The sequence below is a fragment of the Noviherbaspirillum album genome, assembly GCF_035916955.1.
Taxonomy (GTDB): domain Bacteria; phylum Pseudomonadota; class Gammaproteobacteria; order Burkholderiales; family Burkholderiaceae_D; genus Noviherbaspirillum; species Noviherbaspirillum album.
In genome coordinates, this window is sequence record NZ_JAWIIV010000003.1 from 225,332 (window position 1) to 282,843 (window position 57,512).

General features: G+C 61.2%; 50 protein-coding genes, 1 tRNA gene and 1 pseudogene (1 of these 52 cut by a window edge). 17 read left to right on the forward strand and 35 right to left on the reverse strand.

The annotated features are described in order from the left end of the window. The first annotated feature begins 45 nt into the window (after positions 1 to 45). Both RY831_RS05920 and cysM read left to right on the forward strand, forming a co-directional pair. Positions 46 to 432: a ComEA family DNA-binding protein gene (locus RY831_RS05920; protein WP_326505395.1), complete on the forward strand. Its 387-nt coding sequence runs from the start codon at positions 46 to 48 to the stop codon at positions 430 to 432. 157 nt (positions 433 to 589) lie between these two features. Next, positions 590 to 1,492: a cysteine synthase CysM gene (gene cysM, locus RY831_RS05925; RefSeq protein ID WP_326505396.1), complete on the forward strand. Its 903-nt coding sequence runs from the start codon at positions 590 to 592 to the stop codon at positions 1,490 to 1,492. Positions 1,493 to 1,547: 55 nt separating this feature from the next. Here cysM and RY831_RS05930 read toward each other — a convergent pair whose 3' ends face one another. After that, complete coding sequence (locus RY831_RS05930; RefSeq protein ID WP_326505397.1) at positions 1,548 to 1,880, reverse strand: hypothetical protein; 333 nt, start codon at positions 1,878 to 1,880, stop codon at positions 1,548 to 1,550. Between the two features lie 455 nt (positions 1,881 to 2,335). After that, positions 2,336 to 2,941, reverse strand: coding sequence for a DUF1415 domain-containing protein (locus tag RY831_RS05935; protein ID WP_326505398.1), 606 nt, complete (start codon positions 2,939 to 2,941; stop codon positions 2,336 to 2,338). 110 nt (positions 2,942 to 3,051) lie between these two features. Here RY831_RS05935 and RY831_RS05940 point away from each other — a divergent pair, with 110 nt between their 5' ends. Both RY831_RS05940 and RY831_RS05945 read left to right on the forward strand, forming a co-directional pair. Further along, the gene (locus RY831_RS05940; RefSeq protein ID WP_326505399.1) at positions 3,052 to 3,588 is read left to right on the forward strand and encodes a YaeQ family protein; all 537 of its coding nucleotides are present in this window, start codon (positions 3,052 to 3,054) and stop codon (positions 3,586 to 3,588) included. Between the two features lie 91 nt (positions 3,589 to 3,679). Further along, positions 3,680 to 3,960 (forward strand): annotated as a pseudogene (locus RY831_RS05945) (ArsR/SmtB family transcription factor). 216 nt (positions 3,961 to 4,176) lie between these two features. On the opposite strand, the gene mltB reads toward RY831_RS05945, so the two are convergent. Genes mltB through RY831_RS05965 form a run of 4 tightly spaced genes read right to left on the reverse strand, consistent with a single transcriptional unit; the run spans position 4,177 to position 9,335 of the window. Further along, a complete protein-coding gene (gene mltB, locus RY831_RS05950; RefSeq protein WP_326505400.1) occupies positions 4,177 to 5,340 on the reverse strand; it encodes a lytic murein transglycosylase B in 1,164 nt (387 codons plus the stop codon). Continuing rightward, positions 5,331 to 7,394: a transglutaminase TgpA family protein gene (locus RY831_RS05955; RefSeq protein WP_326505401.1), complete on the reverse strand. Its 2,064-nt coding sequence runs from the start codon at positions 7,392 to 7,394 to the stop codon at positions 5,331 to 5,333. The genes mltB and RY831_RS05955 overlap by 10 nt, the downstream gene beginning before the upstream one ends. Continuing rightward, positions 7,391 to 8,404, reverse strand: a complete 1,014-nt coding sequence (locus RY831_RS05960; RefSeq protein WP_326505402.1) for a DUF58 domain-containing protein — start codon at positions 8,402 to 8,404, stop codon at positions 7,391 to 7,393. Before RY831_RS05960 ends, RY831_RS05955 begins: the two co-directional genes overlap by 4 nt. 10 nt (positions 8,405 to 8,414) lie before the next feature. Continuing rightward, positions 8,415 to 9,335: an AAA family ATPase gene (locus RY831_RS05965; RefSeq protein WP_326505403.1), complete on the reverse strand. Its 921-nt coding sequence runs from the start codon at positions 9,333 to 9,335 to the stop codon at positions 8,415 to 8,417. Positions 9,336 to 9,593: 258 nt separating this feature from the next. Between RY831_RS05965 and RY831_RS05970 the strand changes: the two genes are divergently transcribed. The 3 genes from RY831_RS05970 (at position 9,594) to RY831_RS05980 (ending at position 12,319) form a co-directional block, all read left to right on the forward strand. After that, entirely contained in the window at positions 9,594 to 10,535 is a 942-nt protein-coding gene (locus tag RY831_RS05970; protein ID WP_326505404.1) for a histone deacetylase family protein, read from the forward strand. Positions 10,536 to 10,611: 76 nt separating this feature from the next. Further along, positions 10,612 to 11,529 (forward strand): ribosome biogenesis GTPase YlqF, encoded by a 918-nt coding sequence (ylqF, locus tag RY831_RS05975; RefSeq protein ID WP_326505405.1) that lies wholly within the window; start codon positions 10,612 to 10,614, stop codon positions 11,527 to 11,529. Then, the gene (locus RY831_RS05980; protein ID WP_326505406.1) at positions 11,516 to 12,319 is read left to right on the forward strand and encodes an enoyl-CoA hydratase; all 804 of its coding nucleotides are present in this window, start codon (positions 11,516 to 11,518) and stop codon (positions 12,317 to 12,319) included. The genes ylqF and RY831_RS05980 overlap by 14 nt, the downstream gene beginning before the upstream one ends. A 162-nt stretch (positions 12,320 to 12,481) precedes the next feature. Here RY831_RS05980 and groL read toward each other — a convergent pair whose 3' ends face one another. The 4 genes from groL to RY831_RS06000 form a co-directional block, all read right to left on the reverse strand. Further along, positions 12,482 to 14,137, reverse strand: a complete 1,656-nt coding sequence (gene groL / locus RY831_RS05985; RefSeq protein WP_326505407.1) for a chaperonin GroEL — start codon at positions 14,135 to 14,137, stop codon at positions 12,482 to 12,484. Between the two features lie 50 nt (positions 14,138 to 14,187). Beyond that, positions 14,188 to 14,478: a co-chaperone GroES gene (gene groES, locus RY831_RS05990; RefSeq protein ID WP_151637024.1), complete on the reverse strand. Its 291-nt coding sequence runs from the start codon at positions 14,476 to 14,478 to the stop codon at positions 14,188 to 14,190. 561 nt (positions 14,479 to 15,039) lie between these two features. After that, the gene (locus RY831_RS05995) at positions 15,040 to 15,459 is read right to left on the reverse strand and encodes an organic hydroperoxide resistance protein (protein WP_326505408.1); all 420 of its coding nucleotides are present in this window, start codon (positions 15,457 to 15,459) and stop codon (positions 15,040 to 15,042) included. A gap of 193 nt (positions 15,460 to 15,652) precedes the next feature. Beyond that, a complete protein-coding gene (locus RY831_RS06000) occupies positions 15,653 to 16,126 on the reverse strand; it encodes a MarR family winged helix-turn-helix transcriptional regulator (protein ID WP_326505409.1) in 474 nt (157 codons plus the stop codon). Positions 16,127 to 16,183: 57 nt separating this feature from the next. On the opposite strand from RY831_RS06000, the gene dacB reads away from it, so the two are divergent. Next, positions 16,184 to 17,602, forward strand: coding sequence for a D-alanyl-D-alanine carboxypeptidase/D-alanyl-D-alanine endopeptidase (dacB, locus tag RY831_RS06005; protein WP_326505410.1), 1,419 nt, complete (start codon positions 16,184 to 16,186; stop codon positions 17,600 to 17,602). A 28-nt stretch (positions 17,603 to 17,630) separates the two neighbouring features. Here the strand turns inward: dacB and RY831_RS06010 are convergent, their stop codons facing one another. From RY831_RS06010 to RY831_RS06025, 4 genes are all read right to left on the reverse strand, one after another. Beyond that, complete coding sequence (locus tag RY831_RS06010) at positions 17,631 to 18,131, reverse strand: TPM domain-containing protein (RefSeq protein WP_326505411.1); 501 nt, start codon at positions 18,129 to 18,131, stop codon at positions 17,631 to 17,633. Next, positions 18,132 to 18,944 (reverse strand): TPM domain-containing protein, encoded by an 813-nt coding sequence (locus RY831_RS06015; protein ID WP_326505412.1) that lies wholly within the window; start codon positions 18,942 to 18,944, stop codon positions 18,132 to 18,134. 8 nt (positions 18,945 to 18,952) lie between these two features. After that, positions 18,953 to 19,546 (reverse strand): LemA family protein, encoded by a 594-nt coding sequence (locus tag RY831_RS06020; RefSeq protein ID WP_326505413.1) that lies wholly within the window; start codon positions 19,544 to 19,546, stop codon positions 18,953 to 18,955. 75 nt (positions 19,547 to 19,621) lie between these two features. Beyond that, on the reverse strand, positions 19,622 to 20,512 hold the full coding sequence (locus tag RY831_RS06025; protein ID WP_326505414.1) for a DMT family transporter: 891 nt from the start codon (positions 20,510 to 20,512) through the stop codon (positions 19,622 to 19,624). 60 nt (positions 20,513 to 20,572) lie between these two features. On the opposite strand from RY831_RS06025, the gene pyrF reads away from it, so the two are divergent. Then, positions 20,573 to 21,391 carry an orotidine-5'-phosphate decarboxylase gene (pyrF, locus tag RY831_RS06030; RefSeq protein WP_326505415.1) on the forward strand — a complete coding sequence of 273 codons (819 nt, stop codon included), beginning with the start codon at positions 20,573 to 20,575 and terminating at the stop codon, positions 21,389 to 21,391. 39 nt (positions 21,392 to 21,430) lie between these two features. Here pyrF and RY831_RS06035 read toward each other — a convergent pair whose 3' ends face one another. The 8 genes from RY831_RS06035 to RY831_RS06070 form a co-directional block, all read right to left on the reverse strand. Beyond that, on the reverse strand, positions 21,431 to 22,315 hold the full coding sequence (locus RY831_RS06035; RefSeq protein ID WP_437126225.1) for an alpha/beta fold hydrolase: 885 nt from the start codon (positions 22,313 to 22,315) through the stop codon (positions 21,431 to 21,433). Further along, positions 22,312 to 22,797, reverse strand: coding sequence for a CinA family protein (locus RY831_RS06040; RefSeq protein ID WP_326505416.1), 486 nt, complete (start codon positions 22,795 to 22,797; stop codon positions 22,312 to 22,314). The genes RY831_RS06035 and RY831_RS06040 overlap by 4 nt, the downstream gene beginning before the upstream one ends. 13 nt (positions 22,798 to 22,810) lie before the next feature. Then, positions 22,811 to 26,503, reverse strand: coding sequence for a hydantoinase B/oxoprolinase family protein (locus RY831_RS06045; protein WP_326505417.1), 3,693 nt, complete (start codon positions 26,501 to 26,503; stop codon positions 22,811 to 22,813). A gap of 209 nt (positions 26,504 to 26,712) precedes the next feature. Then, positions 26,713 to 27,237, reverse strand: a complete 525-nt coding sequence (locus RY831_RS06050) for a phosphatidylglycerophosphatase A family protein (RefSeq protein WP_326505418.1) — start codon at positions 27,235 to 27,237, stop codon at positions 26,713 to 26,715. Continuing rightward, complete coding sequence (gene thiL / locus RY831_RS06055) at positions 27,234 to 28,202, reverse strand: thiamine-phosphate kinase (RefSeq protein WP_326505419.1); 969 nt, start codon at positions 28,200 to 28,202, stop codon at positions 27,234 to 27,236. The genes RY831_RS06050 and thiL overlap by 4 nt, the downstream gene beginning before the upstream one ends. A gap of 91 nt (positions 28,203 to 28,293) precedes the next feature. Continuing rightward, entirely contained in the window at positions 28,294 to 29,466 is a 1,173-nt protein-coding gene (locus tag RY831_RS06060) for an NAD(P)/FAD-dependent oxidoreductase (RefSeq protein WP_326505420.1), read from the reverse strand. A gap of 65 nt (positions 29,467 to 29,531) precedes the next feature. Beyond that, positions 29,532 to 29,696 (reverse strand): rubredoxin, encoded by a 165-nt coding sequence (locus RY831_RS06065; protein ID WP_326505421.1) that lies wholly within the window; start codon positions 29,694 to 29,696, stop codon positions 29,532 to 29,534. Between the two features lie 98 nt (positions 29,697 to 29,794). After that, on the reverse strand, positions 29,795 to 30,280 hold the full coding sequence (locus RY831_RS06070) for a rubrerythrin family protein (protein WP_326505422.1): 486 nt from the start codon (positions 30,278 to 30,280) through the stop codon (positions 29,795 to 29,797). Between the two features lie 232 nt (positions 30,281 to 30,512). Here RY831_RS06070 and RY831_RS06075 point away from each other — a divergent pair, with 232 nt between their 5' ends. Next, a complete protein-coding gene (locus tag RY831_RS06075) occupies positions 30,513 to 32,825 on the forward strand; it encodes an NADP-dependent malic enzyme (protein ID WP_326505423.1) in 2,313 nt (770 codons plus the stop codon). A gap of 111 nt (positions 32,826 to 32,936) precedes the next feature. Here the strand turns inward: RY831_RS06075 and RY831_RS06080 are convergent, their stop codons facing one another. From RY831_RS06080 to RY831_RS06095, 4 genes are all read right to left on the reverse strand, one after another. Further along, positions 32,937 to 33,719 (reverse strand): TssQ family T6SS-associated lipoprotein, encoded by a 783-nt coding sequence (locus tag RY831_RS06080; protein ID WP_326505424.1) that lies wholly within the window; start codon positions 33,717 to 33,719, stop codon positions 32,937 to 32,939. Between the two features lie 20 nt (positions 33,720 to 33,739). Beyond that, a complete protein-coding gene (locus RY831_RS06085) occupies positions 33,740 to 35,002 on the reverse strand; it encodes an adenylate/guanylate cyclase domain-containing protein (protein ID WP_326505425.1) in 1,263 nt (420 codons plus the stop codon). 202 nt (positions 35,003 to 35,204) lie between these two features. After that, positions 35,205 to 36,134, reverse strand: a complete 930-nt coding sequence (locus RY831_RS06090) for a 5'-nucleotidase (protein ID WP_326505426.1) — start codon at positions 36,132 to 36,134, stop codon at positions 35,205 to 35,207. A 162-nt stretch (positions 36,135 to 36,296) separates the two neighbouring features. After that, positions 36,297 to 36,381 (reverse strand) — tRNA-Leu (locus RY831_RS06095). Between the two features lie 191 nt (positions 36,382 to 36,572). Here RY831_RS06095 and RY831_RS06100 point away from each other — a divergent pair. The 4 genes from RY831_RS06100 to RY831_RS06115 all read left to right on the forward strand — a co-directional run bounded on the left by RY831_RS06100 (position 36,573) and on the right by RY831_RS06115 (position 42,497). Next, complete coding sequence (locus RY831_RS06100; protein ID WP_326505427.1) at positions 36,573 to 38,528, forward strand: APC family permease; 1,956 nt, start codon at positions 36,573 to 36,575, stop codon at positions 38,526 to 38,528. Positions 38,529 to 39,065: 537 nt separating this feature from the next. Beyond that, positions 39,066 to 41,225, forward strand: a complete 2,160-nt coding sequence (locus tag RY831_RS06105; protein ID WP_326505428.1) for a DUF6311 domain-containing protein — start codon at positions 39,066 to 39,068, stop codon at positions 41,223 to 41,225. Next, entirely contained in the window at positions 41,222 to 42,163 is a 942-nt protein-coding gene (locus RY831_RS06110) for a glycosyltransferase family 2 protein (RefSeq protein ID WP_326505429.1), read from the forward strand. Before RY831_RS06105 ends, RY831_RS06110 begins: the two co-directional genes overlap by 4 nt. Further along, on the forward strand, positions 42,156 to 42,497 hold the full coding sequence (locus tag RY831_RS06115; RefSeq protein WP_326505430.1) for a DMT family transporter: 342 nt from the start codon (positions 42,156 to 42,158) through the stop codon (positions 42,495 to 42,497). Before RY831_RS06110 ends, RY831_RS06115 begins: the two co-directional genes overlap by 8 nt. 251 nt (positions 42,498 to 42,748) lie before the next feature. On the opposite strand, the gene RY831_RS06120 is transcribed toward RY831_RS06115, so the two are convergent. Further along, a complete protein-coding gene (locus RY831_RS06120; protein ID WP_326505431.1) occupies positions 42,749 to 42,991 on the reverse strand; it encodes a DUF3072 domain-containing protein in 243 nt (80 codons plus the stop codon). A 373-nt stretch (positions 42,992 to 43,364) separates the two neighbouring features. On the opposite strand from RY831_RS06120, the gene RY831_RS06125 reads away from it, so the two are divergent. Further along, positions 43,365 to 43,514 carry a hypothetical protein gene (locus tag RY831_RS06125; RefSeq protein ID WP_326505432.1) on the forward strand — a complete coding sequence of 50 codons (150 nt, stop codon included), beginning with the start codon at positions 43,365 to 43,367 and terminating at the stop codon, positions 43,512 to 43,514. A gap of 55 nt (positions 43,515 to 43,569) precedes the next feature. Here RY831_RS06125 and RY831_RS06130 read toward each other — a convergent pair whose 3' ends face one another. The 6 genes from RY831_RS06130 to RY831_RS06155 form a co-directional block, all read right to left on the reverse strand. Next, on the reverse strand, positions 43,570 to 46,698 hold the full coding sequence (locus RY831_RS06130) for an efflux RND transporter permease subunit (RefSeq protein ID WP_326505433.1): 3,129 nt from the start codon (positions 46,696 to 46,698) through the stop codon (positions 43,570 to 43,572). A gap of 9 nt (positions 46,699 to 46,707) precedes the next feature. After that, positions 46,708 to 47,847, reverse strand: coding sequence for an efflux RND transporter periplasmic adaptor subunit (locus RY831_RS06135; protein WP_326505434.1), 1,140 nt, complete (start codon positions 47,845 to 47,847; stop codon positions 46,708 to 46,710). 49 nt (positions 47,848 to 47,896) lie between these two features. Then, on the reverse strand, positions 47,897 to 49,312 hold the full coding sequence (locus RY831_RS06140) for an efflux transporter outer membrane subunit (protein WP_326505435.1): 1,416 nt from the start codon (positions 49,310 to 49,312) through the stop codon (positions 47,897 to 47,899). Between the two features lie 150 nt (positions 49,313 to 49,462). Next, on the reverse strand, positions 49,463 to 50,827 hold the full coding sequence (locus tag RY831_RS06145; protein WP_326505436.1) for an MATE family efflux transporter: 1,365 nt from the start codon (positions 50,825 to 50,827) through the stop codon (positions 49,463 to 49,465). Continuing rightward, positions 50,824 to 52,539, reverse strand: a complete 1,716-nt coding sequence (locus RY831_RS06150; protein WP_326505437.1) for an ArnT family glycosyltransferase — start codon at positions 52,537 to 52,539, stop codon at positions 50,824 to 50,826. The genes RY831_RS06145 and RY831_RS06150 overlap by 4 nt, the downstream gene beginning before the upstream one ends. A 194-nt stretch (positions 52,540 to 52,733) precedes the next feature. After that, positions 52,734 to 53,003, reverse strand: coding sequence for a type B 50S ribosomal protein L31 (locus RY831_RS06155; protein WP_326505438.1), 270 nt, complete (start codon positions 53,001 to 53,003; stop codon positions 52,734 to 52,736). 230 nt (positions 53,004 to 53,233) lie between these two features. On the opposite strand from RY831_RS06155, the gene RY831_RS06160 reads away from it, so the two are divergent. After that, positions 53,234 to 53,848, forward strand: coding sequence for a hypothetical protein (locus RY831_RS06160; protein WP_326505439.1), 615 nt, complete (start codon positions 53,234 to 53,236; stop codon positions 53,846 to 53,848). Positions 53,849 to 53,948: 100 nt separating this feature from the next. Here RY831_RS06160 and rho read toward each other — a convergent pair whose 3' ends face one another. Then, positions 53,949 to 55,214 (reverse strand): transcription termination factor Rho, encoded by a 1,266-nt coding sequence (gene rho / locus RY831_RS06165; RefSeq protein ID WP_326505440.1) that lies wholly within the window; start codon positions 55,212 to 55,214, stop codon positions 53,949 to 53,951. Positions 55,215 to 55,342: 128 nt separating this feature from the next. After that, positions 55,343 to 55,669, reverse strand: a complete 327-nt coding sequence (gene trxA / locus RY831_RS06170; protein ID WP_326505441.1) for a thioredoxin TrxA — start codon at positions 55,667 to 55,669, stop codon at positions 55,343 to 55,345. Positions 55,670 to 56,023: 354 nt separating this feature from the next. On the opposite strand from trxA, the gene RY831_RS06175 reads away from it, so the two are divergent. Continuing rightward, positions 56,024 to 57,512 carry the 5' portion of a PD-(D/E)XK nuclease family protein gene (locus tag RY831_RS06175; protein WP_326505442.1) on the forward strand. Its footprint extends 1,313 nt past the window's final position, so 1,489 of the gene's 2,802 nt are visible here — the first part of the coding sequence; it begins with the start codon at positions 56,024 to 56,026; its stop codon lies beyond the right edge, outside the window.

Below are 57,512 nucleotides of genomic sequence, written 5' to 3' on the forward strand. Positions count from 1 at the left end.
CCTATTTATTCAGGCCGGTATGGCCTTAACCCTAGGGAGAACGATATGTTTAAAAAATCAGCGCTTGCTGTAATTCTGCTGGCCCATTTCAGTCTGGCCTTCGCACAAATCGATGTCAACAAGGCGGATCAGGCCGCACTCGATGGCATAAGAGGCGTTGGTCCGAAGCTCTCGTCGGCAATTCTCGACGAACGCAAGAAGGGCGGTAACTTCAAGGATTGGCAAGATCTCGAAAGCCGCGTGAAGGGAGTCGGTGACAAGAGCGCGGTACGCCTTTCCAATGCCGGGCTGACAGTCAATGGCCAGGCCCGTGCCGCCAACGCCGACCAGGACGCCAAGTCCGGTGACAAGAAATCGGCGGCATCGGCAAGTAAGGTGCCTGTTCAGGCGGCCGGCTCCAAGGTCGAACCGAGGAAAGAGCCGGCGCAATAAGCACATGCGCTAAGAATCATTGCTGCATTTCACGCCGGCCCCGCGAATTCCCGCGGGGATTTTCCGATCCGATGCAGGTGCCCGCATCCGGGCCTTCCATACGCATCATGGCATCTAAGATTAGAATGATATTTTTATCAAAGCTCGTGAACTTGCCATGCCTTACCTGACCATTGAAGACACTATCGGCAACACGCCCCTGGTGAAGCTGCAGCGCCTCCCCGGTAAAGACGCCGCTAGTCGCAACAACATCATTCTCGGCAAGTTGGAGGGTAACAATCCCGCAGGCTCGGTCAAGGACCGGCCGGCGCTGTCCATGATCAAGCATGCGGAAGCTCGCGGCGACATCAAGCCCGGCGATACCCTCATTGAAGCGACGAGCGGCAATACCGGCATTGCTCTTGCGATGGCCGCCGCCATGCGGGGATACAAGATGGTATTGCTGATGCCTGAAAACCTCAGCGAGGAAAGGCGCCAAAGCATGGCAGCCTATGGCGCGAAGATTGTTCTGACTCCGAAGACTGGAGGCATGGAATACGCACGCGATCTGGCCGAACAAATGCAGAAAGAAGGCAAGGGCATCATCCTTGACCAGTTTGCCAATCCCGACAATCCGTTATCCCACTATGAGACTACCGGGCCGGAGATCTGGCGCGATACGGAAGGCCGGATTACTCATTTCGTAAGCGCCATGGGAACGACCGGGACTATCATGGGCGTGGCTCGGTATCTGAAGGAGCAAAGCCCGGCCGTCAGGATCATTGGTGCCCAGCCCGAAGAGGGGTCGCAGATCCCAGGGATCCGCAAGTGGCCGGAAGCCTATCTGCCGAAGATTTTCGATCGATCGCTGGTGGACCAGGTAGAAAATGTAAGCCAGGCGGCAGCGGAGCAAATGGCCCGACGCATGGCCATCGAAGAGGGTATTTTCTGCGGCATATCGGCCGCGGGCGCGTGCGAGGTTGCACTGCGCCTTTCAAAAACCGTCGAGAATGCGACGATCGTTTTCATCGTCTGCGATCGTGGAGACCGGTATCTTTCCACCGGCGTATTCCCCGCATGAGCGGGGAATACTGAACGGCGTTCCGTTACCGTCTAACGGCTGCGCGGTGGACGGCTTATTCGCCGTCTGCCGACGATGGTGCGTCTTTCGGCTTGAACTGCTTGTCGCTGATACGGAATTTATCGCGACGATCGCCCATCAGTACGCGCAGATCCTTGATGCTGAGATCGCTGACTTCATGCATGCGAATCAGCAATGAAGCGCCTACCGGCAAGCGACGGTGACGAATCTTGCTGATCACCGGCGGAGCGACTTCCAGAGCGCGGGACAAGGCAGCATCGTTCTTCAGATTCAATTTTTCAATCAACGCATCCAACAGGTTGTTGGGATCATAAGCTACTTGATCTGCCAATCGGGTGCCTCGCTTACTGCTTTCAGTGTTGTCCATAACAGTGCCTAGCTAAATAGTCGTAGTCTCAATAATTCCCAAATTGCAAGATTATTTTACACAATAACCATAGTGTCGCTGTGGATTGTTTCAACTTTGAAACACAACAATGTTCACCAGGAAACTGTGTGAGGAAAATTCATGTCCTAAAGACATCAATTCCATACACGCAATATAGTTAGAATATTTCAAATTTGCAATATTGAATTGTACTTATTTAATTTTTTCGGTGTATTGGCAAATATCTTCTTCTCTACACAGTATCGGCCAAGTGAGGAACTTGTGTTGTTGCCATTGAATTTTTGAATCCATGCGGGTTGCTCAATCGCTTGCTGACTTGGCGCTCCGATCTACATGGGCATCGCTTACCTAGTCACAAGACAAATATTCAGTCCTACCATTTTGGCTGGATACGGTGCAAATCTGCATTCCTCCATGACAAACATCGCGCCGTTTCAGGAAAGGTTTTCCTGCTCGTTACGCACCATTAACTTGCGCCAGCCTTCCAGCCCCAGCTTGCGCATTGTTTCTATATTGCGTTCATAGATTTCACTGGCATCCGGAAAGGCGGCCACCGCACGCTCTATGCTGGCTTCACGCAAGAGATGGAGGATGGGGTAGGGCGATCGATTGGTGTAATTGTCGATTGCCGTGCTCTCTGCGTCCGCGAACTGGTAGTCGGGATGAAAACTCGCGATTTGCAATTCACCGGTCAGGTTTGCGTCATCCAATGCCGCATCGGCCACGTCCAGGAAGTCGTTGTAGTCCAGAAAATCCGCCAAGACCCAGGGATGAATGAGCAGGGTGGTATCCAATTCGTCCGCTGGAGAATCATGCAAATGAAGCATTTCATCAATCAGATCCTTGAGCAGGGTTTCATTGTCCCGGGCATCGCTGATCGCATAACGGATTTGCTTCTTTACATGAACCGCCTTGGCAAACGGGCAAAGGTTCAAGCCGATAACGGCGCGTTCCAGCCATGATTGGGTTTCATTGATAATCTCCGCCACCGAAGAATGGGATGCCGAAACGCAGTCGTCGGCATGAAGCAGTATGGCCATGATAAGTGCGGCAATTGGTTTCCAAGCCTGGATTATCGCCCATCGGCATGGCGCAGGCCGGCACTTTGGGGTACATTTGCCGCTCTTTTCAATTGTCCGCCTTATCGCGCATGGCACTCAAAGCAACCATCTTCAAAGCCGACCTGCAAGTCTCCGACATGGACCGCAATCATTTTGCGGATCACAGCTTGACCATTGCGCGCCATCCATCCGAAACGGACGAGCGCATGATGATGCGGCTGCTGGCTTTCGCGTTGCACGCCGATGAAGCACTCGCTTTCGGCAAGGGACTGAGCACCGATGACGAGCCGGATCTATGGCAAAAGGATTTGACCGGTGCCGTGGAGCTCTGGATCGAAGTCGGGCAACCCGATGACAAGCGCTTGCTGAAAGCATGCGGACGGGCGCAACAGGTAGTGGTCTACTGCTACAGCAACGCCAGCAATGTATGGTGGAACCAGATCGGCTCGAGGCTGGAGCGGGCGAAGAATCTTCGCGTGTTCAATATCCCTTCGTCGGCCAGCCAATCCCTGGCGAAACTTGCCCAGCGCAACATGCAGCTTCAATGCACGGTCCAGGACGGCCAGGTATGGTTCAGTGCCGGCGATGAGACGGTGCAGCTCGAGCCCAGCCTGCTCAAAGCCTGACGTTGATTGAGTAAAGCACCCGAAAGAACGGCACCCGGTGTCAACGGGAGTGCGTATCGCCAAGGCTTGTTTTTATCCTAGATTTCAACTTGTGGTTTCGGCGCCATTGACGCCTGCTCAGAAGTCTCGTCTGGCCATCTTCCGGCTGCTGGTACAAGCCGGTCCGGAAGGTATGGCGGCGACGTCGATCGCCATGGGCGTAAGCATTTCACCGTCGATCCTGTCCTTCATTTGAAGGAGTTGCAGCATGCCAACACGGTGAGCGCCACCATGGACGGCCTGCTTGGATTCCTGACCGAAAACCGCTGCGGTGGAAATGTCTGTCCACCTGTCCGGGTTTGCGACTGTTCCGAACAAGGAACATGTTCATGAAATGCTTGCAGGTACACATCTCTGGCAACAACCTCGAATCTGGAGCGCGCAGTCGGAAAGCTTGGCCCGTTCTCGATTTCGCGCTGCTGCTCGCACTTGTGCTGCTGAAGTGCAAGTCTCCGGGCGGCGACGGGAATCGATGGACAATCCGATTGAGGAGCAAGGTGGTCTCATCCTGAAAATGGGACCACCTTTTGCGTCAATGGAGATACAAGTTCAACCGCCCCGCGCGCTGCGTACCGCGCGCCCGAGATCGATCACCGACATCGCATAGAAAAAGCTCCGGTTGTAATGGGTAATTGCGAAGAAATTCCCCGCTCCCAGCCAGTATTCGGTTGGCTCCCCGCCATTCTGCAGGTCGACCAGCCCGAACGGCATGTCGGCTGGCGGTTCGACGGTGGGCGTAACGCCTGCCGCCTTGATTTCATCAAGCTTGTATTTGGCCTCCAGGCCTTGGCCGAGGAACATGTCCCAGCCGCGGCCGACGTCGGCCGCGGACACCGTCGCGGGGAACACGGTGGGCTCGCCGCGTTTCCATCCGTGTTCAACGAGGAAGTTGGCCACGCTGCCAATGGCATCCACCGGAGACTTGCGAAGATCGATTTTGCCATCATTGTCGAAATCGACGGCGTATTTGCGAATGCTGCCTGGCATGAACTGCGGCCAGCCGATCGCGCCGGCATAGGAGCCGAACAGCGAGAACGGATCGATCTGCGTCTCGCGCGCGAACAGCAGGGTGTTTTCGAGTTCGCCCCGGAAAAACTTCATGCGGGCTTCGCGTGTCGGTGTGGGTGGATAATCGAACGCCAGCGTGGTCAATGCGTCGAGCACGCGGAAATTGCCGGTGTTGCGTCCATAGACGGTTTCGACGCCGATGATGCCGACAATGATTTCACTCGGCACCCCATAGCGTTCTTCGGCGCGCGCCAACGCGTCGGCATGCGTTTCCCAGAAATTGACGCCGGCCCGGATGCGCACCGGCTCAACAAAGCGCGCCCGATAAGCGCGCCAGTTCTTTGGCTTGCCCGGCGGCGCAGGCTTGATCAGCTGGATTGCCGTATCGACATATCTTACTTTCCGGAACAGGTTTTCCAGTTCGGTGCGATCGAAGCCATGCGTTGCCGACATCGTGTCGATGAAGTCCGAGACTTCCTTCCACTCGTTGAAGTTGGCGAATTCTCCGACGTCGTCGGGGTTGGCAGCCTTGCGTTGTTCGGTGGCGGGCTTTGCGGTTTTTTTGACGGTGGTCTTGGCGGCGTTCTTGGCGGTGTCAGGGGCGGCTGCGGTGGCGCACCCGCTCAGGGGCAACAAGGCAGCACCGGCGGCAACAGCAAGCGCCGCAGCGGCGCGGGCGGAAGACTTGAAAAAATTTATCGACATTCAGCTAACAAGGATTTCAGTAAGGACAATACATGCGCCCTTTTGTCCGGTGCGGGCGCGCCATAGCGCACAGTTTCATAGACTTCGAGGAAGCGCGCAAGCGCTGACTTTGTTTGTGGCGGCAAAGCCGACTCCGGCGCGACAAGGCGTGTCGAATAAGCACGCGGTCCTTCATGCGGCAGGCGCTGCAAGCCGCGTTGCGCCATGCGCCGGCAAAGCGCGTCGTATAGTGCATCGAAGGGATCCCGCTTGCGCTGGTGCAGCAGCAATGGCAAAACGACCATCGCCGTGACCGTGATGCCGCAGATCATCATGACGGCTGTCATCGTCAACCAATTCACATTTGGAAAACCGAGCGATTCGAAAAAGCGCTTTTGCTTATCGGGTGTGTAGTTCAGTACCCACTGATTCCATCCATTGTTGATGGCGTCAAACCGCTGACGCAGCGACAGCCAGCTTTTCAGCAGCGGATTTTGCGAGGCATCGAGGGTGAACAGGCCGCCGAGCACGGGCTGCGGCATGAAGTTGCGCAGGTTTTGCTGCACGCGCTCCGGCGCCACCGCCGCGGTGGGATCGATGCGCACCCAGCCGCGCTGCGCCAGCCATACTTCGGCCCACGCATGCGCGTCGGATTGCCTGACCGTCATGTAGCCGTCGACCGGATTGATTTCGCCGCCCTGGTAACCAGTCACCACGCGCGCGGGAATGCCGAGCGCCCGCATCAGCACGACGAAAGCGCCGGAGTAATGTTCGCAGAAGCCGGCCTTGGTATCGAACAGGAATTCGTCGATGACGTGCTTGCCCAGCACGGGCGGTTCGAGGGTGTATCGAAAGGCCTCTTCGCGGAAGCGCTTGAGCACGGTGTCGATGAGCTGCTCCGCGCTGGTGGCGCCCTGGCTCAATCGGGACGCATAGGCCAGTGTGCGCGGATTGAAGCCGGGAGGAAGATCGATCCATTGCTGCAGGTAGCCGGCTTTCGCATCCGGCTGCAGCCGGTAGCTGGGATGGGAAACCATGTCATAGCGCATGCGATCGGAAACCGGCTCCGATGCGAGCATTTGCACTTCCTGCGTCAGCGCGGCGGTGTTGCCTGCGAGCTGGGGCAGGGCTTGCGGCATCTCGAGCGCGAACAGCCAGCGGCGGCCGTGCGGCTCGAGCGTGACCTGGTAGCGCAGCGGTTCGCCTTCAAGCACGGCATGGATCCGCCCCGGCCGGGCCGCCCGCATCGGCGTCCAGGTGCGGCCATCGAACTGGCTGAGCACGACGCCGCGCCAGTACAGCTGGGGATTGTTCGGCGCCGCTCCTTCGAATTTCACCCGGAAGGCCACATCATCCGACAGCGCGAGCTTGGAAATATTCCCTGGCGCCATGCTGTCGGACAAGCCGGTGCGGCCGCTGCCCTGGGCATCGCCGGGCATGCCCCAGAGCGGACCCTGTATTCTCGGGAACAGCAGGAACAGCACGAGCGTCAGCGGCGCGGCCAGCACAAGGATGGTGGCCCCAAGCCGCAGTCGCTTGCGCAGGGGAGGAACGGCCCCGGTGTACTGGAAAGAGACTTGCGTGGTGAGGATGGCGACGACGGCCGCGATCGTCATCAGCGCGGTGCCGATCGACTGCGAATAGAAGAAGCTCGAGAGGATGAGGAAGAAGCTCAGGAACAGCACGATGAACAGGTCGCGCTTGGCATGCATTTCGAGCAGCTTGAGCGCCAGCAGCAGCGACAGCATCGCAACTCCGGCATCGCGTCCGAAAAAAGTCTTGTGGCTCCAGTACACGCCGCCCATCGCGGCGATGGCAATCGGCAGAAGCAGCCAGCGCGGCGGCATGCGGCTGCCGCGGAATGTCAGCCAGCCGCGCCAGAACAGCAGCAACAGGCAGCAGGGCATGATCCAGGCGGGGAGATGGGAGGCATGCGGCAGCAGGACCAGGACGCAGGTGCCGATCAGCAGCAGGGTATCGGCTTTTTCCCGCGACATCGGCCGCGAGCTGCGCCCGCCGCGCCCCGCTGCGGTGAGTGCGGTGATTGTTCTGAACTTGTCGGCAAGGGTTTTCATGCGGCTTTCTGATGCAGCGCCAGCGCGGTAAGACAGGCTTCGCGATGCGCGGGACCCAGCGCAACCGGGAAGCGGTGTTCGCCGAGGCGAAAACCGTAGGCGACGCCGCGCGCTTCCGCCTCCATGACCCAGCGCGTCATGCGCGACAGCTTCAGTTCCGTACCCATCGACAGGGGCAAGGCATGGAAATCGATCATGATCTCGGTCGCGGCGCCGCCTTCAAAATGCTTGGTGACCAGGTTGCCGCCCTGTTCGAGATCGAGCCGCGCAATTTGCCGCCATGCGAGGCGCTTGAGCGAGTCGCCCGCCTGGTAGCCGCGGATACCTGCAAAGTCATCCTGACCGTCGCTGCCCTGGCCGTCGCCCTTGTCGCTGCCCGAGGCTGGAAGTTCCGGAGCGTCATCCTCGGGGCGCGGATAGACCAGCGCCCGCGCATCCGGCTGCCAGTAGCTCCATGCGCGCAGCAGGCCGAGCGGGAAGCGTGTCTGCAGGCGCACGCGCGGCGCCTGCATCCAGCCCCGTTCCAGCGCCGGCGTCGACAGAATGACGCTGCGGGTGGAATGGGCGCCGATATCGACCGCCTGGGCAAGGTCCGGGCGGTCGTCGGCGACGAAGTCGAGCCAGATCGCATAGCGGTCGTTCTTGCGGCGATTGATCAGGCTGAGCTCGAACTGCGCCTCTTCACCCGCGAAAACCGGGGCGGCGCGTCCGGCGAGCAGGTGCAGGTGCGCCAGGTTGCGGAAGGTGAGATGCATGTCGATCAGCGCGCAGCCTCCCAGCAGGAAGGTGAAGCCGAAGCCCAGGCTGAGGTTGTAGTTGATGGAGCCGATGAACAGCGTCACCAGCATGGCGCAGAAGAGCAGGCCGGGATGCGTCGGCACGATGAAGACCCGGCGCTGATGCAGGAAAACTTCGCCTTTCTCCGCGGCGCGGCTGCGCAGCAGCAGCTTGCTCAGCTGGCCGCGCACGGCATGCTCGAGGCGGCTGTAAGGGGAAAGACGCTTGTTCACGCTTTCACACTCACACCGGGACGGACTTCATCAGTTGCAGCACCAGGTCGCGGCTGCCCAGTGCTGAGCTGCCTGCCGACTTGAGCGGACGCAGCCGGTGCGCAGCGACCGGTACCAGCACTGCCTGCACGTCTTCCGGGATCACATGATTGCGGCCTTCGAGCGCCGCCCAGCCGCGCGCCGCCTGCAGCAGCGCGATCGATGCGCGCGGGCTGAGGCCTTCGGCAAACATGCCGTTCTGGCGCGACGCCTGCGCCAGCGCCTGCACGTAATCGACCAGCGCGCCGGAAACATGAATCTCCTTGAGCGCGGCCTGCGCCGTCGCCAGTTCTTCCGGCTGCATCGCCGTCGGCAGCGTCTTCAGCATCGCCCGGCGGTCCTCTCCCATCAGCAGGGCGCGTTCGGCGGCTGCATCCGGATAGCCGAGCGACAGGCACATCAGGAACCGGTCAAGCTGCGATTCCGGCAACTGGAAGGTGCCGATCTGGTGCGTCGGATTCTGCGTGGCGATGACGAAGTAGGGATGCGGCAGTTCGCGGGTGACGCCGTCCGCCGTCACCTGCCGCTCCTCCATCGCTTCCAGCAGCGAGGATTGGGTTTTCGGCGTGGCCCGGTTGATTTCATCGGCCAGCAGCACCTGCGTGAATACCGGGCCCGGATGGAAAACGAAACCGTTCTTCTCCCGGTTGAAGATGGAGATGCCGACCACATCGGCCGGCAGCAGGTCGCTGGTGAACTGCAGCCGGTTGAACCTGAGGCCGAGCGAGATTGCCAGCGCATGCGACAGGGTGGTCTTGCCGACCCCCGGCACATCTTCGATCAGCAAGTGACCGCCGGCCAGCAGGCAGACCAGCGCCTGGCGTATTTGCTGATCCTTGCCTACCACCACTTCACCTACCTGCCGGGCTACTGCATGAATTTTTGCGAACATGAAAGTCAAATGAATCGATAACGTGGAAATGCATGGATTGGCACGGTGCTGGTCGTTTTGGCAAATGTGTGGTGCGGCCGATAACGGCGTCCTTGGCACCTTTGTCAACAAAATGACTGTAGCGCACTGTTTTCTTCGCTACACTAGCAGAAGTAGCATGACCTTACCTACTACGTTGATGAGGAGCAATGCACGCGTGATGCTTGACGCGATTCCGGATGTCATTCCCGAACCGCCTCCATCTGCGAGCTGACAACAATGACTACCGCGATCTATTCCCATCCCGACTGCAAGCGGCATGAAATGGGCCATTGGCATCCCGAATCGCCTGCGCGCCTGCAGGCCATCGAAGATCAATTGATCGCCAGTCGCATCGACAGCCTGCTGGAATATCGGGAAGCGCCCGAGGTTGATGTCGCCGCTATCCGGCGAGTGCATACGCAGACCGCCGTGGAGCGCATCCGCAACAATGTGCAGTCGCTGCTGATCGCCGGTGGCGATTATTATCCGCTCGACGCCGACACCATGGTCAACAAGCATAGCTGGAACGCAGCCTTGCGCGCGGCTGGCGCGGCGGTAGCCGCAACGGATGCCGTGATCGACGGCGAGGTGGAAAATGCATTTTGCGCGGTGCGCCCGCCCGGCCATCATGCACGGCCGTCGGAAGCGATGGGATTCTGCCTGTTCGGCAATGTTGCCATTGCAGCCAAGCATGCGCTGGAGGTACGCGGACTGCAGCGGGTGGCGATCGTCGATTTCGACGTGCATCACGGCAATGGCACCGAGGAAGCCTTCCTGGACGATCCACGGGTGCTGATGGTCAGCTTCTTCCAGCATCCCTTCTATCCTTACAGTGCGGTACTGGAAGACGTTCCCAACATGCTGAACCTGCCGGTGCCGGCCTACACCAGGGGCAACGAGATACGCCAGCTGGTGGAGGAGAAGTGGGTGCCGGCCCTGAACGCCCACAGGCCGGAAATGGTGTTCATCTCGGCCGGCTTCGATGCCCACCGCGAAGACGATCTCGGGCAGATGGGATTGGTCGAAGCCGACTATGCATGGATGACCCAGCGCATCATGGACGTGGCCAATGAACATGCGCAGGGCCGCATCGTCAGCTGCCTCGAGGGAGGCTACAACCTGTCCGCGCTCGGCCGCAGCGTGGTCGCGCATGTGAAGGCGCTCGCCGCGATCGATTGAAGCATTCGAAAGGATTCAAAAGGCGGTAGCCGTGCAGCGGGTAAAATAGCGGCTTCCCTTCAAATCCGATTCCCGCATGTCCATACAATGGTTTCCCGGTCACATGAATGCCGCCCGCAAGAAAGCGGCGGAATCCATGGAAAAGACCGACCTCGTGATCGAGGTGCTGGATGCGCGCCTGCCGCAGGCCAGCTCCAACCCGATGATCGAGGAACTCCGCAAGCAGCGGCAGCGGCCCTGCCTCAAGCTGCTCAATAAAAGCGACCTGGCCGACCCGGCGGCGACCAAGGCCTGGATCGAATACTACAGCGCGCAGAAAGACGTCCATGCCGTGGCGCTCAGCTGCAAGAAGCCGGCCGACGTCGCCAAGGTGCCCGGCCTTGCGCTCAAGATCGCGCCGCATCGCGGCACCGCGCTCAAACCGCTGCGCATGATGATCATGGGTATTCCCAACGTCGGCAAGTCGACGCTGATGAATGCCCTGCTGAAGAAGCGGGTGGCCAAGGTCGGCGATGAACCGGCGGTGACCAAGGCGCAGCAGAGGCTGTATCTCGGCAATAACATGGTGCTGATCGATACGCCCGGCATGCTGTGGCCGAAGATCATGCATCCCTCCGACGGCCTCATGCTGGCCGCCAGCCATGCGGTCGGCACCAATGCCGTCATCGAGGAAGAGGTTGCAACCTTCCTTGCCGATCAGCTGCTGGTTCATTATCCGCAATTGCTGTCGGCACGCTACGGATTCTCCACGGAGGGCATCGACGGCGTGAGCGTCATCGAGGGCATCGCCAAACGCCGCGCATACCGCTTGAAAGGCGGCGATCTCGATTTCGAAAAGGCGGCGCACACGCTGCTGATCGATTACCGCAGCGGGGCGCTGGGCCGCATCAGCCTGGAGACGCCGCAGAGCCGCACGCACCTGCTGGCCACCTATAACCCGCCGCCTTCACTGGGCGAACGGCAGGCGCCGGATGTGGAGGATGATGATGACTGAAGCCAATGCGCCCCATGTGCTGCGGGAGCTGAGGGGCGGGGTGCTGACGCTGACGCTCAACCGCGCCGAGAAATTCAATCCCTTGTCGGAAGAGATGCTGGCTGCGCTGCAGACCGCGCTGGACCAGGCGGAAGCGGATGCCGGCGTGCGCGTCGTCGTGCTGGCGGCGGCGGGCAAGGCATTCTGCGCCGGGCACGACCTCAAGCAGATGCGCGCCTCGCCGTCGGAAGACTATTACAGGAAGCTGTTCAACCAGTGCTCGAAGCTGATGCTGACCATACAGCAGATGCCGCAGCCTGTGATCGCACGCGTCCAAGGACTTGCCACGGCGGCAGGCTGCCAGCTGGTGTCGATGTGCGACCTGGCCGTGGCATCGACCGATGCCATGTTCGCGGTTTCGGGTGTGAACTATGGCCTGTTCTGTTCGACGCCAGCCGTTGGGCTGAGCCGAAACATCCCGCGCAAGCAGGCAATGGAAATGCTGTTGACCGGCGAATTCATCGATGCCGAAACGGCACGCGAACGCGGCCTGGTGAACCGTGTCGCCACCCCGGATGAAATCGATGCCGAGATCGCAAAGCTGACTGCGAGCATCCTCGCCAAGCCCGCCGCGGCCATCGCGATAGGCAAGCAGCTGTTCTACAAGCAGCTGGAAACGGGTATCGGCGCGGCCTATCAGCTGGCCGGGCAGACCATGGCCTGCAACATGATGGATGAGGCGGCGCTCGAAGGCGTGCAGGCTTTCATCGAGAAGCGCGCGCCTGCCTGGAAGGCGCAAGGCGAAGAGTAGGGCAGTCAGGCGGCGCCGCCGCGCCTTCCGCCAAGCCGGGATGCCGGGATGCCGGGATAAATCCGGCGACAAATTAAATCCAACAACAAATGAAAAAGCCCGCAGGACTAGAATCCTGCGGGCTTTTTTTCAGCGAAGCGATGAAGCGCTTCGGACCGGCAATTACATCATGCCGTCCATGCCGCCCATACCGCCCATGCCACCCATGCCGCCCATGCCGCCGCCAGCAGCCGGCTTGTCCTCGACCAGCTCGGACACTGTGCAATCGGTGGTCAGCATCAGGCTGGCGATCGACGCTGCGTTCTGCAGGGCAGAGCGAGTCACCTTGGCCGGATCCAGCACGCCCATTTCGACCATGTCGCCGTAGGTGCCGTTGGCAGCGTTGTAGCCGAAGTTGCCTGTGCCTTCCATGACCTTGTTGACGACGACGGATGCTTCTTCACCGGCGTTGGTCACGATCATGCGCAGCGGCTCTTCCATGGCGCGCAGAACGATCTTGATGCCTGCGTCCTGGTCGGGGTTGTCGCCTTTCAGGTCCTTGATGTTGGCGCGAGCGCGCAGCAGGGCAACGCCGCCGCCAGGAACGATGCCTTCTTCAACGGCGGCACGGGTTGCGTGCAGCGCGTCTTCGACACGTGCCTTCTTCTCTTTCATTTCGACTTCGGTTGCAGCACCAACCTTGATCACTGCAACGCCGCCTGCCAGCTTGGCAACGCGCTCCTGCAGCTTCTCGCGGTCGTAGTCGGAAGTCGCTTCTTCGATCTGGACACGGATCTGCTTGACGCGTGCTTCGATCGAGGATGCCTGGCCGGCGCCGTCGATGAGGGTAGTGTTTTCCTTGCCGATTTCGACGCGCTTTGCCTGGCCGAGATCGTTCAGTGTTGCTTTTTCCAGGGTCAGGCCGACTTCTTCAGCGATGACCTGGCCGCCTGTCAGGATGGCGATGTCTTCCAGCATGGCCTTGCGGCGGTCGCCGAAGCCCGGAGCCTTGACTGCGCATGTCTTCAGGATGCCGCGGATGTTGTTGACAACCAGGGTTGCCAGCGCTTCGCCTTCGATGTCTTCAGCGATGATCAGCAGCGGACGGCCGGCTTTGGCCACTTGTTCCAGGATCGGCAGCAGGTCGCGGATGTTCGAGATTTTCTTGTCGAACAGCAGGACGAACGGATTCTCCAGAACGGCAACTTGCTTTTCCGGGTTGTTGATGAAGTACGGGGACAGGTAGCCGCGGTCGAACTGCATGCCTTCGACGATGTCGAGTTCGTCGTTCAGCGACTTGCCGTCTTCGACGGTGATCACGCCTTCCTTGCCGACTTTTTCCATCGCTTCAGCGATGCGGTCGCCGATGGATGCGTCGGAGTTGGCGGAAATGGCGCCGACCTGGGCGATTTCCTTGGATGTGGTGCAGGGACGGGCGACGGTCTTAAGCTGCTCGACAGTAGCAGTGACTGCCTTGTCGATGCCGCGCTTCAGATCCATCGGGTTCATGCCGGCGGCAACATACTTCATGCCTTCGCGGACGATAGCCTGAGCCAGAACGGTTGCGGTCGTTGTACCGTCACCGGCGTTGTCGGATGTCTTGGAAGCGACTTCCTTGACCATCTGCGCGCCCATGTTCATGAGCTTGTCTTTGAGTTCGATCTCTTTGGCGACCGAAACACCGTCCTTGGTGACGGTCGGGGCGCCGAAGGAGCGCTCCAGGACTACGTTGCGGCCTTTCGGGCCGAGGGTGACTTTAACGGCGTTGGCGAGAATGTTGACGCCTTCGACCATCTTGGCACGGGCGGCATCGCCGAAAACTACGTCTTTAGCTGCCATGTTCGATACTCCTTAATTTATTCGTTTGTAGGGTCTAGAAAGACTGGCAATTACTTCTGAACGACTGCCATGATGTCTTCTTCGCGCATCACCAGCAGTTCCTCGCCTTCGACCTTGACGGTCTGGCCGGAGTACTTGCCGAACAGCACGATGTCGCCGACTTTCACTTCCAGCGCGCGAACTTTGCCATCTTCGAGGATCTTGCCGTTGCCGACTGCGAGGATTTTGCCCTGATCCGGCTTCTCGGCGGCTGCATCCGGAAGAACGATGCCGGACGCAGTTTTGGTTTCCTGGTCGAGGCGCTTGACGATGACGCGATCGTGCAATGGACGAAGGTTCATACAAACTCCTTAAAATCAATAAGTTATAGTTTTTTGCGGCAATCTTGCTGCAAATCGTATTTGACCGTGCAGCGCCGCTACATGGAAAAATTCTGTTGGTCAGGAGGAATTGTTAGCACTCTCCCCTAACGAGTGCTAAGTATATGGGCGACATTTTGATTTTTCAAGAGTGCTTATTTGCTCATTGCATGATTGCCGGACAATAAGCGCAGCAATTGGAGGCGCAAAAAAGAAGAATTCCCGGAGTTTTGTGCCTGATTGTTCGCATGACCCTGCGAAAGCTTGGCAGGCCGCCTCACCGCAATGACAAGCTGTTATTCGGAATCTGGCTTGCCAGTCCGATTGGGCGCCATTCTAGCGGGCCTCCGGAGCGGAGGCCCGCAGATCCCATTCCCTTTGATTTACATCTAAAGAGCGGTGCTGCAAGTTGGTCTGCGCAGCCATTTGGGGGTAAACAAGACAGCGCCGTCATCTGAAACGAAAAAGCCCCCGTCTGTTACGACAGGGGCCAAAAATGGGTTGGGTGCTTGCAGCGCTGAAGTGGCTCAGGCGCTTAGCCTGTTAAGCCAGGCCGACCTTGACGTCAACGTTGCCGCGGGTCGCGTTCGAGTACGGGCAGACTTCATGCGCCTTATTGATCAAGGCCTGTGCGGCCGACTGTTCCATGCCCGGCAGGGATACGCGCAGGGAGACATCAAGGCCGAAGCCGCCGCGGTCGTTCGGGCCGATGCCGACATCGGCAGTGACGGAAGCGTCGGCAGGCAGTGTGGTCTTGGTAGCCATGGAAACGAATTTGAGCGCCGACAGGAAACAGGCGCTATAGCCTGCGGCAAACAGTTGTTCCGGATTGGTGCCGTCGCCGCCGGCGCCGCCCAGTTCCTTGGGTGTGCTGAGTTTGGCCTCAAGCTTGTTGTCACTGGTGACGGCGCGGCCGTCGCGGCCGCCGGTGGATGTGGCTTGTGCGGTGTACAGGATCTGCATGGACTTCTCCTCGTTAAGTTGGAAAGCAAGAAAGCAAGAATGCAACAACAGGAAGCGGGTCGGCTTCGGTTCGGGTGTCAGCGCTATAAATATAGCACTCAATTAAATTGCGTGCAATCTAATTTGCCTGGTTAAGGGAATATGCGGTTTTCCTCCCGTTGTGTCGTCGTGCCCGGAATTTGCCCTGTTTTTCCTACTCGTCGCCGGTTCTCGTCAGTTCCTCGCGCACCGATGAGAGCTGGCTTCGCAGGTTTTCCAGAGTTTGCAGCGTCTGGCCGCTGGCACACAGGATCTGGTGAGGAATCGACTGCGCCTTTTTCTTCAGGGCGCGGCCTTCTTTGGTAAGGGTGATGCGAACCTGCCGCTCATCCGTTTCATCCCGCGTACGCTCGATCAAGGCGGAAGCCTCCAGCCGCTTCAGCAAGGGTGTGAGCGTGCCCGAATCGAGAAATAGTTTTTCGCCAATGCTTTTTACCAAGACGTCATCTTGTTGCCACAGCACCAGCATCACAAGGTATTGGGGATAAGTAAGGCCGAGCTTGTCGAGAAAGGGCTTATAGGTCTTTGTCATTGCCAACGACGTGGAATACAGGGCGAAACAGAACTGGTTGTCCAGCGCCAGTGGATCGAGAGGCGGCGTGCGCGGCGTGTTGGCGGATTTCGACATGGTATGCGGGAGCGGCGTGGGATAATCGATTGCGTATGATTTATTCCTTGTCATCCTATGCCAATTCAACGAAGTCTCCAAGCCGCTTGTCTGTTATTTGCCTTTGCGTTCGCTGCGGCTGCTTTCGCGCAACAACTTCCAGTTACCGTTAGCGACGCGCTGCAACGCGCCGAGATTCCGGTGGAAGCCGCCGGCATCTACGTGCAGGAGGTCGGCAACCAGTCCCCCATGCTCGCGGTAAATCCATTGCAGCCATTCAATCCGGCCTCCACCATGAAGCTCGTGACCAGCAATGCGGCGCTGGAAATCCTCGGGCCGACATTTACCTGGAAGACCAGGGCGTTTGCCCTAGGCAAGCTGCGTGGCGACGTTCTCTACGGCGATCTGTACATCAAGGGCGGCGGCGATCCCAAGCTGATCCTGGAAAACTTCTGGCTTTTCCTGCGGCGCATCCGCTCGAAAGGCATCCGCGAAATCCGCGGCAACCTGATCCTGGACCGGAGCGTATTTGAAAACGCGCCTTACGATCCGGCGCAGTTCGACGGCGATCCATTGAAAACCTACAATGTCGGTCCCGATGCGCTGCTGCTCAATTACAAGGCACTGGGATTCCGCTTCACGCCGGATGCCGCCGGTCGTTCGGTGCAGGTGGCGAGCGATCCGCCGATGGCCGCTTTCCCGGTCATGCCGCCCCGGCTGACGGCGGGAGAGTGCATCGACTGGCGTGCCCGCACGCAGCCGGCGATCGATGCTTACGGCGCCCGTTTTGCCGGAAGCTATCCAGCGGCCTGCGGCGAGCGGACATGGTATGTGCATCCCTACCAGATGTCGCATACGCAGTATTTCGGCCTGGTGTTTCGCCGGCTATGGGCCGAGACCGGCGGCACGCTGAAGGGAGAGGTGCGCGATGGCGTGGTGCCCGACAACGCTGCTCCCGTGGCGGAATGGGACTCGGCGCCGCTGGCGGAAATCATCCGCGATATCAACAAGTACAGCAACAATGTCATGGCACGGCAGCTGCTGCTGACACTGGCGGCAGCGGTCACCAAGATACCGGCCAATACCGTGCACGGAGCGGCGGTGGTGCGCACCTGGATGTCGGGCAAGGGCATCGATGCGCCTGAAATGAGCATCGAGAACGGCTCCGGCCTGTCGCGCACCGAGCGCATCTCCGCCGTCAGCCTGGGTCGCATGCTGGCGGCCGCCTATGCCGCGCCGACCATGCCCGAATTCATCGCCTCGCTGCCGCTGGTGGCGTATGACGGCACCATGCGCTCGCGCCTGGTCAACCAGACCGTGGCCGGCAAGGCGCATATCAAGACGGGCACGCTTAATGAAGTGCGCAATGTCGCCGGCTATGTGCTGGCTGCTTCCGGCAAGCGCTATGTAGTGGTCTGCCTCGTCAATCACACCAATGCCGACCGTGCCTACGAGGCACAGGACGCGCTGCTGCAATGGGTGTACGAGAACGGCTGACCGTTCCCGGGGAATCCGGGCGGTCTCTTCAGAGCATGACGGGCCGGTTGGACAGCTGGTTATGCGTGGAGCCGTCATCCGGATAGAGCCGGCACAACATGCCGTTCAGCTCGCCGATGGCCGCAATGACGCTGGCATGATAGTCGCCCCGTGCGAAACCCTGCGTCATGGTCCTGCAGACCGCGCTCCATTCCTCGGCCGACACCAGCCTGCCGACGCCGCGGTCGGCAACGATTTCCACCTGGTGGTCGGCGAGATTGATATAGACCAGGACGCCGCAGTTCTCCTCCGTGTCCCAGACGCCATAGCGCGCAAACAGTTCGCGGGCGCGTTCGCGGGGCGTCATGCCGTTGAGTACCGCTTGCAGGTCGAGAGCGGGTTCGACCACCACGCGCACTTCGGCACGATGGCGGGTCTCGCCCTGGGCGATGGCTTCCTCGATGGCCCGCAAGGCGTCCGGCGGGAAGGCCCGCCGGCCGGCCGCCGAAGTCGTGCGCAAGTGACGAAAGATGCGAGAGAAAGTGCTCATTTACCAGTTCCCCGAGGCGCCGCCGCCATCTGCCGAACCGCCGCCGCCGGAAAACCCGCCGGAGCCGCCGAATCCACCGCCGAAGCCGCCACCATGGCCTCCGCCATAACCTCCGCCGAACCCTCCCAGGCCGCCGCCGAGGATGATGCCCGGTGCCGAACGTCCCCATCCGTCGCGATACCGCGCATGCCGGCGCGACGAAGACATGCGGGACATCAGGAGGAACATGATGACGAAAAAGATGAACATGCCGAGGGAAATGCCGTCGGTGGCCTGTTCTTCCATCTCGTCCCTGGCCGCCGGTGCGGGGAAGCTTTCCTTGTCGAGCAGGCTGGAGATGGCCGATACGCCGGCGGCCAGGCCACCATAGAAATCGTTCTGGCGGAAATGCGGCGCGATCACATCCTGCAGGATGCGTTTGGACTGGGCGTCGGTCAGCGAGCCTTGCACGCCGCGCCCGGCTTCGATGCGCAGGCGGCGCAGCGCAGGCGGATTGTCCTTGGCCACTAGCAGCAGCACGCCGTCGTCGACCCCCTTGCGACCGAGCTGCCATGCATCGAAAACACGGATGCCGTACTGCTCGATGGCTTCCGGCTCGGTCTTGTTGACGAGCAGGACCGCGATCTGGCTGCCGGTGCGGCTTTCGTAATCCTTCAGTACATTTTCCAGCGCGGCCTGCTGGGCCGGGTTCAGCATGCCCGCCTGATCCGTGACGCGGCTTTGAAGCTGGGGCACGGCAATCAGGTCTTGTGCCTGCGCCGGCAGCAGCGCAAGCATCAGCAGCAGGGCGGCGAGCGATCGAAGAAGCGACATGGCTGCGCTTACTTGCCGAAGTTGACTGCCGGCGCGTTCGAGATCGCCTTCTCGTTTTCGACCGTGAACGAGGGCTTCACTTCATAGTTGAAAACCATCGCCGTCAGGTTGGTGGGGAAGCTGCGAGCCAGCACGTTGTAGTCGCGGACGGACTGTATATACCGCTGGCGGGCGACGGTGATCCGGTTCTCGGTGCCTTCCAGCTGCGATTGGAGATCGCGGAAGCTGGTATCGGCCTTGAGCTGCGGGTAGTTTTCGGACACGGCCATCAGGCGCGACAGGGCCGACGACAATTCGCCCTGGACCTGCTGGAACTTGCTAAAGGCTTCCGGATTGTTCAGGACCTCGGGCGTGATCTGGAAGCTGGTCGCGGAAGCACGGGCGCGGGTCACGGCTTCCAGCGTTTCGCGTTCGTGCGAGGCATAGCCCTTGACGGTATTGACCAGGTTGGGAATGAGGTCGGCACGGCGCTGATACTGGTTCACCACCTCGCCCCAGGCCGCCTTGACCTGTTCATCCTTGTCCTGGAACTGGTTGTAGCCGCAGGCGCTCAGCAGCGACGCCAGCCAGATGGTGACAGCCATTCGTATCCATGTCTTCATCGTATTGTCCTTGTAGTGTCTTTATAGTGTGTTCTTGGTGATCTTTGAGTACGGCGGCGCAGTCAGAGTTGCCAATTAATTATGGACGGCAGGACGTGGTTTCAATAGCACGGTGCTCATTGCCGCCAGAATCAGCGCCATTGCCGCGTAATCCTGCCAGTGCGGCTGCTCGTCAAGCCACCATGCGCCAGAAAACACGCCCAGCACGGGAATCAACATGACCGACAGGCTCGAGGCCACCGGCGGGAGCTTGCGTGCCAGTCCGAACCAGACCACATGTGCAAAGCCGAAAATGATCAAAGCGTTATAGACGATGGCGGCCCAGGCGGCCGGGGCGGGATTGTGCCAGGCATTGCTTTCCAGTACGGTGCAGGCAAGCGCCATCGCGGACGTGGTCAGCGCGAGCATCCAGAAGGTCAGGGCGATGGTCGGCATGTTGATGCGTGAACGCTTCATGGTTACCGTGCCGTAACCCCATCCGGCGGCGGCAATCAGCGCAAAGACACTGCCGAGCGGATTGCCAGAGAGCGCGGCGAATTCGCTGGACAGCAGAAGCAGGGCACCGGCCAGCGCGCAGCCGATGCCGATCCAGGCGCGGCGGCCCGGATGCTCGCCGAAAAACAGCAGGCCGCACAGGACAGCCCATACCGGCATCGTGTAGCCGAGGATCGCGGCGCGGCCGGAGGCCAGCATCTTGACGCCGAGAATCATGAACATGTGCCAGATCAGCATATTGGGTACCGCCAGCCGGATGATCTCGCCGGCCCGGCCGCGCGGAATCGCCAGCGACGCTCCCTGCGCCCGGGCGGCCAGCCATAGGATCGGCAAGGCGCCGAGCATGCTCAAGGCGCGGAACGTCAGAGGAGGGAAGTCGCGCACGCCGATCTTCATGATCGGCCAGTTGATGCCCCAGCACAGGGTCAGCAGAATAAGAAGGATCCAGTCCTTGCGCGAAAGCGATGTCATGCCGAAACGATAGCACGGCAAGTTACAATGTGTTTTGTTTGAAATTGATCCTTCATCGCCGTGACTTTCCTTGAAAAACTATCCGCCGCATGGACGGCGAACCAGTCCCTGCTCTGCGTCGGCCTCGATCCCGACGTCAGCAAGTTTCCCGAACCGGTCAGGCAGCAGCCCGACGCCATCTTCGCCTTCTGCAAGGCGATCGTCGACGCCACCGCCGACCTGGCATGCTCGTTCAAGCCGCAGATTGCCTACTTCGCCGCCCTGCGCGCCGAAGACCAGCTCGAGGCGCTTTGCCGCTACATCCGCACCACCTATCCGCAGATTCCGGTCGTGCTCGACGCCAAGCGCGGCGACATCGGCGCCACCGCCGAGCAGTACGCAAGGGAAGCCTTCGAGCGCTACGGCGCGGACGCGGTCACCGTCAATCCCTACATGGGTTTCGATTCCGTGGCGCCCTACCTGGAATGGAAGGACCGCGGCGTGATCATCCTGTGCCGCACGTCCAACCCCGGCGGTTCGGACCTGCAGTTCCTGTCCGCCGGCGGCATGCCGGTTTACCAGCATGTGGCGCGCCTCGTGGCGGAGAAGTGGAACACCAGCGGGCAGTGCGGCCTCGTGGTCGGCGCCACGTTCCCGGATGAACTGGCCCAGGTGCGCGGCATCGTCGGCGACATGCCGCTGCTGGTGCCGGGCATCGGCGCGCAGGGCGGCGACATCCAGGCCACCGTCAAGGCCGGCCGCACCGCGTCAGGCGGCGGGATGATGATCAATTCCTCGCGCGCCATCCTCTACGCGAAGCCGGAAGGCGCGGAAGATTTCAAAGCTGCGGCGCGCCGGGTCGCGCTTGAAACCCGGGACGCCATCAACCACTACCGGTAACGGTCCCGCGCGCATGCGCGGTCCTTGCGGATTTGGGCTTCAGTCGCCTGAGAAAAACGCCTGCATCTCCTGCAGCAGCAGTTCCGGCACCTGGTCCGGTATGAAATGACCCGCCGGCAAGGCCTTGCCGGTGACCGGCAGCGCGCATTTCGCCTGCCAGTCTTCCATCGGCTTGAACAGCTTGCCGACCACGCCGTGCTCGCCCCAGACCACATGTGTCGGGCAGGACAGCTTCGTGGCGTCATGATCGCGGTCGTGCTCGAGATCGATGGTCGCGGCCGCGCGGTAATCCTCGCAGGCGGCATGGATGGCTTCCGGCGTGCAGAAGCAGCGCTCGTACTCGGCCATTGCCGCCGGGTCGATGTAGCTGGCGCCGCCCGAGCCCCAGCCGCCCAGCGTGTAATGGAGGAAGAACGAAGCGTTGTTGCCGATCAGCGTCTCCGGCAGGGGATGCGGCTGAATCAGCATGAACCAGTGGTAATACAGCGTGGCGAAGCGCATGTCGGTTGCTTCGTACATGGTGCGCGTCGGCGAAATGTCGATCACCATCAGCTTCTTCACCGCATCCGGATGGTCCAGTGCGAGCCGGTGGGCGACGCGGCCGCCGCGGTCGTGTCCGCACAGGTCGAAGCGATCATGGCCGAGCCCGGCCATCAGCTCGGCCATGTCCAGGGCCATGTTCCGCTTCGAGTAATTGGCGTGATGCCTGTCGCCGGGTGGCTTGGATGAGTCGCCGTAACCCCGCAGATCCGGCATCACCAGCGTGAAGCGCTCGGCAAGCGCGTCGGCCACCCGGTGCCAGATCACGTGCGTCTGCGGAAAGCCGTGCAGCAGCAGCAGCGGCGGACCGTTGCCGCCGTGGCGGAAATGAATATCGACGCCATTGACTTCGCGCCGGTCGCTTGGGAAATGTTCAAGCATCATGCGTCCTCCAGGAAATGTAGCAAGCCTTGCAGCGCATGGGCGACGGCCTGTTCCCGCACCGCCTGCCGATCACCCGGAAAGACCAGCCGCTCGGTGACGCCGCGATGCCTGTCCGCCCAGCCGAAGCAGACGGTGCCGACCGGCTTGCCGGGGACCGCGCCGCCGGGGCCGGCAATGCCGGTGGTCGAGAGCGCGATGCCGCCATGGCCAGCGGCCAGCGCGCCCCTGGCCATGGCGTCTGCGACTTCCTCGCTGACCGCGCCGAACTCGGCAATGAGCGGGCCGGGCACCTTCAGCAGGTCGGTTTTCGACGTATTGGAATAAGTAACGAAGCCGCGGTCGAACCATGCCGACGAGCCGGCGATTTCCGTGACGGCCTGCGCAACGCCACCGCCGGTGCATGATTCCGCCGTCGCAAGCAATAAGCCCTTTTCCTGCAGCACGCGCCCGACGCGCGCCGCCAGGTCGATGATGTCGCTCATGTCTCGTCCCTTTTCAACTTAGGCTGACTTTACCATTGTGTCCGTCGGCAGGCTTGAGCTGCCGCGCATCTTCGGCGCCGGGTGCTGTTTTAAAACCTCCGCCGCCCGGTGTTTCGATCACGAACACGTCGCCGGCCTGCATGTCGGTGCTGGCGACGAACTCGAGTTCGTCAACGTGGCCGTCGCTTCGCAACACCGTGTTGCGCCCGCACCGGCCGGGAGCGCCGCCGGCCATGCCGAAGGGCGGCACGATCCGGTTGTTGGACAGGATCGTTGCCCGCATCGGTTCGAGGAAGCGAATCCTGCGCACGCCGCCGTTGCCGCCATGCCAGCGCCCCGCGCCGCCGGAGCCATGACGTATCTCGTAGCTTTCCAGCCGTACAGGGAATCGCCATTCCAGCACTTCCGGATCGGTCAGCCGGGAATTGGTCATGTGAGTCTGGACGACGTCCGTGCCATCGAAGCCGTCGCCCGCCCCCGAGCCGCCGGAAATGGTTTCGTAGTACTGGTGCCTGTCATTGCCGAAGGTGAAATTGTTCATCGTGCCCGGTGCCGAAGCCATGACGCCGAGCGCGCCGTACAAGGCATTCGTCACGCAGCTCGAGGTTTCCACATTGCCCGACACGACGGCTGCCGGATAACGCGGATTGAGCATCGAGCCTTCGGGGATGATGACTTTCAGCGGTTTCAGGCAGCCCGCATTGAGCGGAATATCGTCATCGACCAGCGTGCGGAATACGTACAGCACCGCCGCCATGCAGATCGCGCTCGGCGCATTGAAATTGTTGTCCAGCTGCGGCGACGTGCCGGTGAAATCGATCTCGGCGTTGCGCTGCGCCTGGTCCACGCGTATCGCCACCCGGATGATCGCGCCGTTGTCGAGGCGGTAGTCAAAGCTGCCATCCTTCAATGCGCCGACCACGCGGCGCACGGCTTCCTCCGCATTGTCCTGCACGTGGCGCATGTAAGCCTGCACCACATCCAGGCTGAAGCGATCGACCATGTCCAGCAATTCATCGACACCCTTCTGATTGGCGGCAACCTGCGCCTGCAGGTCCGCGAGATTCTGCTGGATGTTGCGTGCCGGGTAGGCGCCGGAAGAGAGCAGGGCAATGGTTTCCCGTTCCAGGAAGCGGCCCTGGCGCACGAGCCTGAAGTTATTGATCAGCACGCCTTCCTGTTCCACCACGCTGCTGTCGGCAGGCATGGAGCCCGGCGTCATGCCGCCGATGTCGGCATGGTGGCCGCGCGACCCGACATAGAACAGCACGGTCTTTCCTGCGCGGTCGAACACCGGCGTGACGACGGTGATGTCGGGCAGGTGAGTGCCGCCATGGTAGGGGTCATTGAGCATGAACACGTCGCCTGGCTGCATGCCGCCGGCATTCTCGCGCATGATCGTCTTGATGCTTTCGCCCATCGATCCGAGATGCACCGGGATATGCGGCGCGTTGGCAATCAGGTTGCCGCCGGCATCGAACAGCGCGCAGGAAAAATCCAGTCTTTCCTTGATGTTGACGGAGAACGCGGTGTTCTGCAGCCGGACGCCCATCTGTTCGGCAATGCTCATGAACAGGTTGTTGAATACCTCGAGCATCACCGGGTCGGCGCCGGTGCCGATCGCCTTGCGCTGCGGGCGCGTGGCGACGCGCGTCATGACAAGGTGATCGAGCGGCGTGACTTCGGCGCGCCAGCCTGGTTCGATGATATTGGTGGCATTCGTCTCGGCGATGATGGTCGGTCCATCGATGGCATCGCCGGGGCGCAGGTCGGCGCGGCGGTAGAGGCCGCATTCATGCCATCGTCCTTCGGAGAAAATGCGCACGGTCTGCGCCGGCTGTGCAGGCCCGGGTCCGCGCGCTCCCGTCTGCAGCTGCGCTCCCGAAGCGCGTTCACCCGAGGCGCCGATGGCTTCCACCGAGACAGCCTCAATGATCAGCTCCCTTCCCGTCATCAAAAAGGCATAGCGCCGCCGGTAGGCAGTTTCGAAGTGCTCGACCATTTCCGAGACGCTGCCGGAAGGTACGACGATGGCGGAGTCGGTGCCCGCGTATCGCAGGTGCGCGCGCCTGGCCACTTCAATACATGCCGCATCCACCCCTTGCGCCCGCAGTTCGCCGCTCGCGGTTTCCGCCAGCGCCTGCAGCGCCTGCTCCACTTCCGGCATGGCCGCCGGCGCCAGCGTCAGTTCAAGTGCCTGTTCACGCATCGCTGTCTGGTCGGCCAGCCCCATGCCGTAGGCCGACAGCACGCCGGCCAGCGGATGGGCGAATATACTGGTCATGCCGAGGGCGTCGGCCACCCTGCAGGCATGCTGGCCTCCGGCGCCGCCGAAGGTGGCCAGCGTGTAGCCGGTGACGTCATGGCCGCGCTGCACGGAAATGGTCTTGATGGCATTGGCCATGTTGGCCACGGCAATATCGATGAAGCCTTCGGCTACCTGTTCTGGCGTGCGCCGTTCTCCGGTGTCGGCGTGGATGCGATCGGCCAGCCCGGCGAATTTGCGCCGCACGATGTCCTGATCCAGCGGCTGGTCGGCATCGGGCCCGAACACGGAAGGGAAGTGGACCGGCTGCAGCTTGCCCAGCATGACATTGCAATCGGTGACGGTGAGTTCGCCGCCGCGCCGGTAGCAGGCCGGGCCGGGATTGGCACCGGCGCTGTCTGGGCCGACGCGATAGCGCGCTCCGTCGAAATGCAGCAGCGAGCCGCCGCCTGCCGCGACCGTGTGAATGCTCATCATCGGCGCACGCATGCGCACGCCGGCGACCTGGGTGTCGAAACGGCGTTCGAACTCGCCTGCGTAATGCGACACATCGGTCGAGGTGCCGCCCATGTCGAAGCCGATTATCCTGTCGAAACCCGCGGCTTCCGCGGTGCGCACCATGCCGACGATGCCGCCGGCCGGCCCGGAAAGAATGGAATCCTTGCCCTGGAAGCGACGGGCGTCGGCGAGGCCGCCGCTGCTCTGCATGAACAGCAGGCGCACGCCCGGCATGCGTTGCGCGACCTGGTCGACGTAGCGGCGCAGGATGGGTGACAGATAGGCATCGACCACCGTCGTGTCGCCGCGCGGCACCAGCTTCATCAACGGACTCACTTCATGCGACAGCGAAACCTGCGGGAAGCCGATCTCCCGTGCGATCCGGCCTATCGTCCGCTCATGTTCGGGATAGCGGTAGGCGTGCATCAGGACCACCGCGATGGAACGGATGCCGCGCGCATGCAGCGCCTGCAATTCGCGCCGCACTTCCAGTTCGTCGAGAGGCAGCACGATGTCGCCGTGCGCGCCCATGCGCTCGCTCACTTCGACCGCGCTTTCATACAGCAGCTCGGGCAGCACGATATGCCGATCGAACAGCCTGGGTCGGTTCTGGTAGGCGATGCGCAGCGCATCGCGGAAGCCGCGCGTGATCAATAGCGCGGTCGGTTCGCCCTTGCGTTCCAGCAGCGCATTGGTGGCCACGGTGGTACCCATCTTGACTGCGTCGATGGATTGCGCGGGAATGTCCTCGTCCGTCTTCAGGCCCAGCAATGCGCGTATTCCCGCCACCGCTGCATCCTGATAATGCTCAGGATTCTCCGACAACAGTTTATGGGTGAGCAGTACGCCGTCGGGACGGCGCGCGACGATATCGGTGAACGTGCCACCGCGGTCTATCCAGAATTGCCATCCTTGGCCTGCCTGCAATTGCTTTTGCTCCATGTGCGCCTACCTGACGTGCTGACGTGCTGACTTGATGTGATTTTTCTCAAGGAACCGACCGACCAGTTATCGCAGAATAGCAGTGAACAGGCGTTGCATTGATTGAGCGATCAAGGCAACACGTGTTTGAGCAGCGGTGTGCAGATTCGAGCTTTCGCGGCCTTCGGGCCGCGATTTTTTTTGCGCGGCCGGCACGGCATGCCCGCAGCTTACAAATTCTCCCAGATCGCAAACAGCAGCAGGGTGTAGAAGGCCGCCAGGATATCGTCGGCCATGACACCGAAACCGCCCTTGAGGCGCTTCTCCACCTGGCGGATCGGCATCGGCTTGATCATGTCGATTGCCCTGAACCAGAAGAAAGCCCACAACTGCGTCTTGAAGTCCGCCGGCATCACGAACACCAGCACCACCCAGAAGGCAATGATTTCATCCCAGACCAGGCTGCCGTGATCTTCGATGCCGAGATCGGTGGACGTCTTGCGGCATGCCCAGATGCCGAGCAGGAAGCCGGCAATGATGATCATGCTCCACGCGAACGGCGTGAACACGTCCGGCCAGCGGGATGTCAGCACGTTGAAGCTGAGCCACGACAGCAGCGTGCCGACGGTGCCCGGCATGACGGGCGACAGGCCGCTGCCAAATCCCTGCGCGATCAGGTGGGCGGGATGCGACAGCATGAAGCGGGCGTTCGGCTTGGGCACATAGGCGTTCTGCCCGGATTCAATTGTCGTCATGGCGAGGCGAAGTGGTCGAAGGAGGTAAGTTGCATTGGCAGCGGCATCCCATCGGCATCCTTGAGACGCAAGCCGGGCAGGGCTTCGATGCTGCCCACCCGTGTCACCGGCGTCGAGCTCAGGCTGCCTGCCGCCAGCACCTCATCGCGCCGGTTTGCGGGCGCGGTAAAGCACAATTCGTAATCGTCGCCGCCGGCCAGCGTGAAGCGGCGACGCAGATCGGCCGCCTGCGCGGCCAGCACGGTGCCGGGGGGCAAGCGGTCGACATCGAGGCTGGCGCCTACGCCGGAGCGATGCAGAATATGGCCGAGATCGCCGACCAGCCCGTCGGAAATATCGATCGCGGCGCGCGCGATGCCTCGCAGCGCCACGCCGAGTTCAACCCGCGGCGTCGGCGCATGCATGCGCGGCGCGGCGCCGGCAAGCATGTCCTTGTCCAGCGGCAGTTCATTCCGGTATCCGGCCAGCGCCAGGCGCGCATCGCCCAGCGTGCCTGAAATCCAGATATCGTCGCCGGCCTGCGCGGCATCGCGCCGAAGGGACTGCGCGGGCGGTACCTGGCCAAAAATGGTGATGCAGATATTGAGCGGCCCCTTTGTCGTGTCGCCGCCGATCAGTTCGCAGCCGTGCCGGTCTGCAAGGTTCAGCAGGCCTTTCGAGAAGGGTTCCAGCCATTCCGGCCTGGCTGCGGGCAGGGACAGTGCCAATGTGAAGCCGACCGGCGCGGCGCCCATGGCCGCCAGATCCGACAGGTTGACGGCAAGGCATTTATGACCGAGCTGAAATGGGTCGGCATTGGGAAAGAAATGCCGACCCTCAACCAGCATGTCGGAGGAGATGGCCAGCTGGCTGCCGCGCGGCGGGGTCAGCAGCGCGCAATCGTCGCCAATTCCAAGAGTGACAGGACCGGGGCGCCGGGTGGGGCGCGTGAAGTAGCGGGCAATAAGATCGAATTCGGACAGCATGCCCCGATTGTACCGAATTAACGCCGGCCGCCGGCCGCATGCTGCCGCAAGGGAGCGAGGGACCATGCTCCCTGGTTTCGCGGCTGCCCTTTTACGCGACCTGCCTGATCCTGCTGCCAAGTTCGGCCAGCAAGGCCTGCCGTATGCCTGCTTCCTGCGGCGCCACGCCGAAGGCGGTCATGACGCCGTCGGCATCGTGATAGCGGCAGATGGTGCGCCCCTCATGCAGCAACTCCTGCCAGGCGCCATTTTTTCCCGCCGCCGGCACGGGCAGCAAGGCCATCGGGTAGGAAGGTGTCTTGACGATGACAGGCGCCGGCTTCAGCTCGATTGCCGCGGGTGTGCCGGCGAGCGTTCTGGCAACTGCCCGTGCCGCCGACATCAGCGGCGCGATATACGGCATCACTTCGCCGCCGCCCGATCCGGCGCCGTATTCGGCGCAGTCGCCGAGCGCAAAGATATCCTGTGCGCTTGTCATTCCATAGTCGTCGACCAGAATGCCGCGACCGGTCTGCAGGCCCGCCGCGTGCGCCAGCCGCAAGTCGGGCCGCAGTCCGATCGCGGACAGAACGGCATCGGCCTGCAGCTGCCGGCCGTCGGACAGGGTTACCGCATACGCGTTTGCGTCCCGGTCCACGCTGCGCACCGTGGTGCCCAGCCGCAGATCGACGCCTCGCTTCTCCAGCGCCTCCTTCAATCCGGCCGACAATGCCGGCGCGGCAAGCGCGGCCAGGGGCAGGGGGTTGGGATCGATCAGCGTGATCCGGTGGCCGCCCGCAAGGTCATCCGCGAATTCGCAGCCGATGAGGCCGGCGCCCATGATCGCGATGCGCGAACCCGGTTCGCCGATGGCACGGCGAAAGTTCGCATAGTCATCGACATGATTGACCGATATCACCTCTTCCGCGGCATCGCCGTCGAGCGACGGCCGGACCGCGCGTGCGCCGACCGCAAGGACCAGCTTTTCATAACCGAATTTTCCGGCGCCGGCCTCCACGGTCTTGGCCGCGGGATCGATGGCAATGACGCGGGTGCCGGTAATGATGGTTGCGCCAAGCTGGCCGGCCATCTGCGCCGCCGTGAAGGAGGTCAGCTGCGAAGCCTGCTTGCCCTGGGCAAAAGCGTTCGACAGCATCGGCTTCGAATAGAAGCCGCCATCGTCGGCGGTAAGGATGAACAGCGGAGTCGTTTTGTCCAGTTTTCTGAATTCCCGGGCGACGGTGTAGCCAGCAAGCCCGCTGCCGATGATGATGATCGGTTTCATGTTTTCCTTGTCACGCAAGCCGGGCCGGAGCCCGGTGGAGCCCACGGCGGCTCAGAGGTTAAAGGTCAGAGGGCGACCATCTCGAAATCGGCCTTGGCGACGCCGCAGTCCGGGCATTCCCAGTCGGCGGGCACATCTTCCCAGCGGGTACCCGGCGCAATGCCGTCGTCCGGCAAGCCTGCCGCTTCGTCGTAAATGAATCCGCAAATAATGCACTGATATGTTTTCATGGCGATGCTCCCTGTTCGTATGGTTAATGGTTGTTTGATGGCGGGCCGATGGCGCAATGGCGAGACGGATCGCTGAATCGACTGCCGCCCGGACTGTGCTAGGCGGACTGTTCGCCGGCGGAAGCCAGCGCCTTGCGATAATTGTTGGCATGGCGCTCTTCGACCTTCGCTAGGGCGGCAAAGCGCTTGGCAGCCATCTCGAGCGTGCGTCGGAAGGCCTCGGCATGCTCCTTCGATTCCGCGATCTGCTCGTCGAATTCGGCAACCGCGGCAGCATTGCCTTCCTCGACCGCGAGATGACGGAATTTCGGATACATCTCGGTGTATTCGTAGGTTTCGCCTTCGATCGCGATTTCCAGCGATTTGGCCGGAGTCAGCTTGGACTTCGGATAGAGCAGGTCGAGATGGCCGAAGGCATGCATGACTTCCTGGTCGGCCGTGTCCTCGAAAATCTTCGCAACGTCCGCGGCACCGGCTTCTCGCGCCAGCTTGGCGAAGTAGCGGTACTTGATATGCGCCATTGCTTCGCCGGCGAAGGCGGCTTCAAGGTTCTGGATGGTGACGGAATCGGGTTGTGCTGCCATGGTCTGCTCCCAGTGTTGAATTATTTGCCGAATCAATCGGTATGGGTGCCATGATAGCCATGCACTTGGTATTGTAAAAATTGATTATCAATATCGATTCAATAGGCTTTCTTGGTTTGTTCGTGATTCCCATAGTAAAGGTCAATCGAACTAGGACAAATACGTATGATTCGCAGCAAGGTCGTCTGATAAAATCGTAAGCTTTTCGTAAGCTAAAAAGGAAGGCCACATCATGGAATCGTCGTCCGATCAAAAAGAAGAACTCCGTCAGCAACTTCGCCAGGCGGCGCTCGAATACCATGAGTTTCCTACCCCCGGCAAAATCAGCGTCACCCCCACCAAAACACTGACCAACCAGCGCGATCTTGCGCTGGCTTATTCCCCGGGCGTTGCTTCGGCTTGCGAAGAAATCGTCGTCGACCCCGCCAATGCCTTCCGCTATACCGCCCGCGGCAATCTGGTTGCAGTCATCACCAACGGCACCGCAGTGCTCGGCCTCGGCAACATCGGTCCGCTGGCTTCGAAGCCCGTGATGGAAGGCAAGGGCGTCCTGTTCAAGAAATTCGCCGGCATCGATGTCTTCGATATCGAGATCAATGAAAACGACCCGGACAAGCTGTGCGACATCATCGCGTCGCTGGAGCCCACGTTCGGCGGCGTCAACCTCGAAGACATCAAGGCGCCGGAATGCTTCTACATCGAACGCAAGCTGCGCGACCGGATGAACATCCCGGTCTTCCACGATGACCAGCACGGCACCGCGATCATCGTCGGCGCGGCCATCCTGAACGGCCTGAAAGTCGTCGGCAAGGACATCAAGCAGTGCAAGCTGGTGGTTTCCGGCGCCGGCGCTGCCGCGCTGGCCTGCCTGGACCTGATCGTCGACCTCGGCTTCCCGATCGAAAACATATTCGTCACCGACCTGGCCGGCGTGGTGTACAAGGGCCGCGTCGAACTGATGGATCCCGACAAGGAACGCTTCGCGCAGGACACCAGCGCACGCACCCTGGCCGAAGTCATTCCGGATGCCGACATCTTCCTCGGCCTGTCGGCCGGCGGCGTGCTCAAGGCCGACATGGTCGCCAAGATGAAGGCGCGGCCGCTGATCCTGGCATTGGCCAATCCGACTCCGGAAATCCTGCCCGAGGAAGTCAAGGCCGTGCGCAATGACGCCGTCATCGCCACCGGCCGTTCCGACTACCCGAACCAGGTCAACAACGTACTCTGCTTCCCCTACATCTTCCGCGGCGCGCTCGACTGCGGCGCCACCACCATCACGCGCGACATGGAAATCGCAGTCGTGCATGCGATCGCCGAACTGGCCCAGGCGGAGCAGTCCGACATCGTTGCCACCGCTTATGGCATCAGCAACCTCTCGTTCGGCGCCGAATATCTCATCCCGAAACCTTTCGACCCGAGACTGATGATCAAGATCGCGCCCGCGGTGGCGAAGGCGGCGGAAGATTCCGGCGTCGCCCTGCGTCCGATCCAGGACATGCAGGCCTACATCGGCAAGCTCGAGCAGTTCGTCTACCGCAGCGGCACCTTCATGAAACCGATCTTCCAGATCGCGAAGAAGGCGCCGGCGGCGAAGAAGCGCATCGTGTTCGCCGAGGGCGAGGAAGAGCGCGTATTGCGCGCGGTGCAGGTCGTCATCGATGAAAAGCTGGCCAAGCCCATCCTGGTCGGCCGTCCCGCGGTGCTGGCCCAGCGCATCGAGAAGTTCGGCCTGCGCATGCGCCCGGAGGTGGACTTCGAAATCATCAATCCAGAATACGACGAGCGCTATCGTGAGTTCTGGCAGGAATTCCTGTCGATGTCGCGCCGCAAGGGCGTCACCGAGCAGTACGCCAAGCTCGAAATGCGCCGCCGCCATACGCTGATCGGCTCGATGATGATCCACAAGGGCGCGGCAGACGGCATGATCTGCGGCACCTATGGCACAACCTCGCTGCACCTGCAATACATCGACCAGGTGCTCGGCAAGCGCGAGGGCGTCAATGTCTATGCGGCGATGAATGCGCTGGTCCTGCCGGATCGGCAGATCGTTCTGGTCGACACGCATGTCAACGAGAACCCGACCGCGGAACAGATCGCCGAAATCACCATTCTCGCAGCGGAAGAGATGCGCCGCTTTGGCCTGCTTCCGCGCGCCGCCCTGCTGTCGCATTCCAACTTCGGCACGTCCAACAGCGAATCGGCCAGGAAGATGCGCGCGGCGCTGGAAATCATTCGCGAGCGTGCACCCGACCTGGAAGTCGATGGTGAGATGCACGGCGACGTGGCGCTCGACCCGGTCCTGTTGAAGAAGATGATGCCGGACTCGCCGCTTACCCGCGATGCGAACCTGCTGGTATTGCCCAACATCGATGCGGCCAATATCGCCTACAACCTGCTCAAGACCGCAGCCGGCAACGGTATTGCCATCGGCCCGGTGCTGCTCGGCTGCGCGAAGCCGGTTCACGTGCTCACCCCGTCGGCAACGGTACGTCGCATCGTCAACATGACGGCCCTGTGCGTGATGGATGCGGTGGCCGAACGCTGATTCGGCTGATCCGACGCAGGCGTCATCAAGACAAAAAAGCCGTTCTTCCAAAAGGAGAATGGCTTTTTTGCAATCAGCGCGACGGCATGTGCCGCACGGGAGAATGAGGCATCAGGACGCTTTTTTGGCCTTTTTCTGGGCGGGTGCCGGCGCCGCCTTCTTCAACACGGCAGCTTTTTCGCTGCGATAAATGGAAGCCCAGGCAGGATGGCCGGATTCGGAGGGCAACAGTTCGAATGCGGCATCCTTGGCGAAGAGTTTTTTGAACTCATTGCGGCATGGCTTGCTGCGCCGAGTAACACAGTAGATGAAAGCCGAATACTTGTGCGCGCGCAGTTCGTCGTTGCGGGCGGGAAGGCCGGCTTTCAACGCGGCCTGCAGCGCGGCCAGCGATTCCTTGTAGCGCCCGGCTTCGTATTCCTTGATGCCTTCCGCCAGCTTCTGCTGCCCCGGCGTGGCATTGGCGCTGGTACCACGGGTCAACGCAAGCCGCTCTTCCATGGCGCCCTTGGTTGAGAGCCACACCGGTCCCCACTGCGGATGACCGGCTTCGGCCACGGACAGATCGAATTTTGGATCGACCTTCAGCAAGGCTTGGAACTGCTCGCGGCACTGAAGCTCGCGGCCATTCATGCAATGGATGAAGGCGATATGCTTGTGCGCGTTGGCCGTATCCTGCGCCGTCAGCTGGTTGCTTGCTAGCGCGGCGTTCAGTTCGACTAGCGCCGTATCGTGGCGGTTTTCACGGTAGTCGCTCAAGCCCTGCTGATAACGCGACTGCGCCTCGGTCGACGACAGAACGACGGCGGCGTTGCTGCCGGCCTGTTGAGGAAGCTGGGCGCAGCCGGCCATTGCAGCGGCCAGCAAAACGACAGCGAACTTGATGCGGGACATCTTCTTGCTCCTCTTGATTTTCAAAACACGAACTGAACGGTGGATTCGCCGCCGGCCTTCACTTCGATGGTTTCCTTGTACGGCGCGAAGTCGCCGTTGCGCACCTCGATGCGATGTTTGCCCGGCGCCAGGCTGATGGACTTGATCGGCGGACTGATGCCGCGCTTGGTGCCGTCTACATAGATTTCACCCCAGGGCTGGATTGCGAGATTGATGGTGCCAGGCTTTACCGGCGGCGCGGCCGGTTCGGCGTTCGCGGAACCGCCGGCAGGTGCTGCGGCAGCGACCGGCGGGGTGGGTGCTGGTGCGGCGACGGCCGCCGCCGCGGCAGGAACGGCCTGTGGTTTTGCGGCTGCAGCCATATCGGCCTTGACGCCCGCCGCAGCCGCAGAGGAAGGCGGGCTTGCGGTGTCGGGCGATGCCGGAGCGGCTTGCGCCGGGGCTGTCATTGCGGTCGTGCTCTCCTGCGGTTCCTTCGGTGCGCTGGTCCACGACCAAACGGCGCCGACCAGCGAAAGGGCGCCGACACCGGCGGCAATCAGTCCGGTGCGCGACATCCTGCCTGCGGCCGGAGCCTGCCCTTGTGCCTGGCCCTGGCCATGCCCGGCGGCGGACTGCGCGGCGGTCTGCCTGCCGGATGCGGCCGCCGACATCGGGATGGTCTCCGGCACGGGTTCGTGACTGACGGTATGGCGCGCCCGAGAGCGGTCGCGCAGCTTCTCCGTCAGGTTTTCATTGTCCTTGAGCGGTCCGAACCGATACACCTCGTGTTCGCGCACATGCTTGTCCTGACGCATGCCTTCATAGACGAACAATTGGGTATAGTCCCGCGAAAAGCGCGAGATGATGTCGTAATAGGAATGCGACACCATCACCTGTCCCGGTTCGGAGAAGCTCATCACCCGTTGCGCGTCATTGACGCCATCGCCGATCATGTTGGTATGGCCGTTGATGTCGCGTACGATCTTCAGCGGCCCAAGGTTGATACCCATGCGGACGAAGCCCGGTTCGCCAATGCCCACGCCCATGGTTTCGATCGCATCGCGCAGGGACAGCGCCGCGAACAGCGCATCTTCGGGATCGCCAAGGAAGGCAATGCCCGCGCCGTCGCCGGTGTCGACCATGATGCGTTCATTCGGCGCGACATTCTGCACGGCGTCGGCCAGCATGGCATTGAATACTTCCTTCATTTCCAGCTGGTCGGGCACGGTCCGTGTCGAGTAGCCGACGATGTCGATGAATAGTACGCTGCCGATAAAGGTGCGGTTAAGCTGCTTCAACATGGGACCTGCGTCATTCATACCTGCCTCGGGAATTGCCTTGCGGAAACGCAAATAGGTGCAATTCTACTCTTTTGCCGAAATTTATAAACGGCTACATCAGTGTGTGATACAGGAATCGGCGTTTCTGCACAAATTGCATGCCTGTCAACAAATTCGGTAACGACTGCGGCAATGACTACTGCAGGATCACGCCGCATTAAGCCTATTTGAGCTGCAGGCCGGCATCGCGCAGCGATTTGAGCGGAACCCGCCCGGTCTGCACCAGAGGCGCGGCACGGTCGCAATGCGCATGCTGGTCATCGAAGAAGATGTGCGGCTTGAACGCTGCAAGCACCTGCGACTTCGCTACGCCGCCCATGAAGAAGGTTTCATCGATGGCGACATCCCAGGCGCGCAGCGTGCGAATGACGCGTTCATGGGCAGGAGAAGAACGCGCGGTGACGAGCGCCGTGCGTATCGGTGCGGAACGGCCGTCGGCCGATTTGAAATTGTTCTGTATATAGGACAGCGCCTTGAGCAGCCGCGCGAACGGGCCTTCCGGAAGAGGCTTGAGCGCGTTTTCCCGTTCATGATTCTCGAACGCCTCGATGCCCTGTTCCTGGAAAATCTTTTCCGATTCGTCGGAAAAGATCACCGCGTCGCCGTCGAAGGCGATGCGGATCTGGTCGACTTCCTCCAGCGTATTGTCCGGTTTCTGGTAGAGCAGCGCGGATGCCACGCCGGAATTGATCGCGGCCTCCACGTCGTCTTCATGCAGCGACAGGAACAGGCTGACATTGAAGGCATGCAGGTAGGGTGCGAGCGAGGCGCCGCCGGACAGGACTGCGCGCGTGATGTCGAGATCGTAATGACGGATCGAATTGAATATTCGCATCGATGTTTCCGACGAATTGCGGGACATGATGACGACTTCGACGAAGCGCTGGTTGTGCACCAGGACGTTCAGGCGCAGCAGCGCGCGCACCAGCGCAAAGCCCGCGCCGAGCTTCAGGATCTCGTTCTCGTGTTCGATCTGGTGCTTGCGGTAGGCTTCCAGCCCTTGCGTGCGGAAGATCGCTTCCTCGGCCTCAAGGTCGAACAGCGCGCGCGAGGAAATGCCGACGACGAGCAGGTTATCAAGTGAGAAGGGCATTGGCGATCCTGGGGGTATCGATACGGAAGGGCAGGCAATATGCGGCGTTCATTCTGCCTTGCGCCGTGCGTGTCCCATGATTGTGCCGCACAAATGAAAAACGCACCTCGTTGGGTGCGCTGTCAATCTGTCAATCGACTTCAGTCTGACTTCTGTTTTTCTTGGTGCCCGGGGTCGGAATCGAACCGACACTCCTTTCGGAACCGGATTTTGAGTCCGGCGCGTCTACCAATTTCACCACCCGGGCGATACCTGAACGGACAATCCAGTTGCTGTCCGCAATGGTGCTGCGATGCCTGCTGCGAAATGCAACGCGCCGGGTATTATCTCCGATTTGCAGCAATCGAGCAACACGTGCCGCCCCTGTTCGCATTGTCATACCGGAATTGAAAGGCGTATCATCGCCTACTTCCTGATATCTAGTTCGCTACAACAATAATGAAGTCCGCCAAAATCCGCGAGATCGTTCTCGGCAAAGCACTCGATCCGATGAAGTCCGAGACGCGGCATTCCCTCGCTCTGGTGGCCTTCCTGGCCTGGGTCGGACTTGGCGCCGACGGCCTGTCGTCTTCGGCGTATGGTCCTGAAGAAACTTTCCGTGCGTTGGGCGAGCATAGCCATCTCGGCCTCTACATGGCGCTCGCCACCGCGATCACCGTCTTCATCATTGCCCTTGCGTATAACCAGGTCATCGAACTGTTCCCCACCGGGGGAGGCGGATATCGCGTCGCATCCGTGCTTGTCGGCCCGTACATGGGCCTGATCGCGGGATGCGCGCTGATACTTGATTACGTGCTGACGATCGCAATCTCGGTGGCCGCGGGCGTCGAGGCCCTGGCCTCGCTGCTGCCCCTCGGCTTCCATGCCTACAAGCTGCCGGCCGAAGCCTTTGTCATCGGTCTGCTGATCATCCTCAACCTGCGCGGCATGAAGGAAGCCATCCGCGTGCTGCTGCCAATCTTCATCGGCTTCGTCATCACGCATTTCGCGCTGATCGTGTACGGCATCTTCGCCCATGCTTCTTATCTGCCCGACCTGGTGCCCAACACGCTGTCGGAAACCACGTCGCTTGCCAAGGACATCGGCTGGATCAGCGTGGCCGGCATGCTGCTGCTTGCCTATTCGCATGGCGGCGGCACCTACACCGGCCTGGAAGCGGTTTCCAACAATGTGAATATTCTCGCCGAACCCCGCGTGCGCACCGGCAGGATGACCATGATCTACATGGCGCTTTCCTTGGCGTTCACCGCCAGCGGCATCATCCTGCTGTACCTGCTCTGGGATGCGAGGCCGGTCGCGGGACAGACGCTCAATGCCTCCACCTTCCGCGCCATCATCGAAAGCTTCGGCCTGGGCGCATGGGCCAACCAGATCATGCTGACCATCGTGCTCGCCTTCGAGGCAGGCCTGCTCTTCGTCGCCGCCAATACCGGTTTTCTCGGCGGGCCGTCGGTGCTGTCCAACATGGCCGCCGATTCCTGGGTGCCGCACAAATTCCGCTATCTCTCAACGCGCCTGGTCACGCAGAACGGCATCCTGGTGATGGGCATTGCGGCGCTTGCGATCCTGTTATGGACCGGTGGCAGCGTGACCGTGCTGGTCGTGCTGTACTCGGTGTCGGTCTTTCTGACCTTCGCCGTCTCGCTGTTCGGCCTTTGCCTCTACTGGTGGCGCCATCGTAACGAGAAAGCGTGGATGCGCCGCCTGTCCCTTTCCCTGATCGGATTTGTCATCTGCGCCAGCATCCTGTGCGTACTGCTGATCGAAAGATTCACCGAGGGCGCCTGGGCCGCCGTGGTCATCATCGGGGCCATCGCGGCGCTGTGCATTTACATTCGCAATCATTACCGCGACACCAAGAACGCCATCCATTCCGTGGACCAGGTGTTCGCCAACCAGCCTTTTGGTCCGCATGCCGGCGTCCTCGATCCCGACCCCGCCAGCCAGACTGCGGTCTTCATCGTCGGCTCCTCGCGCGGCGGCGGCTTGCATGCCTTGCTGTGGGTGCAGCGCATGTTCCCCGGCCATTTCAAGAACTTCATTTTCGTCAATGCCCGCACCGTCGATGCGCATGCCTATGGCGGCGAAGGCGCGGTGGAGCAGATGCGGGCGGAAGCCAACGCCACGCTGAAATTCTTCGTCGACTTCTGCCAGAGCCATGGCATGGCCTCCGCAGCCTATCTTGGTTTCGGCACCGATGTGGTGGATGAAGTAACGAAGCTGTGCGAAACCATCAGCAATGAATATCCGAACTCCATCTTCTTTACCAGCAAGCTGATCTTCGAGCATGACAACTGGTTCATTCGCCTGCTGCACAACCAGGCGGCGCTTGCGATCCAGCGCAGGCTGCATTTCGAAAGCTTGCAAATGGTGATTCTGCCGATGAAGGTCTAGCGAGGGTTGGTGGTCATTATTGCCGTCCACTCACGTATGATTTTCTGCATACTTTGCTTGATGCAACCTCAGGATGCAACGGGTTATACGCTGAGCCGTGCTGACCTCATGCTCGCAGCCTTGTCCTGAAGACAGATCAAACGGCACATCAGCACCGTTCAGCCGACGCACCCGGCGCAGCCGGACTGCGGCTTGTCATGGCGCTGTCTCATCCACATGTATGTCCGGTCGGCGTCCATTGGACAGCCGAGGTCACTCAGCTTTTGCCTCCGGAAATATTTCGGCCGTAATATATATAATGCCTGGTTAAAAATAATGTGGAAGAGTCAGTCGATGCTTATCAACACGCCAGCTTGGTAATTTGATTATATTATCTCGCGCGTCTGTGACCTTGTTGCAGCCGGGTCTTCAGGATGACCTATCCAAAGTAATCGAAAGTTGGCACTTGTACGCAAGGCCGAACTCTTCATGCACGGAGTCGAGGTGCCTGTGTGTTGGTAATTCCGTGCCGTTCCCTGCCTATTCTCGTCAAGCGGTATGGTATTTAAAATTATTCAAAGGCAAATGCTGTCCGGCCCAAGGAAAGGGGTCGGCAACGCACATGCTGGAACCCCGATAGTCACGTCCAGGTACCCTGCGATATTCGCGGCGCTTCTTGTCGCCGCGCTCATGATTCGGGTGTTATACCCATCCAGCTTCCTTGATGGCCGCGGCGCATTCTTTGAGAGCGGCGATGCTGCTCAGCACGTGACCGGGTGGCTGTTTTACGTACGTGATGCCTGGCACTTTCCCTTATTGCACACCTTCTTGCTGAACCATCCGCACGGTACGTCCATTGCTTTTACCGATAGCATTCCGCTGGCAGCGCTGCTCGTGAAACCTTTTGCAAGCTGGCTGCCCGAGCAATTCCACTATATAGGATGGTGGCATGCCGTGGCTTATCTGATGCAGGCGCTAGGCGCCGTTGCTCTGATAAGAGCATTGGGAGTGCGCCACCTGCCGGGTGCAATCGCTGCGGCGTCAATGTCCGTCATGTGGCCAACGCTGTATTGGCGCACGAGTCATACATCGTTGATGACACACGGCCTGATTTTATTTGCGCTTGCATTGTATTTTTCCGGAAGCAGAGCCAGCCACAGCACGGCACGAACCGGGCTGTTGCAAATCGCCGTCTCGGTAGCGGCCTTGCTGATCCACCCATATCTTTTCGCGATGTGCTATCCGATCTTCATTGCCTACCTCGTGGATCAAGGCCTGAACGGCAAAGGATGGAAAACACAAGGCGGACTGTTTGTTTTATCTTTGGTCACGGTTGCGGCCGTTAGTGCAGCGCTAGGCTATTTCAGCCAGGGTAATACCGTGACAGCCGGTTTTGGACAATACTCGTTGGATCTGGCCGCACCTTTTTGCGGCGGCACGCTGACCCCGTGTCCGTTCAACAGGGCCCAGTTAAACGGCGAAAGCTTTACCTACTTCGGCGCCGGTGCATTAACGATTATTCTGGTCGGAATTGCCGTACGTGCCCGCTCATTCATTTCGGCGATCAGGCGTTATCCGGCATTGATTGTCTTGATGGCCTTGTTTCTTCTCTATGCCATCTCTCCTACGGTTCGCTGGGGCGCGCAGGTCGCCGTCCCCGAGCTGTACAGAATACCGGCGTCGCTTGAAGTCCTGACGGGTACCTTTCGTGTCAGCGCACGCTTCTTCTGGCCAGTTGCCTATTTGATTATCTTCGGAGCAATGGCGGCGGTATTCCGCAGTTATCCGTTGCTGGCAACTGCTGTAATGATAGTTGCGCTACCGTTGCAATGGATAGATACGAGTGACATGCGCTCCAACGTGAGAAGCCTGGTTTCGGCGCCAGCTGGCGACGACTTGTCGAAATGGGATGTCCTGCTAAAAGGCGTACGCTCCATTCACCTGTATCCGGCTTACAGCTGCGGCGCTGCGTCAGATCACGACTATGTGTTCGCACAGCGCATCGCGGCCCGATACCATAAGCCTCTCGATACGGGTCATGTCGCGCGACTGAAAGAAGACTGCGAAGCCAACGATAGGGAATTCGACGGAGCGCTCGCCGCCGATGCTTTGTATCTGCTTCCAGTGAGACAATTGGAATCCCTGCGACTGAACCTGCCCGCCGGGTTTCGCAAGGCCGCAAGCCTTGGCGAATGCGCGGAGACTGCGCACTTTATTGCGTGCAGACCAGGCACCGATTCCGCATACTGGTCTGGCAAACAAATAGTGACACGACCCATCTCCGGCTTGCCGTACGGCTCGGCACACTGGGAGGGGGCGCAGTTGCCAGGCATAACCGGCCAGGTCTCGGGCAACCACCGTCTGGCGAATGCCACCGACGCCCCGGGATTTCTTACATTCGGACCCTATGCAAGGCTTGCACCCGGTGCCTATCAATTCAAACTAGTTTACGATAGCGCCGAAGCTTCTACCGCCGAGGTGGGGTGGTGGGATCTCGTCCTGATGGACGATAACGCCAAATCAATACCTGTAATCCGTGATGAGTTACCGGGTTCGGCCGGAATGGAAAAAGAGATATCAGGTAATTTCAATGTCGAAGGTACCGCTCACAAAGTTGAAATTCGTACGTATTCCAATGGTGGACATGCGCTGCGCGTTCATCGGCTGACCATTACCCGCCAATCCCCGAATTCTCCGAATATAAGAATAAATGAATGATTAACAAACCTTTAGTCAGTCTCGTCGTCCCGCTCTACAACGAAGAACGGTATGCCTACGACAATCTGCATGCAATTCTCGCTGGCGCCGAAACTTCGTGGGCTGACATTGAACTGATCGCCGTTGATGATGGCTCCCGTGACATGACGGTCAAGGAAGTCGAACGCGCGGCTGCACGGGATCCGCGCATTTCCGTCATTGCCTTCACGCGCAATTTCGGCAAGGAGGCTGCGATTCACGCCGGGCTGGAACAGGCCAAAGGGGAAGTCGCCATCGTGCTTGATTCGGATCTTCAACATCCTCCGGCACTGATTCCGCAAATGCTCGAACTGTGGCGTGGCGGTGCCTTCGTGGTCGAGGCGGTAAAAAGCCACCGCGGGGTGGAAACATTTTCCGGAAAATTGTTCGCCCGGACATTCTATTTTCTCTTCCGCCATCTCGCCGGCCTTGACCTTGCCGGACAGTCCGACTTCAAGCTCCTCGATCGCCAGGTGATCGACACCTACCTGGCCTTCCCTGAACGGCACAGGTTTTTCCGCGGCTTGATTGGATGGGCGAGGTTCCCGAGCGCTCAGATTCCATTTTCGGTACCCGAACGCGCAGGCGGCACGAGCCAGTGGAACAAGCTGAAGCTGATCCGCTACGCGATCAACAATCTGACCCATTTTTCCAGCTTGCCATTGCGGCTGGTCACCTACATAGGCATGGGCACCTTATCCATAGGAGCGGTAGTAGGCATTGTGAGTCTGGTGCAGAAGTTTCGCGGTGCGGCGATAGACGGCTTCACCACGGTCAATCTGCTGATTATTCTCATGGGCGGGGCGATCCTGCTGGGGCTTGGCATCGTCGGCCATTATCTGGCCCTTATCTATGATGAAATCAAGGGCAGGCCAAACTATCTCATCAGGCCCTGGAAAAAGGATTCCATCAATGAATGAGCCGCTGATCGCTTTCTTTGCGGTGCTTTGCAACGTAACGGCACAGCTGAGCATGAAGTACTCCAGCCATGAAACCTTGGCGAACAAGTGGAGTTACCTGACGTCTCCATGGCTCTTGCTGGCCGTGGTCCTTTATGGTCTCAGCTTCTTGCTGACGATACGGGTATTCGCAGTAAATCCATTAAGCGTGGCATCGCCGACGATGGCCGGCGCCACCTTCTTTCTGATTGCAACCAGCAGTACGCTGCTCTTCGGGGAAAGCTTCGGCCTGCAGAAGGCCGCAGGCATCGTGCTGATCTTTGCAGGAATATTTTTCCTCACCCGGTCCCAGTAGCATCGTTCCAATGTTCCTGCGTCCAGCTTGGCTAGAGTTGTGGGGTTGGGGCTCTTTTGCAGGTTTGCATATGGCATATTGCATAAGCAACGCAACGCAGATTGGTCAAGGCCGTTCCTGATCGGCTCCGCTACCGGGAGCCCCTTTCGCAGGCAACCATCGCCCCGGCATCCGGACGGTTGATCATCAAAAGCAAAACGCCATGTCCTGAAACCAAGCAGGAACATGGCGTTTTCGATGGCAATCAGTGGTCACTTGCGCTGGCTGCCATGCTGGTCTTCAAGCCCGCGGCCCGTCCTGTGCTGCAATTCATCGATACGCTCCGACGCTTCCGCCTTGGTGAGATCGTCGTCGACTGTTTCATTGGCTTGTTCCGCCAGAGTCTTCAGATAGGATTTCTGCGCTCCGGTCATCGGTTCGTCGCCCGTGGTCCAATTCTTCGGATCCTTGAGCATGTTGCTGTCTTGAGCGTTGTCTTGGGTTTGCTTGTCCATTGCTTTCTCCATTTAAGAGGCAGATAGATGCGATTTCGTTTTGCCAGGCTGTAATGCCATCTGGCTAACGAGTATCCGTCCCTTAAAGACTGTATAAAAATACAGTAGTTCCGGTGCCCTTGTCTGTTTTGTCGGTTTTGTTCATTCGCAGATAGCCGGGATTGATTACGAAAGATCGTTGAGAGCGCTGCGTTATTCGCCGCAGGCGGGCGATGCGTGGAGCTTGCCAAGGCCAGCGGCACGGGGAATGAGAGTCGTTTGGGAGGGGATGCCGGCATGACATCCTATAATGTCAGTCGGCAATGCGCATCTGCACATTCAAGCCATTCAATCTTCAGGATTCAGGGCTCAGGATTTACACAAGGAAAGCTTCATGAAACAGCAAGGCTGGACCATTATCCAGACAATGATTGTCCTGCTCATCGCGGGCCTGGTCGGTGCGTATGCGGTCAATTACCTGATCGACAAGCGGTGCGAAGCCGATCCGTCGCGTTCCGTCTGCAGTCAAGGCGAGCAGCGCTGAGCCGCATGCAGCCGGAAAGAATCGAGGGAGTTTCCGGCTGCATCGCCTATCTGCTTCAATGCTCCCGAGGTAATTCTTCCCGACGCATCACGTGATGGGCAGCCTCCACGTGTTTTTTCTCCTTTCCCAGCAGGCGCTTGAGCAGGTGTTCAAGATCATCGATATAGGTGTACACCGCCGGCACCACCAGCAGGCTCAGTAAGGTGGAAGTGATCAGTCCCCCGATCACCGCGGTAGCCATCGGCGAGCGGAAGCTGGGGTCGGCGCCCCAGCCCATGGCCAGCGGCAGCATGCCGGCACCCATGGCGATCGTCGTCATCACGATGGGCCGGCTGCGCTTGTGGCAGGCATCGACCAGCGCCTCGAAGCGGCTCATGCCTGCCTGGCGCGCGAGGATCGCATAGTCCACCAGCAGGATCGAGTTCTTGGTCACGATGCCCATCAGCATGATCAGGCCGATCATCGACGGCATCGAAAGCGCCTTGCCGGTCAACAGCAGCGCAACGAAGGCGCCGCCGATCGACAACGGCAATGCCGCAAGGATCGTCACCGGTTGCATGAAATCCTTGAACAGCAGCACCAGCACGCCATAGATGCACAGCACCCCGATCAGCATGGCGAGGCCGAAGCTGGCGAACAGCGCCTGCATCTCCTGGGCGTCGCCCAGTTCAGCGATCTTCACCGAGGGCGGCAGGCTTTTCATCGAGGGCAGGGCGCGCGCTTCGGCGTTGAGCTCGCCGAGCGCGCGGCCGCCGAGTTCGACTTCCAGGATCACGTTGCGGCTGCGGTTGAGGCGGTCGATCTGCGCCGGGCCGCTGTCGATGCCGACGTCGGCGACGTTGTCGAGCATGACCGGCCCCTGCCGTCCGGGCACGGTCAGGCGCTCGATGGAGGCGAGGTCGGCGCGCACCGTGTCCGGCAGCTTCACGCGGATCGGCACCTGGCGCTCGGACAGGTTGAGCTTGGGCAGCGCGATGTCGTAGTCGCCGGCGGTGGCCACGCGCACGGTCTCGCCGATGCTCGCCGCCGTCACGCCGAGGTCGGCCGCCCTGGCGAAGTCGGGGCGGACAATGATTTCCGGCCGCACTAGCGACGCGCTAGAACTGACGTTGCCTATGCCTTGCAGGGTGCGCAGCTCGCGTTCCACCTTCTGCGCCGACTGCAGCAGTGCTACCGGATCGTCGCTGCGCAGTACCAGCTGCATCTTGACGCCAGTGTCGGGCGGGCCGACATTGAAGCGCGCTCCTGGAATCTCGGCGAGCCTCTGCCGGATCTGGTTCTCGATCTCCTGCAGCGATTCGTCGCGCTCGGTGCGATGGGTGGTGGTGAGCGTCAGCACCGCGCGCCGCGCTTCGGCGGTGGCGCCGGGCACGAAGGCATCGCCGCTGGAGCCGCCGCCGATCGAGCTGAACACGCTTTCTATGCCCTTGACCTGCATGGCCGCCAGCCTGGCCTGTTCCGCGACGAGGCGGGTTTCCGCGAGCGCGCTGCCGGGCGGCAGTTCGATATTGATCTGGGTCTGGCTGCGGTCCGCCGACGGCACGAAGCCGGTCGGCAGCAGCGTCACCAGCGCCAGCGAAGCGACGAAGAACACGCCGGAGGCGATCGCCGTGAACAGCCTGTGGCGCAGGCACCATTGCATGGTGGCGAGATACTTGCGCATGATCCAGCCGTCCTGCACCGGCTCGGCATGTTTGGCCGGCTTGAGCAGGTAGGCCGCCATCATGGGCGTGAGCAGGCGTGCCACCACCAGCGAGGCGAGGATGGCGATCACCGCCGTCCAGCCGAACTGCTTGAAGAACAGTCCCGGGATGCCGCCCATGAACGCCGTCGGCAGGAACACGGCAACCAGCGCGAAGGTGGTGGCGATGACCGCCATCCCGATCTCGTCGGCCGCTTCCATCGCGGCCTGCATCGGCGTCTTGCCCATCTGCAGATGGCGCGCGATGTTCTCGATTTCCACAATGGCGTCATCGACCAGCACGCCGACCACCAGCGCCAGCGCCAGCAGCGTCACGGTATTGAGCGTATAGCCGAAATAGGACAGGCCGAGGAAGGTCGGGATCACCGATAGCGGCAGCGCGGCGGCGGCTACCAGCGTGGCGCGCCAGTCGCGCAGGAACCACCAGACCACCAGGATCGCCAGCAGCGCGCCTTCATAGAGCAGGTGCATCGAGCCGTCGAAGTTCTCCTCCACCGGCTGGGCGTTGTCGATCACCTGTTTCAGCGCAATGTTGGGATGGGCCTGCTGCAGTTCGGCGATCGCGGCCTGCGCATTGCGGGCCACCGTCAGTTCGCTGGCGCCCTTGGTGCGGAAGATTTCGAAGGCCACCACCTTGCGCCCATCCTGGGTGGCTTCCGAACGCTGCTCGGCGACGGTGTCGGTGACGGTGCCGACTTCGCTCAGGCGCACATGCCGGCCATCGGCCAGCGGTATTTCCATCGCGCCCAATTCCTGCGCGGTCTTGACCGTGGCGATGGTGCGCACCGCCTGTTCGGCGCCGCCGACATCGCCGCGCCCGCCGGGCGCTTCCTGCTGCACCAGGCGGATCTGGCGGGAGACATCGACCGCCGAAACGCCGAGCGCGCTCATGCGTCCCGGATCGAGCTCGATGCGGATTTCGCGGGTCACGCCGCCGATGCGCTTGACCGCACCCACGCCCTGTACCGCCAGCACGCGCTTGGTCACGGTATTGTCGACGAACCAGCTCAGCTCCTGCATGTCGAGCTGGCTGTTGGAGCCGGGAGTGGCATTGACGACGAAAGTCAGCACCGCCCGGCCCGAGGTCGGGTTCTTGGAAATGGTCGGGTCGCGCAGCTCGCTCGGCAGGTCAGCCCGCACGCGGGTCACGGCGTCGCGCACATCATTGACCGCGTCCGAGATCTGCTTCTCCAGGATGAATTCCACGGTCAGCTGCACTTCGCCGTCGAGCACCTTGGTGTAGATGTTCTTGATACCCTGCACCGAGGCGATGGAATCCTCGATCTTGCGCGCGACTTCGGTCTCGAGCTGGGCGGGAGCCGCGCCGGGCAGGGCCGCGTTGACGATGACGATCGGCAGCTCGATATCGGGGAAGTCCTGCACCGGGCTGGCGCGGTAGGCCAGCAGGCCGGCCAGCGTCAGCAGCGTGAACAGCATGATCGCCGGTATCGGATTCCTGATGGAAAGGGCGGAAAAATTCACGGGCTGTCCTTATTTCGAAGCCGGATTGACGACCTTCACCAGGTCGCCGTCGTTCAGGAATCCGGCGCCATTGCCCACCAGCACGGCATCGGCGGCGATACCGTCGACGATCTCGATGCTGTCGGGAAGCCGCCGTCCGGTCTGCACCTTGATCTGGCTGACGCGATTGTCCTGGTTGACACGGAATACGTAGCTGAAGCCGTCGCGCACCACCACCGACTGCTGCGGCACGGTCAAGGCCTTCGTACTGCCGAGATCGAATTCGCCGCGGGCGAACATGCCCGCCTTCGGCGGAGCGGCCTCCTCCGACACCGTGGGCAGATCGACATACACCAGCGCAATGCGCGTCTGCGGATCGACGGTGGGCGCGAACTTGCGCACGCTGCCCTTGATCTGCGTGCCGTTGGCCGCGGTGACCAGCGCCCTGGTACCTGTCCGCAGGCGTCCGAGTTCGGAAGACGTGACTTCCGCCCGCCACTCCAGCCGCCCCTGGCGGATCAGCCGGAACAGTTCTGTTCCGGCGGGGACCACCGCGCCGACCGTCGCGCTGCGCGACGAGATCACGCCGTCGTCGGGCGCCAGCAGGCGGGTCTGCTTCAGCCGCAATTCCTGCGCGGCGAGCGTTGCCCTGGCGGCTTCGACCCTGGCTTTCGCCGTCTGCTCGGTAGTCAGGTACTGGTTGATCTGCTGCGTGCTCAATGCGCCGGTTTCGGTAAGCGTGCGCGCCCGCGCCGCGTTGGCGGCGGCGTCGGCTGCGTTCGCCTGCGCTTCCAGCAGGGCGGCGCGCGCCTGGGCCACATCGGCCTTGCCGGTTTCCTCGGCGAAGGTGGCTAGTACCTGGCCGGCCTTGACCCGGTCGCCGACATTGACGCGGACATCGGTCAGGCGCAAACCGTTGGATTCGCTGCCCACGATGGCCTCCTGCCAGGCGGCGATATTGCCGTTGGCGACCAGCTTCAACGGCGCGTCGATCTGCTCGGGTTTCACCGTGGTGACCGTCAATGCCGCCTTGGGCGGCGCGGCGGCGGTCTTGCCTTCGGTCTGGCCGCGCTTGTCCGACAGCAGGGAAACGGCGGTGATGACGATGACGGCGAGCGTGGCCACGGCAATCAGGGCCAGCGTGATGGGTTTGAGTTTGGGTCTTTTCATCGGAAATGATGTCGTTTGCTATCGTCGTTCTTGAATGTTCAAGGCGCGGTCAAGGCCCAGTGCGGGCCGTTGCCGCCTGCGCGGATTCCGCGCTCCAGCCGCCGCCGGCGGCGCGGTACAGGGAGATCCATGCCGCGATGCGCTCCTGCTGCAGGGCGGCCAGCGCGAGCTCGGCTGCCAGCCGCGTGCGTCTCGATTCCTCCAGTTCCACCAGGCTGGCAAGGCCGCCCTTGTAGCGGGCTTCGGTGGCATTGAAGGAGGTCCGGAAGCCTTCGGCGGCGGTGCGCGCATCATCGCTGCGCGACGCCGTGCTCTGCAGCCGTACCAGCGCCTCCTCGACTTCGCGCACCGCCTGCCTGACCCGGACGCGGTAACGGACCACTGCATCGTCATACCGAGCCTGCGCGGCTTCGATGTTGGCGGTGCGCCTGCCGCCGTCGAACAGCGGAAGGGCCAGAGTCAGCGGACCGACCGACCATGTGCTCAGGTCGGTCTCGACGCCGCCGGTGCGAAAGCGGATGGCGCTGACCGATCCGCTCAGGCTCAGGCGCGGAAAGCGCTGCGCCAGCGCGGCGCCGGCTTCGGCGCTGGCGGCGGCAACTTCGCGTTCGGCATCGAACACGTCCGGGCGCTGCGCGAGTACTGCAGCCGGCAGGCGGTCGATGGCCAGCGCAAGCGTGTCCGGCAGGCGCGAAGGCGCCGCCAGGCGCTGGCGCAGGTCGGATTCCGGCAAGGCCGTCAGCGCGGTGAGAGCCTTGACGTCGATCTCGCATTGCGCCTGCTGCTGGGTGGCGCGGTTGCTGCCCTCGGCCGCGCTGGCGCGGGCGAGCGCGGCGTTGGCGGGCGATTGAAAACCGGCGTCCATCGCAAGCTGCGTCAGTCTTGCCGTCTCCGCCCGGGACTGCGCATCCGAGCGGGTGATGGCGAGCATGAGTTCGCAGGTCCGCAGCTGGTAATACAGGTTGGCGGTTTCGGCGGCCACCGAGACGCGGGCTTCATGCCAGGCTGCCTGCGCGCCTTCGAGACGTGCCTCCGCCGCATTGCGGGTGGCGGCATTGGCGCCGAACACGTCGATTTCCCATGCGGTCTGCAGGCCGGCCTGCAGTGCCGCGCCGGTGGGCGTCGGCGGTTGGGAACGGGCCCGGGTTGCGCTCAGCGCGCCGTCCACTGTCGGCAGCAGGGCGGCACCGGCAGCGACCCGGGCGGCGCGTGCCTGGCCGATGCGCGAAGACGCCGCGGAAATCGTCGGGCTGGCCCGCTGCGCCGCTTCCAGGAGCTGGGGCAGCAGCGGGTCCTCGGTCTGCTTCCACCAGTCTGCGAGGCCGGCCAGCGTGCCGCCGTGCGGCAAGGCGGCGTTCCAGCCGGAAGGGCTCATGGCGTCGACGCGCGCCGGCGGCGCCTGCACGGCGCAGGCGGCGAGCATTACGGTAAGGGAAGCGGGAACAATGATCCTGTGAATCTTCATTGGGTCCATTCGATGGATAGGCGCACGCGCCGCGACGCCGGGCAAGCCCGTGTTGTCGGACGGCGGAAACCGGGTACGAAAATGGGCGCAAAACATCGCCATGTTAGCGGACATGCCGACCAGCCGCCATGGACACCCGGGCCGGCCGGATCAGCCGCGGGCATGCCGTTGCACGATGCGCAAGTACCAGAGCAGGCCCGCAGCGACCAGCGCGAGACTGGCACTGTTGCCGAGCCAGAAACCAGCGGCTCCTTGCAGGAATTGCGGGCTGATGCCGAAGGGGTCGAGTCCGAGGATGTAGCCGCCGCCCAGCCCGATGCCCCACAAGGCGACCGCATAGATCAAGGTCGGCACGATGGCGACCTTGTAGGCGCGCAGCACGAAGGCGGTCGTCACCTGCACCGAATCGAAAAGCTGGTAGAAGGCGATGAAGAAAAACAGCGGCAGCGCCGCGGCAATCACTGTCGGGTCGGGGGTATAAGCGCGCGCGATCAGGTCGCGCAGAACCCAGACGATCGCGCCGATGGTGACCGAGAGGATGGCCGACAGCCGGATGCCGGCATAGCCGATGCGGCGCGCCGCCTCCGGATCGCGGGCGCCGATGGCTTGCGCGACCAGCGTGCCGGTGGCATTGGCGATTGACAGCGGCACCATGTACAGCACGGTGGCGAAATTGGCGGTGATCTGGTGCCCCGCGACCGCGGTCGCGCCGAGACGGGCAATGAACAGCGCCATGAAAGTGAAGGCCGTCACCTCGATCAGGTAGCTCATCCCCATTGGAATCCCCAGCCTGAGCAGTTCGCGCTGGGCCGTCCAGCGAGGTAGCACCAGCCCGGTGCCGAAGAGTCCGTAATGCCGGTAGGTCGGTCCGAAGCGAACGATTGCCGCGCCGCACAGGAACATCATCCACGATACAGTCGCCGTCGCCACCGCGCAGCCCGGACCGCCCATTTCCGGTATGCCGAAGCCGCCGAAAATGAACAGCGCATTGGCAGGCACTTTCAGCGCCAGGCCTGCCACCTGCAGGGCCATGACCATCTTTGGCCGCCCGATCGCGGTATTGAGCGAGGAATACAGGCGAAAGCCCATGGTGGCGGGCAGGGCAAAGACCAGTGCCTGCAGGTATAGCGTGGCTTTTTCGCTGAGCTCCGGAGTGGCATGCGCCAGCGACATCAGCGGCTGCGGAAACAGCAGGGCGATGCTGCCGAGAATGGCCAGGAACAGCGCCAGCCATGCACCCTGTTTCATCTGGTAGCCGATCTGTTCGTGGCGGCCTGCGCCGAACAGTTGGCCGATCACCGGCGAAATGGCGGCCAGCACGCCATTGAGGCCGACGAAAATGCTGACATAGACCGAGGCGCCGATGGCCAGCGCGGCGAGATCCAGCGCGGAATAGCGGGATGTCATTGCCGTATCGATCACACCGTTGGCGATCACCGCCAGCTGTCCTACCAGCAGCGGCCATGCCAGCGAAGCGATGCGGCGGGTATGGAGTTGAGGCCTAAGTATGTTCAATTCATCCTTCGCAACAGGCGGTAACGCTCATTGCGGTCAGCCGGGCGCCGGCCTTCCCACATGACGCGCCATTGCGCGCCGCCGTAGCGCACCGTCTTGACGTTGTCCCTGCCGCGGTGACTGTCCTGGAGCAGAAGAAACTCGCACTTGGCATCCCGGAAGCGGGAAAAGGGCACGCCGCCGAAATAGGCGAAGGAGCTGCGCTGCGCCGGGCCGACATTGGTGTCGACGCAGTAATCGCCCTGGGGCAGGTTCTGAGCGAGCTGCCTGGCCACGCCGGAATAGCTTTTTCCATAATTGATCCATGGCAACCACAGTGTCATCAGCAGCAGCCAGCACAGGATGACACCTCCCGATGACAGGACGACCGCCCTCCACAGCACCGATGGCCGGCGCGATACGCGCCAATGCAATACGAAAAACCAGCCTATCGTGGTGACCGCTGCCACCACGAAGGCAATCACGCTAAATTCGGGCTTGAACCCCGGCGCCAGCTTGAACGCATTTTTCGCAAGTTGGGCCGGCCAGCCTGTCTGCTTGGCAATCCAGCCCAGCCAGATAAAAGCGGCGCAGGTTGTCAGCGTCATGACCGAAAACCAATCGACCGCATTAATCGCGCCGCGTTTCATGGTCGGCAGGCCGAATGCGGCAAGAATGGCCAGCGGCGGCAGCATCGGAAGCAGCACGCCTTCATCGGTACGCGTGTGGAACAGCGCCAGCAGCAGGAATGCAAGGAAGAAAGTCAGGGGTATGGTGATGTGGGGTGCCTGATACTGGCGCCGCCATGCATACACCGCCCAGGCGGCGAAAGGCCAGGCCGGCCATGCGAACCAGATGACGTTCTTGAAGAAATACCGCAGTGACTGATAGGAAGGCAGGCCGATCTGGCGGTAATTCCAGAGCATCCAGGCATCGAACGGGGAACTGTTGAACGGCCGCGTATAGCTGCTGACCACCAGCCAGGGGCTGGCCACCAGCAGCGCCACCGGCAGCGTGATGGCAGCCAGCCGCCAGACGATGGGATGGTCGCGGAACGAGGCCAGAGTCAGCAGGCCGAGCCAGATGGCAAGCGGCACCACCCAGCCGCGCGACAGGACCAGCAGGCCCAGTGTCAAGCCGAGGAAGGCAGCGGTGCGGATCGAGCATGATTCGAACAGCCGGGTCGCCGCATACAGCGACACCGCCACCATCGATACCTGCAGGGCTTCGGTGCTGGTGCTGTGACTGTGCAGCAGCAAGCCAAGGCATCCCAGGAAAATCAGCAACGCGCCATCGGCCAGCGTGCGTCCATAGTCGCTCGGTTCAGGCTGCCCGCCGAACGCCAGGCGCAGCGGCTGAGCCTCGGGTCGCCGGCCCAGCAGGTAGGTGCTGTACCAAACGGACAGAGAGCCGGCCAGGAAGAAAGCGCCGGTGGCAATGCGCGTAGCCAGCGGGTCGCCGGTCAGCCAGCCGAACAGCTTGATGCAGATGGCGCCGATCCAGTAAGCCAGCGGCCCTTTCTCGGGAGCAGGCAGACCGACGATGTGCGGCCACAGCCAGTCTTCCAGCGTGCCGTTGGCCATGGTCCACATGACGCCGAAGCTCGCCGCGTCATCGGTTTTCCAAGGGTCGCGTCCGATCAGGCCGGGGACGATATAGAGAAGACACAAGCCAAACAGGGCCCAGCGGGGAAGTGCATTGGTAGCGGCGGCGGGAAGTCTGACTGGCTTCATGTAGGAAACAGGATTTTATTGTCGCGTCTGATTGCAGGAAAATTGCTGCCACGAATGCTTGCCATGGTCGACAAGCTTGCCGGCACCGGACGCTATTATCGAAGTCGCCGTAATTGTGCCGTAAAAGGGTGGGCGATGCTGCCGGCAAAATAAAAAAGGCAGCCGAAGCTGCCTTTTTGCGGTGCAAGCGAAAATTAGCCGCCTGCTGCCTGAGTCTTGGAACCGCGGGTGCCGAACTTCTGGCGGAATTTCTCCACGCGGCCGGCGGTGTCGACGATCTTGTGCTTGCCGGTATAGAACGGGTGCGAATCAGCCGTGACTTCGAGTTTCACCAGCGGGTAGTCCTTGCCGTCCAGGGAGATTTTTTCCTTGGTCTGGATGGTGGAGCGGATGATGAATTTGGTGTCGCTGGACATGTCCAGGAAGACGACTTCGCGGTAATCCGGGTGGATATTCTCTTTCATGCTTTTCCTCTGTGGTTTCGGTAGCCAATCGGCACTTCGTCGGTCTTCTTGCTTCTTGACCCGATTGCCGGTCACTTGCCTGGGGTGAAAAACCGGTGATTATACAAGCAAACTTGTTTGCGCCGGAAGCCGCCCGTTCATTTCAGGGAAGTTGTTTTGAAAGCAATATCATTGTTGTAATGTTGCCAATTCCTGACTAGCCTTTCAGTTTTTTGAATGGAGGCTTGGCAATGGTCTGGCAATACAGTCAACGTACCGGGCAGCTTCGCCGGAAAGACGGAGTGTGGGCGCGCGGCTATTCCGGCAAGGGTCCTGGGGATACCGCAAGGCTCGCGATCTTCTTCTTTTTGTTCGTTTCCGGCCACGCCATGTCGTCACCGGCAGCACCTGATGCCGCGACGCTGCTCGCCGAAATTCGCGACATAGGCCCACTGCAAGTCATTGGTCGATTGAATGCCCAGCCGAACCCGAATGCCTGGGATGGAGTCATGCGCCGGATACGATCCGGCCAGGCTGACTGGCTCGACGTCGCCGCAGGACTGGCGCAGGAGGCCGATGCCGGCTCCGCCTCCGACCTCAAGATATCGTTGGCCCATGCGCTGTTGAAGAACCCGGAAGGCGTCCTCAAACTGGCAGGGAGCCAAGTATTTCTAAGCATCGATGAGATTTGCGGTGCGCCGTTCATCGAACCGACGAGCCGCTTTCTGCGGCATTACCTGGAGCAGGCGAAACGGGCAGTAGGACAGGTGCGCGATCCCCAGTTGAAACCACGGCAAGCGGCATGTCTCTCACGGATTAACGATGCGGAAAGACAATTGCGCTCGACATCGAAGGCCGGCAGATAAGAGCTGACATCAGATCAAAAAGTAAAAGACGCATGCCATGCATGCGTCTTTCTTGTCTTCATTGCGCCCGAACGCAAAAGCATGTCGGGCGAAGGGCCGATCAGCTGCCGCCGCGGCGCATCATGTCGAAGAACTCCAAGTTGTTCTTGGTGGACTTCATCTTGTCGAGGATGAATTCCATCGCCTCGATTTCGTCCATGCCGTACAGCAGCTTGCGCAGCACCCAGATCTTCTGCAGCTGGTCCGGCTTGATCAGCAGTTCCTCGCGACGGGTACCCGACTTGTTCAGGTTGATTGAAGGATAGACGCGCTTCTCCGCCAGGCGGCGTTCGAGGTGGACTTCCATGTTGCCGGTGCCCTTGAATTCCTCGTAAATCACGTCGTCCATGCGGCTGCCGGTTTCGATCAGGGCGGTTGCGATGATGGTCAGCGAGCCGCCTTCCTCGACATTGCGGGCCGCGCCGAAAAAGCGCTTCGGACGCTGCAGCGCGTTGGCGTCGACGCCGCCGGTCAGCACCTTGCCGGAAGCCGGGATTACGGTGTTGTATGCGCGGGCCAGGCGGGTGATCGAGTCGAGCAGGATGACCACGTCGCGCTTCATCTCGACCAGGCGCTTTGCCTTCTCCAGCACCATTTCGGCAACCTGCACGTGGCGGGTTGCCGGTTCGTCGAAGGTGGAGGCGACCACTTCGCCGCGCACGGAGCGCTGCATCTCGGTAACTTCCTCTGGGCGTTCGTCGATCAGCAGCACGATCAGCGCGGTATCCGGATGATTGGTCGTGATTGCATGCGCGATATGCTGCAGCATCACGGACTTGCCGGATTTCGGCGATGCCACCAGCAGGCCGCGCTGGCCGCGGCCGATCGGCGCGATCATGTCGATGATGCGGCCGGTAATGTTTTCTTCGCCGCGCATTTCGCGTTCGAGATGCAGCAGCTTGTTTGGATGCAGCGGCGTCAGGTTTTCGAACAGGATGCGGTGCTTCGAGGCTTCCGGCGGTTCGCCGTTGACCTTGTCCACCTTCACCAATGCAAAATAGCGCTCACCGTCCTTCGGAGTGCGAACTTCGCCTTCGATCGAGTCGCCGGTGTGCAGGTTGAAGCGGCGGATTTGCGAAGGGGAAATATAGATGTCGTCGGTCGACGCCATGTAGCTCGCATCGGGCGAGCGCAGGAAGCCGAAGCCGTCCGGCAGCACTTCGAGGGCGCCGTCGCCGAAGATCTGCTCGCCGGACTTGGCGCGCTTCTTCAGGATGGCAAACATCAGTTCCTGCTTGCGCAGGCGGGCGGCGTTGTCGATTTCGAGACCGATGGCCATGTCCAGCAGAGCCGAGACGTGGAGCGCCTTGAGTTCAGATAAATGCATAGTGGGTATCCCGGGATGGGAGATCAAAGGTGGGGGAGGGAACTGCGAGGATGTTTACTTGTTAATATAAAAGCGAATGCAATCGACGCAAAGCGGAGCGGCGGTACGAACGCACCGCCGCATAACGATCAGATGTTGCTGTCGATGAACGAAGTCAGCTGGCCTTTTGCCATGGCGCCAACTTTCTGGGCTGCCGGTGCGCCGTTCTTGAACAGGATGAGAGTCGGGATGCCGCGGATACCGAACTGTGCCGGAACAGCCTGGTTGGCGTCAACATCCATTTTCGCGATTTGTATCTTGCCGTCGTATTCCTTGGCGACTTCTTCCAGGATCGGGGCGATCATCTTGCAAGGGCCGCACCATTCCGCCCAGAAATCGACGAGAACGGGCTTGTCGGACTTGAGTACGTCCGAATCGAAAGATGCATCGGTAATGTATTTGATATTTTCGCTCATGGTTTCCTCGGAAGAGGTTCAAAGGTTTGAATCAGACAGACGCCTGCAGCTGATTGTTCTTGCCCGATCCCGTTGACTACGATGTCCGGAATTGCAATAAGCAAGTGGAGACGTCATTGCATGATTTCAAGCCGATGAAGGCGGCGCAAGACGTAGTGCGGCGGGAAGTTGGGTAAATCATAACCGATTTTCGCTAAAAGTGTAGGCACGGTCTTTTTTCTCCCGGACATGCGGGGGCAGGCATTTTTGTCGCATGCCGGCAAAGGGCGCCGTGCCATGCCCTGCCAATGGAGCAATACTGCATTTGCACTGTCTATATGACTGTCTTTGAATTACGACTGGCCCGAACGTTCCATGCCCATCATGCTCTATCCGCCCTTGCCTGTTCCACCCTCCAGCGACTGCTGGAGCCGGATCGCATCCGCATTGGTGGAACATGACATCGTTCGCAACGCGGGCCATGCCGGGGAGGGAGCCGGGCAGCTCTCCGGCATAAGGGTGGTGGTGCCCCGCCCCGAGCATGCGCAAATGCTCAAGGCGGCGCTTGCCGCGCACCTGGGGCGCAGCTTCATTGCGCCGCGCATTACCACACCGGACGCGTGGCTGGCGCAGTCGTTGCAGCCGTCATTCGGGGGCGGCCGAAGACAGGCTGGCCCGTCAACCATGCGGATCGAGCGCCTGATGGCGCTGTATGCGCAAATGCGCGCCCATCCATGGTTGAAAAAGCTCTTTCACGCGAAGCGCAATACCGACCTGCTGCCCGTCGCACATTCCCTGCTCAACCTGTGCGACGAGTTGAGCGAAGCCATGCTGCCGTTGATGCGGGTCGATGCGGATGCCGCTGCCACCCAATGGCGGACGGTGCTGCAGCAGTTGCCCCTGCCTGCGCAAGGCATTCTTTCCGATGAGGCGCGGCTGGTCTGGACGCTCTGGCAGGGTCAGTTCGACGGCGACGATCCAGCAGCGATCCGCCTGGCCCGACTGAGACGCCTCGCAGCCGCAGCCGACGCGCCGCTGGTCTGGATCGGCAACGGCCAGCCACAGCCTTTGCACGACGCATTTCTCGAGGCTTATGCCCGGCGCTGTCCGGTCTTGTCCGTCGTGCCCGAATGGCAGCCGCGATCGCTTGCCTCCGCATACGCCGCGGCCTGGCCGGAAGTGCTCGACGAAAATGAAGGCGAGCACGGTGCCGCAACAGCCAGTGCCGACGCCAATGCCGGAATGGATCCTTCCGCCGCCGTGTTCCTGCATGCCGCGCGAAGCCTCGAAGACGAGGCGCAGCATGCGGCACAGACCGTGCTCAAGTGGCTGAGCGAAGGCAGGAAGCGGATCGCAGTCATCGCACAGGACCCGGCGGCGGCACGGAGGCTGCGGGCGCTGCTGGCACGGGCGGGAATCGTCGTTGCCGATCAGACTGAACGAAAATTGTCCGCCACCCGCCCGGCGGCGATGCTCGCGGCGTTGCTGGATGTGGTGGCCACCCGTGCCGGCACGCCGGCCTTGCTTGACCTGCTCAAGTGCCCGGGCTTGTGCGAAGACTTGCCCGGCAAGGCCGAGTGCGTGATGCAGATAGAGCTCGCCCTCCGGCGCGCCAACGTGCCGGGAGGCTGGAACCCGGTGCTCGCTGCGGTGGCCAGGGAGTCCGGCGCGCCCGGAGCCCGCATGTTGCTCTTGCGTATCGCCGGCCAGGCCTGGCGGTTCTCAGGCCGGAAATCCCTGAACGGATGGGCGCGGCTGACGGAGAGCGCGCTGCGCGAACTCGGCCTGCGCGGCGGAATGGAAGCCGCGCAGGCTCTGGAGGCCCGGAAAGCAGGGAGAGCCGACGGGCAGTTGCTGGCGCTGC

Coding starts and splice junctions, on each gene's coding strand:
- RY831_RS05920 (WP_326505395.1), top strand. CDS start 46: ATGTTTAAAAAATCAGCGCTTGCTGTAATTCTGCTGGCCCATTTCAGT.
- cysM (WP_326505396.1), top strand. CDS start 590: ATGCCTTACCTGACCATTGAAGACACTATCGGCAACACGCCCCTGGTG.
- RY831_RS05930 (WP_326505397.1), bottom strand. CDS start 1,880: ATGGACAACACTGAAAGCAGTAAGCGAGGCACCCGATTGGCAGATCAA.
- RY831_RS05935 (WP_326505398.1), bottom strand. CDS start 2,941: ATGGCCATACTGCTTCATGCCGACGACTGCGTTTCGGCATCCCATTCT.
- RY831_RS05940 (WP_326505399.1), top strand. CDS start 3,052: ATGGCACTCAAAGCAACCATCTTCAAAGCCGACCTGCAAGTCTCCGAC.
- mltB (WP_326505400.1), bottom strand. CDS start 5,340: ATGTCGATAAATTTTTTCAAGTCTTCCGCCCGCGCCGCTGCGGCGCTT.
- RY831_RS05955 (WP_326505401.1), bottom strand. CDS start 7,394: ATGAAAACCCTTGCCGACAAGTTCAGAACAATCACCGCACTCACCGCA.
- RY831_RS05965 (WP_326505403.1), bottom strand. CDS start 9,335: ATGTTCGCAAAAATTCATGCAGTAGCCCGGCAGGTAGGTGAAGTGGTG.
- RY831_RS05970 (WP_326505404.1), top strand. CDS start 9,594: ATGACTACCGCGATCTATTCCCATCCCGACTGCAAGCGGCATGAAATG.
- ylqF (WP_326505405.1), top strand. CDS start 10,612: ATGTCCATACAATGGTTTCCCGGTCACATGAATGCCGCCCGCAAGAAA.
- RY831_RS05980 (WP_326505406.1), top strand. CDS start 11,516: ATGATGATGACTGAAGCCAATGCGCCCCATGTGCTGCGGGAGCTGAGG.
- groL (WP_326505407.1), bottom strand. CDS start 14,137: ATGGCAGCTAAAGACGTAGTTTTCGGCGATGCCGCCCGTGCCAAGATG.
- groES (WP_151637024.1), bottom strand. CDS start 14,478: ATGAACCTTCGTCCATTGCACGATCGCGTCATCGTCAAGCGCCTCGAC.
- RY831_RS05995 (WP_326505408.1), bottom strand. CDS start 15,459: ATGCAGATCCTGTACACCGCACAAGCCACATCCACCGGCGGCCGCGAC.
- RY831_RS06000 (WP_326505409.1), bottom strand. CDS start 16,126: ATGTCGAAATCCGCCAACACGCCGCGCACGCCGCCTCTCGATCCACTG.
- dacB (WP_326505410.1), top strand. CDS start 16,184: ATGCCAATTCAACGAAGTCTCCAAGCCGCTTGTCTGTTATTTGCCTTT.
- RY831_RS06010 (WP_326505411.1), bottom strand. CDS start 18,131: ATGAGCACTTTCTCTCGCATCTTTCGTCACTTGCGCACGACTTCGGCG.
- RY831_RS06015 (WP_326505412.1), bottom strand. CDS start 18,944: ATGTCGCTTCTTCGATCGCTCGCCGCCCTGCTGCTGATGCTTGCGCTG.
- RY831_RS06020 (WP_326505413.1), bottom strand. CDS start 19,546: ATGAAGACATGGATACGAATGGCTGTCACCATCTGGCTGGCGTCGCTG.
- RY831_RS06025 (WP_326505414.1), bottom strand. CDS start 20,512: ATGACATCGCTTTCGCGCAAGGACTGGATCCTTCTTATTCTGCTGACC.
- RY831_RS06035 (WP_437126225.1), bottom strand. CDS start 22,315: ATGATGCTTGAACATTTCCCAAGCGACCGGCGCGAAGTCAATGGCGTC.
- RY831_RS06040 (WP_326505416.1), bottom strand. CDS start 22,797: ATGAGCGACATCATCGACCTGGCGGCGCGCGTCGGGCGCGTGCTGCAG.
- RY831_RS06045 (WP_326505417.1), bottom strand. CDS start 26,503: ATGGAGCAAAAGCAATTGCAGGCAGGCCAAGGATGGCAATTCTGGATA.
- RY831_RS06050 (WP_326505418.1), bottom strand. CDS start 27,237: ATGACGACAATTGAATCCGGGCAGAACGCCTATGTGCCCAAGCCGAAC.
- thiL (WP_326505419.1), bottom strand. CDS start 28,202: ATGCTGTCCGAATTCGATCTTATTGCCCGCTACTTCACGCGCCCCACC.
- RY831_RS06060 (WP_326505420.1), bottom strand. CDS start 29,466: ATGAAACCGATCATCATCATCGGCAGCGGGCTTGCTGGCTACACCGTC.
- RY831_RS06065 (WP_326505421.1), bottom strand. CDS start 29,696: ATGAAAACATATCAGTGCATTATTTGCGGATTCATTTACGACGAAGCG.
- RY831_RS06070 (WP_326505422.1), bottom strand. CDS start 30,280: ATGGCAGCACAACCCGATTCCGTCACCATCCAGAACCTTGAAGCCGCC.
- RY831_RS06075 (WP_326505423.1), top strand. CDS start 30,513: ATGGAATCGTCGTCCGATCAAAAAGAAGAACTCCGTCAGCAACTTCGC.
- RY831_RS06080 (WP_326505424.1), bottom strand. CDS start 33,719: ATGTCCCGCATCAAGTTCGCTGTCGTTTTGCTGGCCGCTGCAATGGCC.
- RY831_RS06085 (WP_326505425.1), bottom strand. CDS start 35,002: ATGTTGAAGCAGCTTAACCGCACCTTTATCGGCAGCGTACTATTCATC.
- RY831_RS06090 (WP_326505426.1), bottom strand. CDS start 36,134: ATGCCCTTCTCACTTGATAACCTGCTCGTCGTCGGCATTTCCTCGCGC.
- RY831_RS06100 (WP_326505427.1), top strand. CDS start 36,573: ATGAAGTCCGCCAAAATCCGCGAGATCGTTCTCGGCAAAGCACTCGAT.
- RY831_RS06105 (WP_326505428.1), top strand. CDS start 39,066: ATGGTATTTAAAATTATTCAAAGGCAAATGCTGTCCGGCCCAAGGAAA.
- RY831_RS06110 (WP_326505429.1), top strand. CDS start 41,222: ATGATTAACAAACCTTTAGTCAGTCTCGTCGTCCCGCTCTACAACGAA.
- RY831_RS06115 (WP_326505430.1), top strand. CDS start 42,156: ATGAATGAGCCGCTGATCGCTTTCTTTGCGGTGCTTTGCAACGTAACG.
- RY831_RS06120 (WP_326505431.1), bottom strand. CDS start 42,991: ATGGACAAGCAAACCCAAGACAACGCTCAAGACAGCAACATGCTCAAG.
- RY831_RS06125 (WP_326505432.1), top strand. CDS start 43,365: ATGAAACAGCAAGGCTGGACCATTATCCAGACAATGATTGTCCTGCTC.
- RY831_RS06135 (WP_326505434.1), bottom strand. CDS start 47,847: ATGAAAAGACCCAAACTCAAACCCATCACGCTGGCCCTGATTGCCGTG.
- RY831_RS06140 (WP_326505435.1), bottom strand. CDS start 49,312: ATGAAGATTCACAGGATCATTGTTCCCGCTTCCCTTACCGTAATGCTC.
- RY831_RS06150 (WP_326505437.1), bottom strand. CDS start 52,539: ATGAAGCCAGTCAGACTTCCCGCCGCCGCTACCAATGCACTTCCCCGC.
- RY831_RS06155 (WP_326505438.1), bottom strand. CDS start 53,003: ATGAAAGAGAATATCCACCCGGATTACCGCGAAGTCGTCTTCCTGGAC.
- RY831_RS06160 (WP_326505439.1), top strand. CDS start 53,234: ATGGTCTGGCAATACAGTCAACGTACCGGGCAGCTTCGCCGGAAAGAC.
- rho (WP_326505440.1), bottom strand. CDS start 55,214: ATGCATTTATCTGAACTCAAGGCGCTCCACGTCTCGGCTCTGCTGGAC.
- trxA (WP_326505441.1), bottom strand. CDS start 55,669: ATGAGCGAAAATATCAAATACATTACCGATGCATCTTTCGATTCGGAC.